Below are 57,671 nucleotides of genomic sequence, written 5' to 3'. Positions count from 1 at the left end.
GATGGCACTTAAATTAGGCTGGAGAATAAGCCTCTTTACAGAAGCAAGCTTGTCCTTCCCCTCTTCAAGAATACTCGCAATCAAAGCTCCTCCCATACCTGCAATGGTTACGCAGTCAACTTCATTTTGCTCAATCACTACAAGCCCGTTTCCTTTTCTTACTGAGATCTGATTTTCGAGTCCCTCCTGTCTCACTTGTTTTTTTGCGGATTGATAGGGACCCTCCACCACTTCACCAGCAACGGCAAAAGGGACAATCCCTTTCTTTACTGCATAACATGGCAAATAAGCATGGTCTGAGCCTATATCAGCCAGTCGGGCTCCTTTGGGAATATAATTTGCTACAGATTCAAGCCGTTTCGATAATTTCTCTGTATTCATTCTGTCACCACTTATTTATGTATTGTTAAAAGCGCCTAGAGCCTGCTCTCCTTGAGCAAAAGCTAAAAAAGCTATCGTCAAATTACGATAGCCTTTCTTATAGTATAAAAAAAGTCCTTTACATATGCAAAGGACTTTGATTATAGGTATTACTTAAGGCCTGCTAACCATTCAGCCATTTCGGCAGCTTTGTCCTGAGGCACTAATCCTGAAGGCATTGAGCCTTTACCGTTTACTACGATTTCTGCGATCTCATCCTGTGATAAACGATCGCCTACACCTTTTAGAGCAGGACCAACTCCACCTTGATACTGGTCACCGTGACATCCGATACAGCTCTTCTGGTAAACTTCTTCAGGGGTCGCAGCTGCAGTTTCTTCAGTTTCAGCACCGCCGCCTTCCTGTTCTTTTGCAAGCTCTTCCATATCGCCAAGACCTTTAAAAGAAACAAGGAACATTGCTACCACACCAAAAACCATAATCAACACAAATGGAATGATTGGATTGCGATTCATGATTTAACCTCCCTTATGTAAGCACATTCAGTTTAAGTAAGTATACAAACAATTTCTATTTTACTTTAAAAAAGACAGAAGGAAAAGCCCTATTGTAAACTTTGTCAAATCTTGTTCATAAATTGGACAAAAAACTCCATCCTGAGGATGGAGTCTATGTTAATTATTTCACCTCGTAAACCGCAAATAGTTATTAGCATCCAATGAGGCGCGCAATGACCATTCGCTGCACTTCAGAGGTGCCTTCACCGATTTCCGTGAGCTTACCGTCCCTCATGTAGCGTTCTACCTGGTATTCTTTCATATACCCGTATCCGCCGTGGATCTGTACAGCCTGGTCGGTGATTTCCATACAGATTTCGGAAGCATAGAGCTTGCACATGGAAGCTTCTTTGGCAAAAGGTCTTCCCTGGTCTTTCAGCCATGCAGCCTTGTACACCATATTTCGTGCCAATTCTATCTTCATCGCCATATCTGCAAGTTTAAATTGAATAGCTTGGAAGTTTGAGAGAGAACGGCCGAACTGCTGGCGCTCTTTTGCATATTGAAGTGCCTTTTCATAAGCAGCCTGCGCTATCCCCAGAGCCATTGCTCCAATACCAATACGCCCACCATCCAGTGTGATTAAAAACTGTTTAAAGCCCTCGCCTTTTTTGCCGAGCAAGTGCTCAGTCGAAACGCGTACGTCATCAAGGACAAGTTCAGTAGTATTTGATGCATTGAGCCCCATCTTTTCATAATTATCAATAACGGTAAATCCTTCTGCATCTGTTGGAACAATAATTGCACTGATTTCTTTTTTTCCATCCACTTCACCAGTGACTGCAGTCAAAGCTAAATGCTTAGCATAGCTGGCGTTCGTAATAAAGCATTTATTACCATTAATGATATATTCACCATCTTTTTCGACTGCTGTTGTTCGAGTACCGCCAGCATCGGAGCCTGCATTAGGCTCTGTTAGCCCGAAAGCTCCAAAAGACTCGCCGGTACAAATGGGCACCAGATACTTTTGTTTCTGCTCCTCGGTCCCGAATAAATAAAGCGGTGCCCCCCCTAGTGAAATATGTGCCGAGTAAGTGATTCCCGTAGACGCGCATGCTCTGCTAAGCTCCTCTGTTACAATAGCAAAGCTTACAGTATCTGCCCCTGCGCCGCCATATTCTTCAGGAAAAGGAAGTCCCATCAAGCCAAGGTCCGCCATTTTTTTAAACACTTCTATCGGAAATTCCTTTGTACGGTCTCTTTCCAAAGCCCCCGGTGCCACTTCTTCCTGAGCGAATTCCCTGATTGTTTTAAGGATCATATTCTGTTCTGCAGTCAAGTCAAAATTCATGTCCATCCCCCTTATAAGAACAAAAGTTGTATACGCTTTCATTACTATTATATAAGGGTTACTTAAGTTTTCTCAACATTTAAAAACTTTTTAAAATATTTTATTATATGAATATAGAAATAACTAATAATAAGAATCCAAGCATCCCTGATATCCATAAATATAGAAGCTTCCATTTAAATCCTGCAAACAGCCAAATAATACAATTAAGTACTAGGGCAACATATAGAATGTTCTCGTTTTTGGGATATAGCTCCGATACAAAGCCAACAGATTCCATCAGTAAAATCAAAGCTGCCGAAATGATAGGAATATGCATCATTTTTACTTTTTTAGAAAAATAAAAAAGAAAGAAAATACATGCAAAAATGAAAAGAGTTAAAATGACAGTTTGCAAAGTTATTGACAATTCAGTAAAATAAATTAATAAAGCAGAAATTGGAATCAGCAGCAGGAGAATAAGGTTGGCAAGAGATAGCAGCACTGTTTTTTTAGGCTTTTTTATTTCCTTAGGCCGACTTCCCTCGGTGTAAAGAGTAAGCAGGTAGTCACAATATTGGTCAGGCAGCATTCGGCTCTTTTTCCAATGCAGCAGTTCGTTAACAATGATTACTTTTCTGTTTTCTTCCAACCAAAGCACATCCTGTCAAAAAAAATAGTTTACTTCCATTTTAAGAAGTAAACTATCCACTGGCAATATTTTTTATTCTAAAAAGTCTTTTAAACGTTTGCTTCTGCTCGGATGGCGCAGCTTTCTTAAAGCTTTAGCTTCAATTTGGCGAATACGTTCGCGCGTAACGCCAAAAACCTTGCCCACTTCTTCAAGAGTTCTAGTACGTCCATCATCAAGACCGAATCGAAGACGCAAAACATTTTCTTCACGGTCAGTCAGAGTGTCCAGAACATCTTCAAGCTGCTCTTTCAGGAGCTCGTATGCCGCATGCTCTGATGGAGAAGTGGCATCCTGATCTTCGATAAAGTCACCTAAGTGAGAGTCATCTTCCTCACCAATAGGTGTTTCCAATGAAACAGGTTCCTGTGCAATCTTAAGAATTTCTCTTACTTTGTCTGGAGTTAAATCCATATCTTCAGCAATTTCTTCTGGTGTTGGTTCACGGCCAAGATCCTGAAGTAGCTGGCGCTGAACACGGATCAATTTATTAATGGTTTCCACCATATGAACAGGGATACGAATGGTCCTGGCCTGGTCAGCAATTGCTCTCGTGATAGCCTGGCGGATCCACCATGTTGCATACGTACTGAACTTAAATCCTTTGCGGTAGTCAAACTTTTCGACCGCTTTAATCAGTCCCATATTGCCTTCCTGGATAAGATCAAGAAACAGCATTCCGCGTCCTACATACCTTTTGGCGATACTTACAACCAATCGGAGGTTCGCTTCTGCGAGACGTCTTTTCGCCTCTTCGTCGCCTTCCTCAATTCGATTGGCGAGTGCAATCTCTTCCTCTGCAGAGAGTAAGTCAACACGTCCAATTTCTTTTAAATACATGCGGACAGGATCATTAATTTTCACACCTGGAGGGACACTTAAATCATTAAGGTCAAATTCTTCCTCATTTTTTGCAAGTTCCTGAACGTTTGGGTCTTCATTTTCATTATCTCCGACTAACTCAACACCCTGATCTCCAAGGAATTCATAGAATTCATCCATTTGGTGGGAATCGAGTTCAAATTGAGACAATCTTTCTGCTATATCATCATAGGCAAGGACACCTGTCTTTTTTCCTATTTCAACTAATAGATCTTTCGCTTGTTCAAGGGTCAACTCTGTATCAACCTCTTTTGAACGGGCCGACTTTTCAGCCATATGTCCCCCTCCTTCCAAAAATCACACACATTCTAATACATCTTCAAATGGGACTATTCCTTAGGAGACGCTAAATCCCAAAACATTTATTAAGGCACAGGCTTTTTATAGTGATTTTCGCAAATGAAGAATCTCCATTGCGATTAAAGCCGCTTTAGCATAATCCTTTTGGCGTTCTGCTTCTTTTTCTTCATTTAGTTTTTCTTTTATTTTTAACATCTTTTGATAATTCAACACCTGTTTAAGGTAATCTGTTAATTCCTGTTCGCTTAATTCATCATTTATGGACATCATTTCTATATCCACCACAATGCGCTTAAGCTTTTCATCATTTATAAAATTTATGAATGCGCTCGGATCAGGCGTATGGCCTTTTTCGTAGAAACCTAGTAGATAGGTAATAATTGCCTGGTGTTCATCGATGTTAAATGTATTTCCCTGAAGCATATCCTGAACTTTAAATGCTACGTCACTATTCCTAAGCATGTGGGCAATAAGCCTTCTTTCCGCAGTATGGTATGCGGGTTTCAGACTGTCTGCCCTTTTGGGTGTCTGCAGCCTTTTTTGAGGCTCGAAAGCAACTTTTCCCTTCTGGCCGCTTTTTCTCTTCTCGGTGTAATATACTTGTTTTTGCTGTTCTTTCAAAGCTTCCAGAGAAAGTGAAAATTCATTTGCAAGCTGGCGTAGATAATGGTCTCTTTCCACTGCTTTATCTAGCCTGCTGATTTCCTTTAATACCTCTTCGATATAAAGGAGTCTATCTCCTTCATTTTGAAGCCTTTTGCCTCTTCTGAGATAACGAAGCTTAAATGCCATAAAGGTTATGCTGGACTCAATTACATCATGACGGAATTTTTCTTCGCCGTATTCTTTAATATAATCATCCGGATCATAGCCGTCAGGCATCAGTGCCACTCTGATCTGGCAGCCCGCTTCCATTAGCAAGTTTGCTGCCCGGTATGCAGCTTCGATACCGGCATTATCGGAATCATAACAGATCGTGACGGATTGAACATTTCTTCTTAAGGAAGAAACATGTTCTTCAGTTAAAGCAGTGCCCATCGTACCAACGCCATTGCCGACACCAGCACGATCAGCGGCGATTACATCTGCAAACCCTTCAAAAAGAACGGCTCTCTGCAATTTTTTAATATGTGGTCTCGCCAAATGAAAATTATATAATATTTTGCTTTTATTAAAGATTGATGTTTCAGGGCTATTTAAATATTTGGGCTCATCAGCCCCAAGTGATCTTCCTGAAAAAGCAATCGTATTTCCGCTGCGGTCGAAAATAGGGAACATAATTCTATCTCGGAAGCGGTCAAAATAGCTCCCATCTTTCTCCCTTTTGATGATCAGTCCTGCTCTTTCCATGACATCTTCGGGGAACTTCCTTTTAGTCAGGAACTTGAAAACAAAATCCCAGGACTGTAATGAGTAACCGATTTGATATTTTTCGATCGATTCCATTGTAAATCCCCTATTGAGCAAATATTCTAATGCATGCTGACCATCTTTTGTGTTTACAAGCAGATGGTGATAAAATTTACGTAGAAGCTCATGGGCTTCCATCATCTGCTGTAAATCCACAGGCATTGATTTTGCTGATGCTGCGGATGCTGCATCAATTTCAAGCTTAACATTTCCCTTTTCAGCAAGTTTTAGTGCGGCTTCCTGAAATGAATATCCTTCTAAATCCATTAAGAAAGAAAAGGCATTGCCTCCAGCTCCGCATCCAAAGCAATGATAAATCTGCTTATCGGGTGAAACAGAAAATGAAGGAGTATTTTCGCCATGAAAAGGACAAAGCCCAAAATAGTTGCGTCCTTGCTTGTTTAATTGAATATAGTCGCCAATGACATCAACAATATCTACAGCCTGCCGAATTTCATTTACTTTCTCCTCGGCGATCCGTTCTGCCATATGAACAACTCCATTACTTACTCAGGTATTCGATAAACATTAACGAATTCCTTCAAGATTCGACAAAATCTTTGTCAATTGCTGCACAAACCTGGATCGGTCCTCCTGGCTAAATGGTTTGGGCCCTTTACCATAAACCCCTCTTTTTCGAGCCTTCGCTGAGAGATGCCTCATTTCCAAAGCGGTTCGAATTTCACTTTCTTCAAATAAAATTCCCCTGGGAGAAAGGACATAAACACCCTTTAACAAAAGAGTTGATGCCAATCCAATATCTTGAGTAACAACTGCATCTCCTGATTTTACATGATTCATTATGAATAGATCTGCAGCTTCTTTACTGCTGTCTACAAATTTCCAGACAGCCCCGCTCAGATCATTTTGCATATGAGCATAAGAGGCAACAAAGACCGCGTCCAATTTAAAGGAATTGGCTATTTCGACAATTTCCTCTTTAACAGGACAGGAATCTGCATCCACCATAATGATCGGTTTGCCTAATGTTCTAATAATTCTACATCACTCCGCATAATCCTTCTTTGCATAAATAACTTTTGCATAGTGAGATATGTCGAATTTTTTCTTGACCGAAAGCTTGACATGCCACAATAAATAGTTTATTCCTTGGCAATGAAGTCTAAACCTATTCGGGTACATTTTTATCACAATTTTTTATTATAGTACATAAATCTCTATTTTGCCATTATTTTATCTGGCAACAATATTTTATCTTTGCAGTTTTTTTCTCCTGCCCAGAAAAAAATGCGAATGTATTTTCGAGGTCAGGTTCCCTCTGATCCAATCAGTTCACCCTGAAAAAAATCTGCATGAAGCGAAAGCCTGCAATCCCAACTGCCGAGTTAAAAAAAGAAAAGGCACATAAGGAATTATGTGCTAGCTTTTCGGAAAGCTTTTCCGGTATTGATTGAAAATCATATTGGCCGTTTCTTCTACAGCCTTGTTCGTGACATCAATAACCGGGCATTTAATTTTAGAAACGGTTCTTTCAAAGTAATCTATTTCTTCTTTAATTCTCTCTATATTAGCATAGCTTGCATTATCGCTTAGACCTAATGATATCAGGCGTTCTCTTCGAATAAAGTTTAATTTCTCAGGGCTTATTTTCAGACCGAAGCACTTATCCGGAGGGACAAGAAAGAGCTCTTCTGGAGGATCGACTTCAGGCACAAGGGGTACGTTAGCCACTTTAAGGCGCTTGTGAGCAAGATACTGGGAAAGAGGTGTTTTTGAAGTCCTTGATACCCCTATAAGCACTATATCAGCCTTCAATATTCCACGGGGATCGCGGCCATCATCATACTTTACAGCAAACTCGATTGCCTCAATCTTTTTAAAATAATCCTCATCAAGCTTTCTGACCAGTCCCGGTTCAAAAAGCGGTGTAATGCCGCATGCTTTTTGGATTTGATCCATTAAAGGCCCGACAATATCAAAGGTATATATCCCTTCTTCAGCAGCCCGCTGGTTAATATATTTCCTCATGTCCGGCTTGACCATTGTATAGGCAATCATCCCATTATCCAGCTTTGCCAGCGAAATCACTTCATCAATATGTACTTTCTCTTCAACGTACGGAAAACGCTTAATAGATATATCACTGCCATTAAACTGGCTTGTTGCAGCTTTTGTTACAAGTTCTGCCGTTTCTCCCACTGAGTCCGAAACGACGTAAATGACCGGCAATTTTTCCATCATTCAACACCTTCTCCTTCTTACATTGCTACTTTTCCCCGGCCAGGGCCAAGAATGCTTTTGTCAGATTTGTTTTGGTTATCCTGCCGTTTACCTCAAACCCTTTCTCCGTCTTTCTTACAACGGGAAGGGCGTCAATTTGCTTTTCAATCAGCTTTTTAGCAACTTCTATGAGCAAATCATCTTTTTCACACATAGTTATATTAGGCATTCTTGTCATAATGATATTAACAGGGATGGAATTTAGCTCCTGCTTGCCTATACTTGCGCGCAGTAAATCCTTTCTTGACAAAACCCCAACAAGCAGCGAGCCCTGATCGACTACAAATAACGTGCCGACATCTTCCAGAAACATTGTCACAATTGCATCATATACCGATACATTCTCATTAACCACAACAGGGATGGATTGATAATCCCTTACATAAAGCTTCTGAAGGTTTTCTGTCAGCAGCTGGGCCCCAGTCTTCCCTGTATAAAAATATCCTACACGCGGACGGGCATCCAAGTAGCCGGCCATCGTTAATATAGCCAGATCCGGCCTTAGTGTTGCCCTAGTTAGACTGAGCTGTTCCGCTATACTCTCACCAGTGATCGGCCCGTTTTCCTTAACGATTTCTATGATCTTTTCCTGCCTTTTATTTAATTCGATTTTTCTCACCACCTAATCTGAAAAGGAATGCTGTTGGCACTCATTTCCCACTATAATAAGGTTATACTTTTATATCATTATTATATACTATTCGTCATAAATGAAAAGATGTGTTTCATATATAGTTTACGTTGTGCTGCCGGATATGCCCAAAATATGAAAGAGCCCGTCAGTATAATAAACAGGCTCTTCCCTGACAGCCAGGCAGCTGTCCCTATCTTAGATTTTAATCTCATTGAAGCATAGAACGCAAAGTTTCAGCTTACTACTTAACAATTATTTCGTTCATATTTGCAAATTTCTTTATCACATCAGCCAAATGTGCCATTTGATGAAGCCTATTGCGGCGAATTTCCTGATTCTCATCCATTACCATAGTATGCTCGAAATATTGATCAATTTCTGGTTTCATGCTTACTAACAAATTAAAGACAGCTTCCTCATTCACCTCGTTCTTTAATTCCTCCGTTACAGATAAAAATTTACTGAACAAAACTTTTTCGTATTCGTTTTCAAATAAGCTGCTGTCTATTTCCCCTTTACGTTCTGCCTTAGAAGCGATATTGATCACGCGGCTAAGGGCTTCAATGCTTTCCTTAAAGCCTTCTGCATCTTTGTTGGACTCCAATACTTGGGCTCTATTGACAAGTGAAGGCACAGAATCAATATCATTTCCTAATACAGCTTCAATTAGGTCATAGCGAACTGCTTTTTCCTGAAGCATATATTTAATTCTTAACTTAAAGAAAGATACCAATTCCTGCAACAATTCATTTTTTGACTTCTTTCCAATGTTCGCATTTAGAATAATATCGGAAGATAATGAAATCAATTCTTCGAGTTTCAAATCCCAGTTTTTAGCCAGTAATGTCTGGATGATACCCGATGCCTGTCTTCTTAAGGCATATGGATCCTGGGAACCGCTTGGGATTATTCCAATTGCAAAGGATGACACAATTGTGTCCAGCTTCTCAGCAATGGAAAGTACTGCACCGGCATCACTTGCTGGCGTCTGGTCCTCTGCATTGCGCGGCATGTAATGTTCATTAATTGCACGCGCCACAGCTTCTTTTTCACCTTTTTGCAGGGCGTATTTTTCTCCCATAAAACCTTGGAGCTCAGGAAATTCATAAACCATATGTGAAACAAGATCAAACTTGCTGATTTCAGCGGCACGGTCTGTCACTGCTTTCGCTTCATCACTGAAGCCAAGATTCCCGCTCAGTTTCGCTGCCAGCAGGCGGACACGGTCTACCTTTTCAGCAAGTGTTCCAATTTCTTCATGATACACAATGCTTTTAAGTTTTTCGAGCGATGATGCGATTTCCGTTTTTTGGTCTTCCCTGTAAAAGAAAGCCGCATCAGAAAGTCTTGCCCGCAATACTTTTTCATTTCCCTTAGCCACTTTTTCCAAATGTTCATGAGATCCATTTCGAACTGTAACAAAGTAAGGAAGAAGCCTGCCCTCTTTGGACTTTACCGGGAAATAGCGCTGATGTTCTTTCATCGAGGTAATCAAAACCTCTTCCGGAAGCTCCAGATATTCCTCTTCAAATTTTCCATATAATGCTGTTGGATACTCAACAAGATTATTTACTTCTTCCAATAACTCTTCATCAACAGGAATCACCCAATCATTCTCTTCTTCAATTTTTTCCAACTGCGAGAGAATAGCATTTTTTCTTTCCTGAGGATTAGTAATGACATATTGTGCCAGCAAGGACTTTTCATAGTCAAAGGGATTGTTAATTTCAATCTCTTCCCCAAGAAAACGATGTCCTCTTGTAAGGTTAGATGTCTGAACATTAGTGATTGAAAATGGTATGACTTCACTTCCGAATAATGCCAGAAGCCATTTGATCGGCCTAATAAAGCGCAGCTCCTGGTTAGACCAGCGCATATTTTTCGGAAATGATAGCGATGTAACAATCTGCTGAAGTTCAGGCAGCAGTGCAGCTGTTTCCTGCCCTTTTATGAATTTGCTTACATGCGCGTATTCAACACCCTTAATTTCTTTAAAGTATATATCTTCAACAGATGCTCCCTGACCCCGGCTAAATCCAATAGCAGCTTTTGACCATTCACCGTCATCGGTTAACGCGATTTTTTTTGCAGGTCCTTTTGCTTCTTCGTTAATGTCCTCCTGGGCAGTTTCCACTCCCGTAACAAGAACAGCCAAACGGCGTGGAGAGGAGAAAGCGCTGATTTCGTCAAAAGATATTTTCTTTTCCAAAAGCCATGATTTCACTTTATCTGAAAGCTGATTCATTGAATTAGTGACAAATCTGGCAGGCATTTCTTCAAGTCCAATTTCCAGCAGAAGATCTTTCTTATTCATGAGACCCTTCCTCCTTATCCTTTAAAATTGGGAAGCCAAGTTTTTCCCGCTCTTCGTAAAAGGTTTTGGCTATTTTTCTGGCCAGGTTCCGGCATCTTGCAATATAGCCTGTTCTTTCTGTCACAGAGATCGCTCCCCTTGCATCAAGCAGGTTAAAAGTATGAGAGCATTTTAAAACATAGTCATAAGCTGGATGCACAAGCCCTTCATCCATTTGCCTATGTGCTTCCTTCTCGTAGATGTTGAACAAATTGAAAAGCATTTCCTGATCCGATGTTTCAAATGTGTACTTCGAATGCTCAAACTCCGGCTGCAGGAAGATGTCCCTAACCGTAAATCCTTCTGTCCATTCAAGGTCAAAGACATTTTCCTTATCCTGAATGTAAGAGGCGAGCCTTTCGATACCATATGTAATTTCAACAGACACAGGCTTGCATTCCAATCCGCCTACCTGCTGGAAGTATGTGAACTGTGTTATTTCCATTCCATCAAGCCACACTTCCCACCCTAAGCCCGCGCAGCCCAGAGAAGGATTTTCCCAGTTATCTTCTACAAACCGGATGTCATGTTCAAGCGGATCAATGCCTAATGCTTTGAGTGAATCAAGATACAGCTCCTGAATATTATCCGGCGACGGCTTCATAATCACTTGAAATTGATGATGCTGATAAAGCCGGTTTGGATTTTCACCATATCGGCCATCAGCAGGACGGCGTGAAGGCTCTACATAAGCTACATTCCACGGTTCTGGTCCGATCGCTCTTAAAAATGTATAGGGGCTCATTGTACCTGCGCCTTTTTCAGTATCATAAGCCTGCATTAGGATACACCCCTGTTCAGACCAATGTTTTTGAAGCGTTAATATCATGTTTTGAATATTCATAGGACACCTCTTTCTTAATTTGTTATAAATTTAGCAGCTATCTATCACAGGGCTTCCGTGTTTCAGTGAACATAAAAAACTCCCGTCTCTATGCCACATGGCATAGGGACGAGAGTTTACCCGCGGTTCCACCCTATTTGCTGCGATTTTACCGCAGCCTCTTTGTTGTCGATAGACAATATTGCTCCAGAGCGCCCTTCCTTAACCATCCATACCCGGCTTCCACTGTCCCGGGTTCGCTTTAATGAAAAAAGTTAAGTACTCTTCTCCTTCACTGCAATAATATTTTATTAATTTGAATCATAGCGGAATCACCTTGGATTGTCAATCTTAAGCAAAAAGCCAAGGGAACGCTTTACATAAGATCATTAAACTTATCCATTTGATTAAGAAACTTTTTAGTCTTAAGGGATAAGCCGGAATACTCTTCATAATAAGCAGAGATAATCTTTTTCAATTCAGCCTTGGTTTCGGGCTTAACAGAAATATTGCCAAGCCTGGACAAGTCAAAAAAATAAAACAGGCGCAGCAGCTTAATGGTCGCCTGTGATACCTTATAATGATAAGGATCCCTGTCAAGACAGCGGTGGCAAATGAGTCCGTTTTCCCGGATTGAAAATACAAAATGCCCGTCAGTGCTTCCGCAGACAGTACATTGATCCAGAACAGGATATAAACCCAGACCATTCAGCATTTTCATTTCATAAATATTGGTGAGAATTTCCGGATCATATCCCTCATTTATTAAATTTAGCGTTTGATGCAGCAATTCAAACAAAAATGGGTTAGGCTTCTTATCCTCACTGCTTTTATCAGTCAAATCGACAATATAGCTTGCATAAGCAGTCAGAAAAATATCTTCTTTAATTGATCTCATGGATGAAATCATATCACCCTGCTGCAGGGTGCCCAGACCGCTTCCACGCTGAACTAAAAAGTTTCCGTATGTAAAAAGCTGGGTGACAGCAGCAAGTCTGCTGTTCGGCTTTTTCGCTCCTCGTGCCATCACACCAACTTTTCCCCATTCACGGGTATATAAAGTAACAATTTTATTTGTTTCACTGTAATTAGTTGTCCTGATGACGATGCCTTCACATTTATCAAGCAACCGTGACACCATCCCTGTCTTTCGACAAACCTATGAGATGGGAAAATCAGCTTCTGCTAGCTCTTCATCATTGCTGCCGGGTATATCCTGAGTTTCCTTTTCTAGCTCCTTGAAGAGAAGATATGTGTCAATATTTCCTGTCTGGGAAAACACTCTCCAGGTAAAATCCATCATCGAAAACCCCACCTTTCAGTTATTCAACTAGCAATTCTTTATCCCAATACATTTATCTATATCATAGCCTGTCTTTGTAAAATCATGAGACGAAAATATTGTCAATAACCTGTATGCATATAAACCAGAAATGGATAATACTTTAATTAGGGCTGGTTCAGTACTCATCTTCACGGAAGCCAAAATCGCGGAGCTGAGACATTTTATTGCGCCAGTCTTTCTGAACTTTAACCCAAAGCTCTAGAAAAACCTGTGATCCAAGAAGATTTTCAATATCCACCCTTGCTCTTTTTCCGATTTCCTTAAGCATTTTCCCTTGCTTTCCAATCACTATGCCTTTTTGGGAGTCACGTTCCACAATGATCGTAGCCATGACATGAACAACATCCTTGTCTTCGCGGCGCTCCATCTTATCAATAGTTACAGCCAGCGAGTGCGGTATTTCCTCCCTTGTTAAATGCAGGGCTTTTTCCCTGATCAGTTCGGAAACAATAAATCTCTCTGGGTGATCTGTTACTTGATCAGCAGGATAAAACTGCGGCCCCTCGGGAATATATTTTTTAATCTGTCCTAACAGCGTCTCTACATTATTGCCTTCTAACGCAGAAATGGGGATAATTTCGCTGAAATCGTACTTTTCCTTGTAAGACTCAATAATTTTAAGCAGTTCATCAGGATGTACCTGGTCAATCTTATTGATTACAAGGAAAATGGGTGTTCGGACTGACTGAAATTTCTCAAGTATGAATTCTTCACCGCGTCCAAAGCCTTCCTGGGCATTTACCATAAACAGGATGACATCCACTTCTTTTAGAGTGTTTTGGGCAACTTTCATCATAAAGTCTCCCAGTTTATGCTTTGGCTTATGAATTCCTGGCGTATCAATAAAAATAAATTGTGCGTCATTAGTAGTCAGGACACCCTGAACTTTGTTGCGGGTTGTTTGCGGCTTATCACTCATAATGGCAATTTTCTGCCCAATTACGCGATTTAAGAACGTTGATTTTCCTACGTTTGGTCTGCCGATTATGGAAATAAAACCTGATTTGTGTCCTTTTTGTGTATTATTCATGTAAATCCTCCGGTGAAAATGCTCCTGGCAGTAATTCTGCAACTGTTAATTCTTTAATATCCCCTTTTAAGTTGGTTAAAACAACTTTCATTTCTGGCGGACATAGTTCGGATATTACCTGTCTGCATGCACCGCATGGGGGAACAGGACGGTCTGTGTCAGCAATAACAGCAATAGCTGAAAAGCTTTTTACTCCATCAGAATACGCTTTGAAAAGCGCAGTCCTTTCAGCGCAATTACACATGCTGTACGCTGCATTTTCTATATTGCAGCCGTGAAAAACCTGTCCGTCACTGCTTAATAGCGCAGCTCCCACTTTGAATTTTGAATATGGCACATATGCTCTATCTCTTGCAATCTTTGCTTCTTGAATTAGTTGATCATTATTCACAAATATTTCTTCCTTTCAAGTAAAACGGAGCTGCTCCCCGAGACATCAAAACCTGGATAGAAATTATGAACCACGGGGCCTTCTAAGCTATTTCTGTAAAAAAGCAGCCGCTTCTCTTTTATTTTACAACATTTTACTTTGATTTTCATCGTTTGTAGCAAAAACGTAATAAAAAAATTGAATTTTCTAAAAATAAGCAGACAGATTAAATTTTATGGGCTTGTTTTCTATATGGGCTATTTCTCCAAGCCTGTGAAATTTATTGCTGTTCTGTCATTTTAGCTGATTCAGTGAACGTTTTCAAATTCAGGCACTGAATTTATCAGGGGCTTGCTGTAAGTCTTTATATGAATGGCTGTTTTCAAAAATCGCTTTGTTTCACTTAAATGCTGCCCGGTTATTTCCGATTCAGAATGTTCAAGTCTTCAGCGGGGCTGGCGGTGAAACAGTCGATTCTGTACGTCTGCGGGGGTTCTTCTGTCCCTTTGGGCGCTGAATACGCTTCCTTGAGTAAAGACCACACTAAGAAAATGCGCAGGCATTATAGAAGATCTCGCACTTTCCCTGCAATCCAATCAATATATTCAACCTGCAGCCTACCTTGCTAAAGTAGCTTTCTTTACTAAAAGATTGTTGTCTGTTGTCTATGAATTCTGCCCGTTGATTGCAGCGAAAGGCACGCAGCGAACCCGCGGGGAGGAATGCGAGCCTCCTCGGCTTCGCCTTCGGGGTCTCACACTTCCCTCCTCCCGCAGGACATTGAATAAGCTCCCTCGAATGAACACCGCTCGAAGGAAATGCGTCAGCATTTTCGAGGATCAAGTGCCCACAGCGAAGATCAGCTCAGCAAATTAAAATAGGTTAGGAATAACATCAAACATTAAGAAAACAGGCTTTTAAAAAAAGTAAAGCTGTCCCTTTGGACAGCTTCACATTACTGCAAAAATATAAAAATTTTTGGCAGGAATACAATTCCGCCTACAATTATACATACAATGGCAAATACCAGCACTGCTCCAGCGGCAATATCCTTTGCCTGTTTTGCCAAGGGGTGATAATCTTCGGTTGCCAGATCCACTGCCCTCTCAATTGCTGTATTCAGCAATTCGAGTGATAGCATGCCACCGATGGCCAGAATAATGATTATCCATTCAAGCCGGGAAATGCCAAAGTAACCACCAAAGAAAAGCACTGCAATGGCTACTGCCAAGTGTATCTGCAGATTCCTTTCATTAAATAACGCTGTTCTAATTCCGGAAAAAGCAAACGCAAAGGATTTTAGGACACTGTGTGTTCGGACCTTTTTATCTCGTGAGCCCGAATTCATCCAGTATATCCTTCTGGCGGGAAAACATTTTTTTCTCGTCTTCCGGGTTTTCATGATCATAGCCAAGAAGATGAAGGAAGCCATGGACCGCCAAAAAGCCAAGCTCCCTGATAAAAGAATGTCCATACTCTTCAGCCTGTTCCTTAGCCTTCGCGGTGGAGATAATAATATCTCCGAGGATCCGCGGCATATCAGCACCAACCAGTTCAATTTCACCTTCCCCCAGCTCTTCCATCGCGAAGGAAATAACATCTGTCGGCCGATCTTTATCCCGGTACTCTCTGTTGATTTCGCGGATGCGCTCATTGGTCACAAAAGTGATGGATACTTCACTTTCGGGCTCCACAGATTCTTTTGAGGCCGCAAAGGTAATTAGCTCTTCAATTTTCGCTATATCACTTTCCTGAAGCTCATTTGTTTCGTCCAAAAAATCAATACTTAAAATCATGCCTGTTTCACCTTCTGTTTAGTCATTTCAGGATACTCAATACGTGAATGGAAAATTCCGTTTAACGTTTCACAGAACGATTGTGAAACGGTTTCCAGCTCTTTTAAGGTTAAATCACATTCGTTCAGCTGTCCATCCTGAAGCCTGTCTGCGATTATCTTCTTTACCAAATCCTCTATTTGCTCTGTTGTAGGATGCGCCATAGAACGGACTGCAGCTTCTACACTATCCGCAATGCCAATGACTGCAGACTCTTTTGATTGAGGTTTTGGCCCCGGATAGCGGTAATCTTCTTCTTTTACCTCAAGTCCATTCTGTTTTGCTTTGTAATAAAAATATTTCAGCAAGGTGGTTCCATGATGCTGTTCGGCAATATCCACTATTTCCTTAGGCATCTTATGCTTTCTCAGCATTTCAGCTCCATCTGCGGCATGGGCGATAATAATATTCTTACTGGTCTGAGGAGGAAGCCGGTCATGTGGATTTTCAATATTCACCTGGTTCTCAATAAAAAATTGCGGCCGTTTTGTTTTGCCGATATCGTGATAATAACAGCCCACCCTTGCCAAAAGCCCATTTGCCCCAATAGCTTCACATGCTGACTCGGAAAGATTTGCAACCATTACGCTATGATGGTAGGTGCCCGGAGCTTCAGTAAGTATCTTTCTCAGCAAAGGGTGATTCGGATTGGAAAGTTCAATCAGCCTCATAGTAGACAGTATTCCAAATCCTGCCTCAAAATAAGGCAGCAGGCCAATCGCCAGGACTGCTGACGAAATACCTGAAATCAGAGCTATTATAAAGTAAAACCCATATTCAATTGTCTCATAGTGGCCATTTCTTAGGAAAAGCAAAGAAAAGATAACAAGTATGTTAACTGCAGTTACGAATAAACCAGCCTGCAATATTTTGGAACGGCGATTCTGCTTTGTCAAAAACAATATGGCCGCCAAGCCGCTGCAAAGTATATAAATAGCTGATGTCAGCTGGAATGTTCCAGTAACACCTTCATTAAAAATGATGCTTCCACTGATAGCCATAATAATGGTGTAATACATCGCAAGCTTTTCATCAATCAGTATTTTGATCAGCATAGCTCCCATAGCTGCCGGGTAAATATATCCTATCTCTGAGTAATCAGCATATTGGAACAGACTTATGACCTTCATAAGCAATATCGATAGGATAAAAACAAGGCTGAACAGCAATAAATAGCTTTGCTTTAAATCCTGCTGCACATTCAATTCATGGAAATAATAGTAAAGGGCTGATAAAACAATGACAATGATTAGAGATAAGCCGATAAAAGGCTGAATCGAATTAACACTGTCAATAAGTCCTACTAGTTCAAGCTGTCTGTAAATGTCCCTGCTGATCAGCTGGTTTTCTTCAACAATGATCTGCCCCTGAAGGATTTTGACTGGCTCGACACTTTCAATGGTCTGCTGCCGCATTTCTTCCGTAGCTGCTGGATCATAAAATTGATTTTGATATACCGCATAGCGCCCAAGCTCTATTGCTGCTTTTTTTAAATCTGAATTTAAGCTGGTAAACTTCAGTTCTTCTTCAACACGCTTCTTTGCGTTCTCCACCTGTTCAGCCGGAATTTCATTATTCATGATTTTATTGATGGCAGTAACAGTAAGGTCTTTCGCTATACTCAGCTCCCCCTCCTTTGCCTGAAGCAAAGCAAGGAAGACACTATCAGATACTTCACGTGTTACGTCATCAGTGAGTTTTTCTTTAACCATGGTCAATTTGTCTTCAGGATTAGGGGCAGAAGGGTCTGGTGCCTCTACCTCTTTGCCGGATTCATTTCCGGCACCCTTCTTTTTCTCTTCCATCTCTTCTTTTACTTCTTCATTCACTTCCGAAACGGATCCGAAGATGGAGGTAACCAGGTCGACTCGGTTTTGTGCAATCTCTTTTTTTACAACGTAAATATCCTTCACATTATTTTCTGCTTCTTTTCTCTTTCTTTCTGTACTTGCCTTATCCTCTATGGTTATGGGTGACCTTATTGTCTGTTCTGCGACAGAGAATAGACTTAAATCGAGCTTTTCAGGCTTCACATTGCTATACATGGAAAAATACATAGCAACTCCCAATAGAACAAATAAGAGAACACGAAAAAAAGTCATATTAAGCAAATTTCTGATTGTAATCATACTTTGCTGAAGATTTGGCACCTTTACCCCTCCTGTCCTGGGTAAAAAACTTCTATTACACTTTAATTAGCATTAATCATTAATTATGTAAAATCATAACAGTTTTTCTGATGGTTTTCACTAATGAAAAATGGCCTATCTAATAACAGGTTACCTAAACAATTCATTAATAGCAAATAATTCCATAGTAATTAATTCCCTATTTTATCAATCATAGAAAAAACCGCCAAAAACGGCGGCTCACAGGTTCATTAACTATCTTCTTTTTGGTATGCCTGAATAATCCTGGCTACAAGCGGATGCCGCACAACATCGCTTTGTTCCAAATGAACGAATGAAAGCCCGCTTACACCCTTGAGTATGTCTTCTGCTGCGATCAGGCCTGATTTTGCACCCTTTGGAAGGTCAACCTGTGTTCTGTCTCCGGTAATAATCATTTTTGAACTAAAGCCCAGCCTCGTCAGAAACATCTTCATCTGCGCCTGAGTTGTATTTTGCGCTTCATCAAGAATGACAAAGGCATCATCTAATGTCCTTCCGCGCATATAAGCCAGCGGTGCAATTTCAATCGTGCCTCTTTCAATCATTCTTTGTGTGTGCTCAGCACCTAATATATCATGCAAAGCATCATATAGAGGCCGTAAGTAAGGATCGACTTTCTCCTTCAAATCCCCCGGCAGAAAGCCAAGGCTTTCACCGGCTTCGACGGCAGGACGGGTAAGAATGATTCTTTTCACATTCCCATTTTTCAAAGCATTAACAGCCATGACAACTGCCAAATACGTTTTTCCTGTTCCTGCTGGTCCTATGCCAAAAACCAGGTCATTTTGGCGGATTGCATGAATGTATTGACGCTGTCCTAATGTCTTAACACGAATAGACTTTCCTTTTGCATTTTTTGTGATTTCTTCTTCGTATAAATCACTGAAATACTCTAGTGTTCCCTTGTTAGCCATTTGAAGAGCATACATAACATCTCTCTGGCTTATATTTATTCCTTTCCGGATTACATAAAGCAGTTTATCCAGAACCTTTCCAGCCAGTTCTACCTTGTCCATTTCACCAGACACATAAACGGATTCTCCCCTGGTTACTATGGAAACATTCAGTTCTTGCTCAATAATTTTCAGGTTTGCATCTGAATTGCCTAATAATGCAATGGCTTCATTAGGATCTTCAAGCTGCAGGTTCATTGTTTTCAAGTCTTCTGTCATTCCGAATCTCCTTGAATAATTGGTTGTCCTTCTGCAATATTCTCAATAATTTGGAAATGTATTGCTATAGTTACTTTACCATTGTCAATTGATTGGTGCAAAACTTTTTCTCCCTTAACCTTAGCATTTTCATCTAAGCTGCTTTTTATTTTTTTTCTTGCCAAATCTTTCGCAGCTTGAAAAGCCTCTTTATTAGAATATATTCTCGTGACTTGCTCTCTTTCACGGAATGTCTTATTTACGTATGAAACAGGCAGTTTCCATTTAAGGAATTTTACTTCTTTCTCATTTTCCTCTATTTCATACTCCTCAAACTCCGGTTTTCCAAATCCCCATATAGGAATCTCAAGATTTCCGATTGTGATGGCATGCTTAACTTTTTCATTGCCGCTGAAGACCTTAAAGGTGCTCTTAAGCGGTAGAATAACTTCAGATTTATACCATGTCTCCCCGAAAACCTCTCCTTTTGAAGGAACAGTCTCTGTTTGTCCTTCTTTCCCAATTATCCCGGAGACTAAAAGCTGGCCCGGCTGAACATGATCGTGAATATCGACAACCGGACGGCCTTCTTCAACAAACATATCTACAATGACAGCTTTCTTCTTTGCTACCAGATGACGCGGGCTTAAATACTCGGGTTTCTCAGGTTCATTTTTCTCAACTACCTGTAAATGGTAGGTTGTCCCTTTTAACTCCACGCCAACCCAGGTGATTGCCTCAATATTGTTGGAAAGTGTCCGCTGAATAGACTCCACGTTCTCTACAAAAAACTGCAGCTTTCCTTTTTTAACCCCCATCCTGTCCAATTCTTTAATAATCTGATATTCAGTTGCAGGATTTGCCCCCTTAATCTGTATGCCCCAAACCATATTGGATAAAAGGAGAATGACAGCAAAAAATGCGAGGCCACCAGCTGCAAATCCGCTGTTTTTCAGCAGCCTTTTCATAAGGAATGGTGCTCCTGCCCGCTGCAGGAACTCGATTTTGCAATCGCTGTTCCTGGCGTGGCTCCTTATTTTTTTTGCATCAGCCAATTTCATTTTGAAGGTGACTGATTGTGTTCCATGATTCTTCACATTCCAGATATTGATGCCGCTCCGGGTAAGTGTATTAATAAATCTCTCTATTCCTTTTCCGCTTGCTTTTACTGTTACGAGGCCCCTATAAAATTCAATCCACTGGTTCTTCATTTCCTTCCCCCTGAATTCTTAATCAGTGTCTGTAATATAAGTTACTGAATCAACTTTTCCCTCTAGCAAGATTTCTTCGGGCAATATCGTTTTTATGACGAAGGCTTTCCCTCTTATTAATAGCTGTCCCTGCTTTAGAAGCAGTCTTAATTCCTTATCTGAAAAAGCCAGTAATCCCCTGTGATTTTCTATATAGATATGGATTTGCCCAATCATTGTAATGCGGGGCAGGTCCATCATGACATCTTGAGGAAGCTCCATATTTTTAGTCATCCAGCCGCGGACGAATTGTCCCCACTTTTTTGCCATAAAAAAAGAACCCCCTTTCATCTCATATTTATGAAATGAACGAAGGTTCTAGCACTTATTTTTTACCGCTTTCGGTTAAGGGACCTGTGAGGATTTTTTGACCTTGGCGGTCCAAGAATTTCAGACCAGATAATTCCGTCAACCAGCGCCTGTTTCCGAGGCTCGAATTTTCCGGCTCCTGAGGCTTCCGCAGGGTATCCTGCTGATATATCGGCAGCGGTTTTCGATATTGCACTTGCTTTTCTTTCAGCAGCTCTCTGCTGATTCTGGAGAGCCTTCATACTTTGTTCTGCATGCTGTTTACTCTGCCTGTATTCTTCCGCTATTCTTCTGGACTTCTCTTCCATCTTCCTTTTTTCCTCTTCCAGCACTTCAGCCATTACAGGATCTGCAGCAGTTCTTTCTGCCTGTGTCCGATTCTCCTGCCGAGCTGAACGGGGAGCCTGTTTAACAGGCTTTTCCTCCTTCTTTTTTTTGAAAAAGGAGGAAATGAAGGCGATTATAGCAATGAGAATAAAAGGATTCTCCAATAAAAATTCCAAGAGAGTTTCCTCCCTTCTCCCAATATGGGATCATTAGTCATTTTTACGGCCATTTTTGCCGTCATCACTCATATTGCCAATTGAATCTCTCATTTCGGTATCTGCCGAGATGTTTTGGATATTCATATAGTCCATTACCCCGATATTTCCGGAACGGAGAGCTTCTGACATAGCAAGCGGCACTTGTGCCTCTGCTTCCACAACCTTCGCTCTCATTTCTTCAACACGGGCTTTCATTTCCTGTTCCTGAGCAACGGCCATTGCACGCCTTTCCTCCGCTTTGGCCTGGGCAATCTTCTTGTCTGCTTCAGCCTGTTCAGTCTGCAGTTCTGCACCAATATTTTTGCCGATATCCACATCTGCTATATCAATCGACAGAATTTCAAAAGCAGTGCCTGCATCCAGACCTTTTGAAAGAACAGTCTGAGAAATCATATCCGGATTTTCAAGTACTTTCTTGTGATCTGTCTGCGAACCGATTGTAGAGACAATCCCCTCACCGACACGTGCCACGATTGTTTCCTCACCCGCACCTCCGACCAGACGGTCAATATTGGCCCGGACTGTGATTCGCGCTTTAGCCTTTACTTCAATACCATCCATCGCCACACCGGCAATAAAAGGAGTTTCAATTACTTTTGGATTAACACTCATTTGAACTGCTTCTAAAACGTCACGCCCTGCCAGGTCAATGGCTGCACTGCGTTCAAAGCTTAAATCAATATTTGCACGATGTGCTGCAATTAATGCATTGACTACTCTATCAACATTTCCTCCTGCCAGGTAATGGCTCTCCAGCTGATTTGTTGTTACTTCAAGTCCCGCCTTGTGAGCTTTGATTAACGGGTTAATAACACGGCTTGGGATTACCCGGCGGAGCCGCATTCCAATTAATGTAAAGATACTGACTCTGACTCCAGCTGCCAATGCTGATATCCACAGCATAACCGGTACAAATGTGAATAATATCCCCAGTAATATAATACCGAGAACAACGGCAACCAATATTGCTACTGTTCCTGCTTCTAACATAACTTTACCTCCTGATGATTTTATTTATCTAAATCAAGATTAGATATTTCTCTGACAACAATACGCGATCCTTCAGCTTTAACAACTTTTACTTTTGCCCCTTTAAGGATAAAAGCTCCCTCGCTGACAACGTCAATTCTTTCATCCCCTATAACTACAGTGCCTGAAGGCCTAAGAGCAGTGAGTGCGTAACCCTCAAGGCCTATCAGTTCTAGCCTGCTCTTGTTTGAAATATACCCTTTTTCAGTATTGGTGCTATCGGTCAATATAATTTTTTTAAAGAATTTCATCTTTTTACCAAACACCTTTATCATTAATATAGATGCCAATATTGAAACTCCTATAGCAATTAAAATAGACATTCCCATATGGGCCACATTATCAGAAGCCAGGAAAAGGCTCCCGAGTATTGCAGCGACACCGGCTATTCCTGCAATTCCTCCAGGAAGGAAAAACTCGGCTATGATTAATCCAATCCCTATTACAAAAAGAATTAAAGTCTCATATCCTGCCAGTCCGGCTACCATATGACCATAAAAGAACAAAAGCAGGGATGATAATCCCATTAATCCAGGGATGCCGAAACCCGGTGAATAAAGCTCCAGAACCAGCCCTAGGCTTCCAATAGATAATAGAATTGGGATGACTACAGGATGGGTAATAAAACGGGCTATCTTTTCCGCAAAGCTTTCATCAATTATCTGTATATTAGCTTCTTCAAATCCGAGCACTTCCAGTAATTCCGCCCGAGAATCCACCGTGCCTTCCGAATAGCCTACCTGTTCAGCCTGTTTAGCTGTGAGAGTAAGAAGCTTTCCTTTCGGTGCCCCCAATTCAGGCAGGTCTACCGATTCATCTGCCATAGCAAGGGCATAAAGAGGATCTCTGTCAGTTTGTGAGGCTGCACTCTGCATTGCCGCAAACCAGTATGACTCTGCTTTCTTGCCAGCCGTATTTCCCTGTTGGTCAATAATTGCGGCTGACCCCATTGTTGATCCGGGCACCATGTATATTTCATCCGTATTTAAAGCTATATACGCACCTGCAGATAAGGCCTGCTTATTGACAAAAGAAATTGTTTTTACATTTGTAGAGGTTAACAGCTTGCCAATTTGACCGGCTGCATCCACTGCCCCTCCAGGTGTATTTATTTCAAATATTATGGCTGATGCATTTTCTTCTTCAGCTGTTTTCACCGCCCTGCTTAAAAATGCATATAGCCCTTTTTCAACCGTTTCTTCAATTGGAACAATCAGCACTTTATCATTATCTGCTTTTCCTTGAAAAGGGCTTACCAGCAGCAGCAGAGCAAAAAACAATGAAAAGGCGGTTATTGCTCTTCTGGCAATCAAAAACCTTCCCCCCTTTATCCGTAAAATGACTTCTAATATGTATTTACGATTGAATCATTAAAAAGTTTCATTTTTATTTTTTTGATGGCTCTTTTCGTATGAATTGTTGTTTTTCGCTTATCAATGTTTTCCGTTGATTGCAGCGAAGGGATGCTCAAGCGTTCTGCAGGGCGGGCGCCCGAGCCTCCTCGACGCTACGCGTCTGCGGGGTCTCACCTGTCCCGCTACTCCCGCAGGACATTGAATATGCTTCCTTTAGTACACACCGCACGAAGAAAATGCGCATGCATTTTCGAGGTTCACCCACCTTCCGCTACAATCAACTCAGTAAATACAATTCAAATACCAACAAACTTTGCGAAAAAAGCCTTTTTGATAATTTCTAATTTCAAAAACTTATCCAATTTTAGTATAACCCAGAAACGAATGGAATTCATTACATCAGCACATTGCTGGGCAAAAAAGTAAAAAAGACCGTCAGCCAATGGCTTTCGGTCTTTTAATGCAAAGTTTTATGAAAGGTGTTGTTGTACAAGTTTATTTATAAGTGAACCATCTGCTTTGCCTTTTACCTTAGGCATGATAGCAGCCATCACTTTTCCCATATCAGCTTTTGAAGAAGCACCTGTTTCTGCAACTGTTTCTGCCACAATTTTTGAAACTTCCTCTTCAGAGAGCTGTTTTGGCATATATAATTCGACATACTGAAGTTCAGTACGAATTTTTTCAACAAGATCTTCACGACCTGCTTTTTCAAATTCATGGAGGGAATCCTTGCGTTGTTTAACTTCGCGAGAAAGGACAGTTAGCTCCTGATCTTCAGTAAGATCTTTACCAAGCTTGATTGCTTCATTTTGAAGCGAAGCTTTAATCATACGAATAACAGTAAGCTTTTCTTTTTCTTTATTCCTCATCGCTTGTTTCATATCTTCATTTAAACGCTCGAGAAGACTCATTACATACACCCTCTCTTACCACTTACGCTTTCTAGCAGCCTCAGACTTTTTCTTACGTTTAATACTAGGTTTTTCGTAGAATTCGCGCTTTCTTGCTTCCTGCAAAGTACCAGTTTTTGATACTGAACGTTTGAAGCGACGAAGAGCATCTTCAAGCGATTCGTTTTTACGAACGACGGTTTTAGACATTCTCTTTCCCTCCCTCCGAGCACAACACACTTACATCAACAACATGGTTTATTCCATGTACCTTGCAATTATAATATAACAGCTTATCAAGGTCAACAGTATTTAGCCTGCTGCGGGATTGATTTTTATTAGATTGTGCTTATTTAGTACCCCATTCCTGACAAGCTAAACAATTTTTCGCACATAAGCATGTCCCGGCAGGCTGTCCCATAGTATTAAATGTAGGGGGTGAATGCTGCTTGGTCCAGCTTTTATTATTTTTTCTGCTAATCGGGTTATTTATTTATGGTATGACACTTTTGCGATCAGGCCTATTTAATTTATCTGCCGGTTCCTTAAAGAATTGGCTGGCAGTTATGACAGATTCACCTTGGAAAGGCACTGTTATCGGCACAATCGTCACAGCTGTCCTGCAGAGCAGTTCAGCTGTAATGATCATAACAATTGGAATGGTTTCTGCACGGATGCTGACTTTTCCCCAGACGATCGGCATCATATTGGGAACCAACATAGGTACGACGTTTACGACAGAATTAATCACATTTAATATTGAATCGTACATTATTCCGCTGGCTGGCGCCGGAAGCATCATGGCTGTACTGAAGAATAAGAGCTTGCGGAGCTCCGGTCTGGCATTGCTTGGTTTATCAGCGGTTTTTACAGCAATGCGGGGTTTTGAATATCTTGCCGGTACTGTAAAAGATAATGAAATGGTTAACCACTGGCTGCTTACTTTGGATGGGAATTATATGTTCGCTGCGGCTGCCGGAATTGTGATTACGGCGATCATTCAATCAAGCACAGCAACCACCGGCATTATTATGGGATTTTTAACAGCTGGCGCAATGGATTTGGATACCGGCATTGCCATAATGCTTGGATCTAATATAGGCACATGCGCAGATGCATATCTGGCATCGATAGGTTCAGGAAAAGAAGCAAAGCTGACCGCCTTTGCCCATATATGGCTGAACTGTTTAGGTGTCGCAGCCTTTTATCCTTTTATTCATGCCCTTGCTGTCTTCGGAGAGAGTGCAGCCGGTTCTCCAGATGTGCAGCTTGCACATATTAGTGTCTTATTTAATGTAATATCTTCACTGCTTGTTCTTCCATTTGCAAATCAGTTTGGAAGATTCGTCATCAGGCTGCACGGCCGATAAAAAAGCAAAAAAATGCCGGATACCCCCGGCATTTTTAAAAGCAAATATATTATTTTAGATGTTGACTACTGTCCAGCGAAAAGCGTGGCCTGCATAAGGTCATAAGCGGGCACCTTTTGCCTTTCTTAATAATCTGAATCGCTAGTTAATCCGTTGACTATAGCAGCGCCAGAGCTTGCTCCAATTCTCGTTGCACCTGCTTCAATCATTTTCTGAGCATCATCTGCACTTCTTACTCCGCCCGAAGCTTTTACGCCAATATCGGGTCCTACAGTTTTTCTCATAAGAGCAATATCCTCAGCTGTTGCTCCGCCTGTTGAGAATCCTGTAGATGTTTTAACAAAGTCAGCACCAGCTTTTACAGATAGCTCACACGCTCTAACTTTTTCTTCTTCAGTTAGAAGGCAAGTTTCGATAATCACCTTGGTTAATGCTTTTCCTTTTGCAGCATCAACAACCGCACGGATGTCACGTTCAACAAGTTCATTGTCCCCGCCTTTTAAAGCGCCAATATTAATGACCATATCTACTTCTGTTGCTCCGTTTTCAATGGCATTCTTTGTTTCAAATGCTTTTGTTTCAGGTGTAGAAGCTCCCAGCGGGAAGCCGATTACTGTGCAGACCTTCACTTCGGTTCCACCAAGCAAGTCGCTTGAAAGTTTAACCCATGCCGGATTAACACAAACAGACGCGAAATTATACTCTTTAGCTTCTGCACAAATTTTTTCTATTTGGTCTTTAGTTGCATCAGCTTTAAGTAATGTATGATCGATCATTTTTGCTACGTTATTTGTCATTTTAACTACTCCTTTTAAAAACAGTTGTACGTACCTCTTCATAATATCACTTAGATAATAAAATATCGAGCACAATTTATATATTTTGTAATCGTTTTCGAAAGTAGTTTTCCCAAAAGATATTAATTAATTTATTATAAAAAAGGCTCATTTTATATATATAGCTCTTATATCTAATGTTGTCCCCAATTTGGGGGTTCATCAGTCCCGCTGCTCCCGGGATAGCCTCGAATTATTTTCATTGCGTTGACACGAAGAAAGCAAATGCTCTTCGGAGTTCCCATACCTTCCGCTGCTAACAACTTAGAGAATATCCTTGCAAAGGCAGACAAAAAAAGGAACTACCCTAAGGTAATTCCTTTAAACTGCCGCCTCTTCTGTTTCGATCAATTCATCAAGGACTCTTACAAACTGACCTTCATTGTATGGGTAACCAGCTTTGGTAATTTTCACTTTTACAATCTGGCCGACCATTTCTTCTGTTGCAGGGAAGACGACTTTCAAGTAATTGTCAGTGTATCCGACAAATAAATTGCTATCACTGCTTTCCTTGAAGCTTTCCTCTGGGATCACTTCCAGAACCTCACCTTCATACTGAGATGCATATTCTTTTGCAAGCTGATCTGAAAGGGCAATCAGGCGATGAACACGCTCGTTTTTGACTTCTTCATCGATCTGATCGTCCATTCTCGCCGCAGGTGTTCCTGTTCGCTTTGAATAAGGGAATACATGAAGCTCGGAAAATTTATGCTCTTTAATAAAGTTGTAGGTTTCCATAAATTCTTCTTCTGTTTCCCCCGGGAAGCCAACAATAACGTCCGATGTAACAGCCAGACCGGGAAGAGCTTCCTTCAAGCGATCGAGACGCTCAGCAAAAAACTCCATTGTATATTTGCGGCGCATTCTTTTAAGAACCGTATTTGAGCCTGACTGCAGAGGAATGTGCAAGTGTCTTACCACGACCTTGGACTTATCCATAACTTCAATGACTTCATCGGTAATTTGGCTGGCTTCAATAGAAGAGATTCTTAGACGTTTGAGCCCTTTTACCTGAGCTTCCAAATCCTTAAGAAGCATAGCCAGATTGTAATCTTTCATGTCTTCGCCATAACCGCCTGTATGAATTCCAGTCAGAACGATTTCTTTATAGCCTGCATCAACCAGCTGCTGAGCCTGGCGGATGACTTCTTTCGGATCCCTGGATCTCATTAAGCCGCGCGCCCAGGGAATAATGCAGAATGTACAGAAATTATTGCAGCCTTCCTGAATTTTAAGGGAAGCACGTGTCCGATCTGTAAATGCGGGAACATCAAGCTCTTCGTAGACACGATTCTTCATGATGTTTCCTACGCCATTAATCGGCTGCCGTTCTTGTTTATACTGCTCGATATATTCCAGCATTTTCACTCGATCCTGAGTCCCTACAACGATGTCTACTCCAGGTATCGCCATGATTTCGGCAGGTGATGTTTGAGCATAACAGCCCGTTACACAGATAACAGCATCAGGATTTTTTCTGATTGCCCTTCTGATTACCTGGCGGCTTTTCTTATCACCGGTATTTGTAACCGTACATGTATTTATTACATAAACATCTGAAACAGATTCGAAGTCTGTCCGTTCATAGCCAGCTTCTTTGAACAGCTGCCAAATGGCTTCTGTTTCGTAATGATTGACTTTACAGCCAAGTGTATGAAATGCAACTGCAGGCATTTAAATTCACCCCATTAATTCAAAATGATAGGAAACAGCTGACAGCAAATACAGTGGCGCTGTCTCTGTCCTTAAAATACGCGGTCCCAAACCGCAGGCAAGAAAGCCTGCTTCGAGCAACAATGAAACTTCATTATCTGCAAGACCGCCTTCTGGTCCGAATACAACTAAAAGGGATTCTCCTTTGTTCATGGAAGAAAGTGTTTGATAAAGCACAGAGTCCTCTCCCTGTTTTGCTTCTTCCTCAAAGGCAATCAATCTATATGAATAATCTGCTGATATTTTCAGCAATGACTTTAAATCAAGCGGCGCATATACTTCAGGCACTATGCTCCTATGTGACTGTTCAGCAGCTTCTTTAGCAATCTTCTGCCATCTCTCTGCTTTTTTCGCAGATTTCTTCGCATCCCATTTTACTACTGAACGAGCTGAAGTAAAAGGGATAAAACAGCGCGCTCCAAGCTCAGTGCCCTTTTGAATGATCCACTCCAGCTTATCCCCTTTAGGCAGTCCGCTCACAATAGTAATATCGGCAGGCAGCTCAGAAGACCCTTCAATCCATTGTACAACTTCTGCAGCCACATGTTCATCGGTAATTTCTGCAATTGTGCAAAGTGCACTATTTTGGGATGGATCGACACAGATAATTTTGTCGCCTTCCTTCATCCGCATTACCTTCACTATATGATGACGGTCTTCCCCAATAATATGAAAGTACTTATCTTTAACTGCATTTTCTGTGAAATACCGCTGCACAATCGGCACCCTCTTTCCAACCTGTCCAAGTTCATTTAACTGTAAAAAGGAGGGTAAGTTCATTACCCCCTTTTTCCGGTAAATGTCCGGCTCCGTTCCTCTAGAAACATGAGCCTTTACAACTACTTTCTCTTTGCCACAATGGCAACCCAATCTTCCATTTGTATGGTCTCTTCTATTTCGAATCCTGCAGCGGAAATTGCATCTCTTACTTCCTGTTTCTTCTGCTGGATAATACCTGAAGCAATGAAGTATCCGCCTTCCCTTACCACTGACGCAACATCATCTGTAAAGCGGAGAATCACTTCTGCAAGGATGTTGGCAACGACCACATCTGCTCCCTTGCTTACGCCATCAAGCAGGTTTCCTTGTGATACTTCCACTATATCCTGCACTTTATTCAGCTTAATATTTAACTTAGCTGAATTTACTGCAACTTCATCAAGATCCAGGGCTTTTACCCTCCCGGCACCCAGCATAGCTGCAGCAATGCTTAAGACACCCGATCCTGTTCCTACATCTACAACTTTATCGCCCTGTTTTACTGTTCTTTCAAGTGCCTGGATACACATTACCGTCGTAGGGTGAGTTCCGGTTCCAAAGGCCATGCCCGGGTCAAGCTCTATGATGAGCTCATCACTGCTGACAGGTGTGTAATCCTCCCATGTCGGAACAATAGTAAAGCGTTCTGAAATTTTTACAGGGTTATAATATTTTTTCCAGGCAGTTGCCCATTCTTCCTCGTTGACCTCACTGATACTGACTTTATTTGCACCAATATCGATGTTGAATAAAATGAGGTTATTGATTGCTTCTTTTATTTCATCAACTGTTTCTCCAAGGAAACTGTTTACTGGCAAGTATGCTTTTACAATTACGCCTTCTTCAGGATAGTCCTGCGGATTGAGCTGGTAGATTTCACCGAATTGATCCTTTCTTTCTTTTACAAGTTCTAAAGGATCCTCTATTACAACTCCGCTTGCTCCGGCTTCATGCAAAATATTCGAAATCGGTTCAACAGCTTCATTTGCAGTATGAATACTGATTTCTGACCATTTCACTACTACCAACTCCCATTCCTTTATTCACCTTTAAAGGCTCGTTTTACTTTAGAAAAAAAACTTTCTTCCTGTTCTCCCTGCGGAACTGTTCCGCTGACTTCAGCAAACTCGCTTAAAATCTGCTTCTGCTTTTCGGTCAGCTTTGTCGGAGTAATAATACGGACAATAATATGCTGATCTCCTGTTCCGTATCCTCTTACATTTGGCACACCTTTTCCTTTCAGGCGGAATTTCGTTCCTGTTTGTGTGCCTGAAGGGACTTTAAGCTTTACTTTTCCATGCAATGTCGGCACTTCGATTTCATCACCAAGTGCAGCCTGCACAAACGTTATAGGCATTTCACAATAAACATCATCGCCATCACGCTCAAAAAACTCATGTGATCGCACATGGAATACAACATAAAGATCGCCTGGAGGGCCTCCGTTCACACCTGGTTCACCCTGGCCAGCCACGCGCAGCTGCTGTCCATCATCAATGCCTGCAGGGATTTTCACGTGTATCTTTCTGCGTTTCTGCACTTTACCGGCTCCACGGCAGGTAGAACACTTTTCTTTGATTTCTTTGCCGGTACCATTACAGTAATGGCAGACTCTTCTATTTACTATCTTGCCAAATGGCGTATTTTGTTCAACATTCAACTGACCTGATCCATGACAATGACGGCAGGTTTCCGGCTTCGTTCCCGGCTTGGCGCCTGAACCGCTGCAGGTATCGCACGTCTCTTCACGAGGAATTTCAATATCGGTCTCTTTGCCAAATACTGCTTCCTCAAAGGTTAAAGACATAGTGTATTGTAAATCTGCACCCTGTCTTGGTGCGTTAGGATCACGCCTGCGTGAACCTCCGCCGAAGAAGGTGCTGAAAATGTCTTCAAAACCTCCGAAACCTTCAAAACCAGCTCCACCAAAGCCCTGATTAGGGTCCGTATGGCCAAATTGATCATAGTGTGCCTTTTTCTGGTCGTCGCTTAGGACTTCATATGCTTCTTTAACTTCCTTGAACTTCTCGTCTGCATCAGGCTCTTTGTTGATATCTGGATGATATTTTTTTGAAAGCTTTCGATAAGCCTTCTTAATTTCATCCTTGGATGCACCCTTGCTGATTCCGAGAACCTCATAGTAATCCCTTTTACTCATGATTACCACTCCCCGATCATTTCACATAAAGATTATTGTATCAAAAATAAAAGCCAAAGCCAAGAAAGACCTGACTTTGACTTAAAAGATTCAGAGGTTATTTATCGTCTTTAACTTCTTCGAACTCAGCATCAACAACATTATCGCCGTCATTTTTGCTTTCGGCACCATCTGCGCCTTGAGCACCCTGAGCAGCCTGCGCCTGCTCATAAAGCTTCATTGTTAATGCCTGGACAACTTCCTGTAAAGCATCTTTTTTGGTGCGGATTTCATCCAGATCATTCTTTTCAATTGCAGCTTTTAATGCATCTTTAGCTTCATTTGCTTTGTTCACTTCTGCTTCATCCACTTTGCCTTCAAGATCTTTTAGAGTCTTTTCAGTAGTGAATACCAGCTGGTCTGCTTCATTGCGGAGTTCAACTTCTTCTTTGCGCTGCTTATCAGCTTCAGCATTTTCTTCAGCTTCTCTTACCATTTTTTCAATTTCTTCATCAGATAATCCTGTTGATGATTTAATTGTAATGGCTTGCTCTTTGTTTGTGCCCAGGTCTTTAGCACGTACGTTTACGATACCATTTTTATCGATATCAAAAGACACCTCAATCTGCGGAACGCCGCGCGGAGCAGGAGGAATATCCCCTAGCTGGAAACGGCCAAGTGTTTTGTTATCCGCTGCCATTGGGCGCTCCCCTTGAAGAACATGAATATCAACAGCAGACTGATTATCAGCAGCAGTTGAAAACACCTGAGATTTCGATGTTGGAATAGTTGTATTGCGTTCAATCAGCTTTGTGAACACCCCGCCCATTGTTTCAATTCCAAGAGACAATGGTGTTACGTCCAGAAGGACAACATCCTTTACATCACCAGTGATGACACCGCCCTGAATAGCTGCACCCATTGCTACAACCTCATCAGGGTTAACTCCTTTGTGCGGTTCTTTTCCTGTCTCTTTTTTGATTGCTTCCTGTACAGCAGGAATACGAGTTGAACCCCCGACAAGAATAACTTTATCGATTTCTGAAGGAGTCAAACCAGCATCCTTTAATGCCTGGCGTGTAGGCCCCATTGTACGTTCAACAAGATCTGCAGACAGCTCATCAAATTTAGCTCTTGAAAGTGTTACTTCCAGGTGTAAAGGTCCTGCTTCCCCAGCAGTGATAAATGGAAGTGAAATTTGTGTTGATGTTACACCGGAAAGATCCTTTTTCGCTTTTTCTGCAGCATCTTTTAAGCGCTGAAGAGCCATTTTATCTTTAGAAAGATCAATGCCGTTCTCTTTTTTAAATTGCTCAACCAGGTAATCAATAATAACCTGGTCGAAGTCATCTCCGCCAAGACGGTTATCCCCGGCAGTGGATTTTACTTCAAATACACCATCGCCAAGTTCAAGAATTGATACGTCAAATGTACCGCCGCCAAGGTCATAAACAAGGATTGTCTGGTCTTCATCCATTTTATCAAGGCCATATGCCAAAGCTGCAGCAGTAGGCTCATTGATGATGCGTTCCACTTCCAAACCGGCAATTCGGCCTGCATCCTTCGTTGCCTGACGCTCAGCATCATTGAAATATGCTGGCACTGTGATTACCGCTTTTGTCACTTTCTCGCCAAGGTAGTCTTCTGCATATGATTTCAGGTATTGAAGAATAATAGCAGAAACCTCTTGCGGAGAGTATTCTTTTCCTTCAACTTCTGTTTTATAGTCTGTACCCATATGGCGTTTAACACTCATAATGGTGTTCGGGTTTGTAATAGACTGGCGCTTTGCCACCTCACCAACCTGACGCTCGCCGTTTTTAAACGCTACAACTGATGGCGTTGTACGGTTGCCTTCCGGATTTGGAATTACTTTCGGTTCGCCGCCTTCAAGTACTGCGACACATGAGTTTGTTGTACCTAAATCGATTCCGATAATTTTGCTCATGTTCTTTACCTCCCCAAATATGTAGTTATTGATTTACTTTAACCATTGATGGGCGAATGACCCGATCCTTTAACTTGTAGCCTTTTTGGAACTCTTCCACCACAATATTGGAATCAAAATTCTCATCTTCCACCTGCATTACTGCCTGGTGCATATGAGGATCGAATTCTTTCCCAACTGCCTCAATCTGTTCTGCGCCTTCTTTTTTAATAGCCTCCACCAAGCTTCGATAAACCATTTCCATTCCTTGAAGAATAGATTTAGCCTGTTCATTTTCAGCTTCCATTTGAAGGGCTCTTTCGAAATTATCAAGCGCAGGCAGCAAATCAGAGATTAAGCTTTGTGCTCTATATTTTTCAGACGCTTCAAAGTCCAGCCTTGCACGGCGCCGTGAATTTTCAAAATCAGCCTGAAGGCGGTAGATGCGATTTTCAGCCTCTTCCAGTTTGGCTTCCAATTCAGCTATTTTTGCATTTGCTGCTTTTAGCTCAGCATCAGTTTCCTCTTCAGGACTTTCTTCTGCTTCATCAGCCTCTGCAAACACCTCTTCAATAGGAGCCTCATTTTCAGTTTCTTCAGGTTCGTTGGTTTGCTCATTTAAATCATGGTTCAATGTCTCTTTCTCTTCTGCCAACATGTTCACCTCCCTTAAAGAATGACTGCAGTATTGATATAAAAAAACATAAGGAAAGGAGTGGAAAGGTTTTTCCACCCTTAATCAATATCTCCACCATCATCTGTTTTGATACAGTTTAGATAAAACAGCTGATAAGTCAGCACTGATATAGTTCAATAAGCTAATGACTCTTGAATACTCCATTCTGGTAGGTCCCAAAATCGCAATTGTGCCGAGCTGTTCGGCGCCGATTGAATAGCTTGCTGTTATCAGGCTGCAGTTTTCCATTGCTGAATTATTATTTTCCCGGCCGATTTTAATATTGATCCCTGACTTGTTTTTACTGATTAAGTCATATATGCCTTTTTCCTGCTCGATCATATTCATGAGGTTTTTTACCTTTTCAATATCATGAAACTCGGGCTGGCTGAGCATATTTGTTTTACCGCCAAAGAAAAGCTTATCATAGGCCGGTATCTTTATTGTATCAGCAATTGAATTCAGCATTAAATCATAATTATTGATATGCTGCCTTAAAAGAACGGCAACCTCTTTATACAACTTATTGTTTAGACTTTCCAGCGGTGCACCGGCAAGACGGTCATTAAGGATATTAACGACCTTTTCCAAATCACCTGCATCAATGTTTTCCGGCAAGTGGAACATCCTGTTTTCAACATGGCCAGTATCTGTGATAATAATTGCTATCGCTGTTTCTTTATTCAAGGGAACGATCTGAATTTTTTTCAGCTTGTTATCCCTAACTGCAGGCCCGAGGACTATGGATGTATAATTTGTCAGCTCAGATAGAATTCTTGCCGATTTTTGAACAATTTTCTCCAGCTCATAAATTCTTTCCGCAAAGATCGACTGTACTTTGTGGATGTCATGCTGATTTAATTTTTGCGGGGATAAAAGGTGGTCCACGTAGTAGCGGTAACCTTTCTCAGAAGGAATCCTCCCCGATGAGGTGTGTGTTTTTTCAATAAATCCAAGTTCCTCTAAATCAGCCATCTCATTTCTGATCGTTGCGGAACTAAAAGAAATTTCTTCTTTTTTCGACAGAGTTCTCGACCCGACTGGCTGTGCAGTTTGAATAAAATCATCAACAATTACTTGAAAAATTAATAATTGACGATCTGTTAACACAGTTATCACCTCTGTTAGCACTCTTTGTCCCTGAGTGCTAATTCTACTAATAAATTATCAAATCATACGTGCAGTGTCAATAATTTGGCTTCCTTTTTTCCAGAAGCAATCTTACCCTATAAAGGACTGGAATACTTCATTTCCAAGGAATCGTCCTTGCCTTGTCAATTTAATATACTCTTCCCCGACAATAATTAATTCCTTTTCGGAGTGTTGTTTAATTTGAACTTCAAAGTGCTCCAGCGGGTTCTTGCCAAATTTCTTTTTAAAACGACTTATTGAGACACCTTCTGTTTTTCTCAGTCCAAGGAACATTTCCTCTTCCATCTGCTCTTCCTGCGGCACCTTATGTTCTTCGAGTATTGGAAGCTGCCCATTTTCAATTGGCTCCATATATTTTTTCAGAGGTCCGTGGTTTGATCGGCGATTCCCATCTACATATCCATGTGCACCTGCACCAAAGCCGAAGTACGATTCATTATCCCAATAAGTGATGTTATGCCTGCTCTCATAGCCAGGCTTAGCAAAATTGCTGATTTCATATTGAGCAAATCCATGTTTGTCCATTTGTTCCATCAATAAGTCATACATTTCAGCTTCCACATCTTCTCCGGGAACTGGCAGTTTACCTCTCCTCATCAAATTATAGAATACCGTCTTGGGCTCAATAATCAGGGAATAGCCCGAATAATGATCAATATCCAATGTGAATGATGTTTGAAGTGTATCTTTAAAATCCTGAAGTGTCTGGCCGGGAAGGCTGTATATCAGATCAATGCTGATGTTATCAAAACCTACTTGTTTTGCAGCATCAATTGATTGAAAAACATCTTTTGCCCGGTGTGACCTTCCAATTCTTTTTAAAAGTTCATCGTTGAAGGTCTGTACGCCAAAACTGAGCCTGTTGACTCCGGCATCATGCAATATTTGAAGCTTTTCCTTAGAGAGATCTCCCGGGTTGGCTTCGAAGGTATATTCTGTGAATTGGTCATAGGGAAGCTGCCTTTTAATAATGCTGCACAGCTGGCCAAGCTGTTTCTCATTCAGCGCAGTAGGTGTCCCGCCTCCGACAAAAATGGAATCCAGCCGGGATGCCGGTGTTTCTCTCAAAGCAAGATCCATCTCTTTATCAATAGAGTTAAGGTACTCTCCAACTGGCTGGTTCTTTAAATACACTTTATTAAAATCACAGTAATGACAGATATGTTCACAAAATGGAATGTGTATATAAGCTGCTTTAATCATTTATTTCACTACTTTCATTAGTCAATCAACATTCATATACAGCAGTTTCCTAAATAAAAAGAGGCTAGAGCTGTTATTATTATGACAGCATATCTAACCTCTTAAAACAAAGCAAATATTTTACTTTTTAGGTGTGTTATCGTCCATTTTTAAAACTGCCATGAACGCTTCCTGCGGAACTTCAACAGAACCAACCTGCTTCATCCGCTTTTTACCTTCTTTTTGCTTCTCCAATAATTTACGCTTACGGGAGATATCTCCGCCGTAGCATTTAGCCAATACATTTTTGCGGATGGCTTTAATGGTTGAGCGGGCTACTATTTTTTGGCCGATTGCGGCTTGAATAGGAACCTCAAACTGCTGACGGGGAATTAGATCTTTTAACTTCTCAACGATGACTTTTCCTCTTTCATAAGCAAAGTCCTTATGGACGATAAAGCTTAATGCATCTACCTTTTCTGCATTTAACAGAATATCCATCTTAACAAGTTTAGATGGCTTATATCCAATTAATTCATAATCAAAAGATGCATATCCTTTTGTATTGGATTTCAGCTGATCAAAGAAATCATATACAATCTCTGATAAAGGAATTTCATATATAATGTTTACTCTAGTTTCGTCCATGTATTGCATATCAATAAAGATTCCGCGTTTTTGCTGGCAAAGCTCCATTATGGCTCCCACATAATCATTTGGCGCCATCATTGTAGCTTTTACATAAGGTTCTTCCACACGGTCAATCTTCTGTGGGTCAGGCATATTGGACGGATTATCTACTTTAACCTCAGTGCCATCTGTCATGATAACATCATAAATAACACTTGGTGCTGTTGTAATCAAATCTATTTTGAATTCACGCTCAATCCGCTCCTGGATGATTTCCATGTGGAGTAATCCCAGGAAACCGCAGCGGAATCCAAATCCGAGCGCCTGTGAAGTTTCCGGTTCAAACTGAAGGGCAGAATCATTTAGTTCCAGCTTTTCAAGTGCTTCACGCAGGTCGTTGAACTTGGCACTATCAATTGGATATAGTCCGCAATAAACCATCGGATTCATCTTTCTGTATCCAGGAAGAGCTTCAGCCGCACCGTTTTTCGCACTTGTAATGGTATCCCCCACACGTGTATCTCCAACATTTTTAATTGCAGCGGTTAAAAAACCAACATCCCCAACAGACAATTCAGGCAATGGCGTGGATTTTGGCGTGAACACACCAACCTCTGTAACTTCAAACTCTTTGCCGGTTGCCATCATTTTAATTTTGTCCCCTACTTTTACCGTCCCCTCTACCACACGAATATAGGCTACTACACCGCGGTATGCATCATAAAGGGAATCAAATATAAGTGCCTTTAGCGGGGCATCCGGATCCCCTGTTGGAGCAGGCACTTTTTCGACGACCTGTTCAAGGATTTCTTCAATTCCGATTCCAGCCTTTGCTGAAGCAAGCACTGCTTCTGAAGCATCAAGGCCGATAACTTCCTCGATCTCATTTCGAACCCTCTCCGGATCCGCACTAGGCAGGTCAATTTTATTGATGATTGGAAGAATCTCAAGATCGTTATCCAGGGCCAGATAAACATTCGCAAGAGTTTGCGCTTCAATCCCCTGAGCTGCATCGACAACCAGAATGGCTCCTTCACAGGCTGCAAGACTTCGGGATACCTCATAGGTAAAATCGACGTGCCCTGGCGTATCTATTAAGTGGAAAGTGTATACCTCTCCATCTCTGGCTTTATATTTTAACTGAACGGAATTCAGCTTGATCGTAATGCCGCGCTCTCTTTCAAGATCCATGGAATCCAAGAGCTGAGCCTTCATTTCGCGTGACGTCAGCGCATTGGTCTTCTCAAGAATCCTGTCGGCCAATGTGGATTTTCCATGATCAATATGCGCAATGATCGAAAAATTCCTTATTTTCTCTTGCCTTTTTAATCTCTCTTCACTGTTCATTGTTAATATTTCAACTCCTACTATAGAAAAGCGCAAGCGCCTAATAACAGGCGCCTGGGGCTAAGTGTGGTCAATTTTAAATAGTCCTTTTAGTTTATACACTATTTTTGATTATATCAGTAGGTTTGTGAAGATTCAATGCTAAGCTTTACACCATTAATCTTCAAAAAAAATTAGGCTGCACTCCTGAGCAGCCTAATTCCCTGTTATTAAGTCTGTGATGAATGCGACCGATTTTTCTGTCAGCTCTGATATGCCATCGGATATGCTTTTTCCTAAAGATGAAAAGATATTGTACGCTTTCATTTCTTCAAGCTTTTCTCTTTTCTGCTGCAAATCATGGCTTGACATATCATTCCCCAGGACAGATGCCTGAACTTCACCTTCATCGGTTTCATTTATAGTCAGCGCACTTTTAAAATCACTGTCCTGGAAGCCCTTCATTCTGTGAATTCCTTCATTTGCCTGCTGCATTCCGAATAACACAGATACAAACATAAGAGCTGCCAGAAAAAAAGCTTTAAGCATAAACATTTTCATTTCGCATCATCCTAATATTATTTCTTTTCTGATTCACCGCCAGCCGGTGAATTCACTTCCTCTGCCTGCCAATAATATTCACTGAACACTTCCGCGAGCGCTTCAGCTGAACGGTTTAACTCCTCAAACGTATTATCGACTCCCCCAAACTCAATGAGGATGGCATTGCCTGATAAATCCTGATTAAAGTTGCCATTCGTCCCTGCGCCTTCTTTTTTCATTATTCCCCTGCTTAATCCTTTGTATTTGACGCTCAATCTATCATGCAGCTCTTTTGCAAATTTTAAGTTCTTTTCGTAATTTGGATTATTTCCTCCAATTATAAAAGCCAGCTTGGCATAAGACTCACCGTTAATTTCTTTTGTTGTATCTTTTTTTCTTTTTGAATCACGGTGAATATCGATTAAATACGTCAGATCCCGATTGGACGTAATTGCAGCCTGGACAACTTCTCTGGATTCCTGATAGGAACTTCCATAATTTAATCCTTTCGTATTTAAACTTCCCTGGATATCTGTTTTGTCAACAAAGGTTCCTATCCCTTTACTCTCCATCACTTCCTTAAGCCTGTCTCCAATCTTCGTCACATTAATTTTGGAATGAAAAGCGGCATCCGGATTGGTTACCCCCTTTAGATAAGGAAGATAGGATTCAGTATTATGCGAAAAATAAACATAGACTGGTTTTTTATCTCCGGTAGACATCGGCGGTGTTTTCGACTGTTTTGAATCACCATCCGGCTCAAGCCCTTCGGTGTTTTGCAGGGCTGCCTCCTGCTCTGCCATCAGCACTTCGATAGGCGGTGATGATTCCACCGGCATGTTTGTATAATCCGTTCCTTCACCTGCAACAAGTATTTTGCTGTCATAAATTGAGAAAAAGGGAAGCTCCCTCCCCAGAAGACTTCTGGGATCATCCAAATTGACATTTGTTGATAACTCAAAAATTAAATTGGCAAAGCCCGGGTGAGAACTGCTTTCAGAAACTCCCTGGAGAAATGAGTGATTTTCCCATCCGAGAAAATGATAAAGCATTTCACCTGTCAGGCTGTTTGCAGCAGAATTTACGGAAGATGAACTGATTCTGTATTCTGGCTTTAATGAAGTTAATGCTCCGCTTATCGAAAATATCATAAATAGAAAAAGCAGAAATCCGCCTATTGCCTTCAGCAAGCTTGTCCCTTGAATAGTTACTACAAGTCCATTCGTTTTAAAAGGTTTCATTGTTCCACCTCTCCTTGCTAGTCTAGTAAATGTTATGACTTTGCTAGAGAAGATAGAACAGGTATTTTCTACCTTGTATAAAATCCGGCATTATCCTGATTCACTTTTTGATGAAGCGCAGCATTCAAACCGTTAGCAATCAAGTTTGACATATCTTCAATAAATACATCCACTTCCTTTGGCGTCACCATAAGATTGTGACCCAAAGGCGAGAGTACTTCATAAATAAGCTTCCGCTTCTCCTCTTCAGGCAGGGTTCCAATCATGCCAAGAAAGGTTTTTCTATGATGTTCCTCCGGCAGGTCCTCATCAGTCAGCTTTTTCTTCTCCCCAAAAGTCATTCCTGCAGGAGCAAGGGCACGTGATGGGCGGCCGCCTTCTTTCATTTCCTTTCCGAAATGCTTCAGAATGTAGTCAATAGTATCGCTCGTGATGGACACGGCATCAACAACTGTTGGAATTCCAATTGCTATGACAGGTATCCCTAAAGTTTCTTTGCTGATTTCTTTGCGTTTATTCCCGACACCAGAACCAGGATGTATCCCTGTATCCGAAATTTGAATGGTAGAATTGACTCTCTCAATTGATCGGGAAGCAAGAGCATCGATAGCAATGACAAAGTCGGGCTTTGTTTTTTCAACAATGCCATAGATAATATCACTTGTTTCTATCCCGGTCAGCCCCATCACTCCCGGGGAAATAGCACTTACTGGCCGGTAGCCTTCCTCAACGCTTTCAGGCTGCAGCTGATAGAGGTGTCTTGTAATAAGCAAGTTTTCACAAACTTGCGGACCCAGCGCATCTGGGGTGACATTCCAGTTGCCCAGACCGACAATTAAACATGATGCATCTTCATTAATACCCAGCTGCTTGATAAAATGGGAAAATTCACTTGCAAACACATTCTCCACTTTTTGCTGCAGCTCCGTATCCTGCTGGCGTATGCCCGTTACTTCAAGGGTCAAATATTTTCCCTCTTTTTTCCCCAATGCCTCGGCACCTTCCTTTGTTACTTCAACAAAGGAAATTTTTATATCGTTTTCTTCTTTTTCTTTAATTATTACGCCTTCTATTTGGGAAAGATTCTCCTGCTGATGAACATTGTCTTTCTGCCTGCCGGAGATTACCATTTCCCTTGCTTCAATAGCAAGGTCTGTTCGGACTGAATATTGGCTTAAATCTATCGATTCCTTCATATGTATCCCTCACATTCTCAGCTTATTAGGTTGGAAAATAAAGACAATACACTAAAATTCAGATATATACTATCTTTGCCTTTAAAATCTAAAAACATGCAGAATAAGATTGAACTTCCCAATTTATCCTTTAGTAATTTGATTACAGAGTATTGCATTATGCCCCCGTGTTTGATAAAATATCACTTGTTCTGAAATTTGTTATGAATGTGAATGTCGAGTTATAGAATCTCGATGCTTTTTCAGGAGGTGAATGGAATGCCAAATATTAAATCTGCTATCAAGCGTGTTAAAACTAACGAAGTTCGCAACGCTCAAAACGCTACTGTTAAATCAGCAATGCGTACAGCTGTTAAGAAGGTTGATGCTGCAATCGTAAACAACGATTCTGCTGCTGCAACTGAATCTTTCGCTGATGCTGCTCGTAAACTGGACAAAGCTGCTGCAAAAGGTCTTATCCACAAAAATGCTGCTGCCCGTAAAAAGTCTCGTTTAATGAAAAAAATGAACTCTTTAAATGCGTAATGTTTAAAGATATCGGCTATCTTAAGGGATAGCCTTTTATTTTACATAAAAAAGCGGTCCAAATGCGGACCGCTTTTTTTATTGAGGATTTTTTCTCAGGGCCTGACTTTGCAGACGAAACAGGAACATTTCAATCAGCATGGTCTTATTCATGCCACCTGTTTTCATCTGGTAATCTGCTTCAGCAAGCAAGCTTATGATTGCTGCAAGTTCTTCGTCTGCAAACAGCTGAGCCTGTCCGGCCGCAAGCTTCACCCGAAAAGGATGAACCTTTAAATAGCCTGCAATCTGCTGCTGGCCGTAGCCTCTCCTGGCAAGCTCCTTCACCTGATAAATCAAACGGAACTGCCCTGTAATAACAGATAAAATCTTAATGGGCTCCTCATTTTGCTTTAATAAATCATAATAAATTCTCAGAGCTTCTTCAATTTTGCGGTGAACCACCTTATCTACAAGGGAAAAAATATTTTGCTCTAAAGAACGTGATACCATTTTTTCTGCCATTTGTTCATCTATCCGCTTTGTGTCATTCGCATATAGGGCTAATTTATCGATCTCGTTAGTCAAAATAAACAGATTGGCACCTGCCAATGTCAAAATCAGCTCAACAGCCGATTCATCAATTTGCACACCGTTTAATGCTGCCCGCTCCCTGATCCAGACTTTCAATTCACCTTCATTTAATTTCTTTGCCTCAAGAACCGCAGCCGTTTTTTTCAATTGCTTCGTTACTTTTTTCCGATCATCAAGTTTTTCTGCAGATGAGGAAAATACCACCACAGAATATGGAGCAGGTTCTTTCATATAGGCTTCAAGCTTTGACAGATTATGCTCCTGTTTAGCTTTCGTTTTCTCTGACGTTAAAAAAACCGGGTTATGTAAAAAGATCAGTCTTCTTTCACCCATAAACGGAAATGTCTCCGCATCTTCAAGAGCTGTATCAATAGGGGTTTCCTCAAGGTCATAAGAGGATAAATTAAAATCAGCTTCGTCTTCGCTAAGCACATTGTTGATCAGAAGCTGCTTCGTTTCGTTTATAAGATAAGGTTCTGTTCCGTATAATAAATAAATAGGAGCAAAACTTTTCGCTTTAATTCTGTTCCAAATATCAAAAACCAATTTCTTCTCTCCGTTCGCCATTCAATATATTCACTATATATCCTAAAGAAGCGATGGCAATTTGACAAGACATAAGAAATTGGCGCCCGGATGAACGCCAATTTCCAATCTATATAGAACGCTGCATTCCTGAGGCCCGGGAAACTCAGGAAGCTGCGGTGCACCCTTGGTTATTATTTTCCCCTTGATGTTTCGTCATATTTGTGACAACTCCTGCTAATGCAGGAAAAGGGCAGGGGAACTCTAGATTTTTTCAATTGAATGACTTATACTATATAGGAAATAGGAGGGGTAGACTGTGAACGAATTTGAAAAGAACGTCCAAAGCAAACGTAATGATGCAATCGACTCTGGTGTAGGATTCATCGTATCATTCGGTTTCTTCGCAACGTTATTTATTATTGCAACAGTCATTAAATTTTTAGGAGCTTAATGGCTACATAAAGTAATGTGTCACCATACCGCTGACACATTGAGGCTGCCTTGGCAGCCTCTTTTTTTGGCTGAATTGCGATAAAGTATTACGCTTTCTAACATATACTATGGAAGCTGCACTGAAAAGGTTCCTGAATCCCCTTTAAAAAAGTAAGTAACTGCTCCTTGCTTATCGGTTCTCAAAACTTTTACATTATAGCTATTTAGCCTGTTCATTACATCATTATGAGGGTGCCCATACCTGTTGTTCGCGCCTGCAGATATAACGCCAATCCGCGGCTTCACTCCGGCGAGAAACAAATCTGTTGAGGAGGTTTTGCTTCCATGATGTGCAACTTTCAAAACATCCGCTTTTAGTTTGGGATAAGACTTAATGAGCTGACCTTCCCCCTGCTCCTCCAAATCACCGGTAAACAGCCAGCTTAAACCTCCCACTTGGGCAAAAAGGACAATTGATCCATCATTTTTTCCAACAACCTCCCCCATCTCTCCGCCAAACGGGGACAAAACTTGAAATACGGAATCTCCTATGAGCCAGCTATCTCCGGCTTTTGTAAAGATAATTTCGCTTTTGTTAATTTTTGCCTGATCCATTAAATCCTTTTCAGCTTCCAAGAACTCAGCTCCCCGCGGGAAAACAATAGAATTTACCTTTATTTCCCTCAGAACAGCTGATGCTCCGCCAATGTGGTCCATATCCCCGTGAGTGAGAAAAAATTTATCTATTTTACTAATCCCTTTGCTTTTTAAAAAAGGCACTACTGTGTCCTTACCTGTTTCATATGGATCGCTTCGCATCTTCCAATCCTCAGTCTCAAACATGAGCGTGCCTCCTGAATCTATCAAATAATTCCCTCTCCCAAACGGAAGCTTAATCAGAATGCTGTCACCCTGCCCAACATCAATAAATGTAATTTCACCATAGGGTGTCAGCACATTTGATAAGTAATGAATTAATATAGGAAGGATGAGAAGGATACCATACTTAGTAACTATTTTGTTTTTTGACCTTTCCCAGCCTGCAAAGAATGCGGGAATCAGCAGAAGATATATGATGATCAGCACCAGTGATGGTCTGCCAAGAATAAGGGTCGAATTAGGAATGGCCGAAAGCATTTGAGCAGCCCAATTAAGAAAAACGATTATTTTTTCAAAAACACTAAGTAAGAAATCAGCCCTCCCTCCTGTTAACAAATCAATAATGAATAGAATTAATACCAAAGGTAGGACTATTGAAGAATACAAAGGCACAAAGATCAGATTGGCAAATACGGAAATAACCGATACTTCATAAAAATGCCAAAGGAGAATCGGAATGGCCGCTGCCTGGCAAATAAAGGAAACAGACAGGATAGCAGCGAAGGGATGAGTGAATTTCCTGAGGATGGCTGGTGCTGACAGTATAAGTGAAAAGGAAACAGCAAAAGACAGCTGAAACCCCGCATTATAGATAACAAAAGGGGAGAAGAAAAGGTAGATAACAAACACAATGGAGATAACATCGGCTAATTGAATAGGTGCTCTCAGCTTCTTTGCAAGCAAAACCACCATCATCATAAATACAGCCCGCAGAACAGATGGTGCAGCACCGGTCAGGATTGCGTATAAAGGCAGACCCGCGAATAAGATGCCAGTCACTTTTTCTCTCGTAATTCCGGCACGTATTCCCGCCAGAAAAAACATTCCAGCAAGCATTCCTACATGAAGGCCGGATATGGCAAGCAAATGAATAATACCGATTTTCTGATATAAAGCAATAGTATCCTCTTCTATAAAATTCCGATCGCCAAAAATAAGGGCGATTGCCAGCGGAGCTGTCTGTTCTGGGAAATGGTCTAAAATATAATGTGTTCCCATTTCTCTCATTTTCAAAATAGGTAACATAATGGTGCTTTTATTGTAGGTGCAATCAGAGAGGTCTAATTGTTCCAATTCGAGGATCCAAAAAATACTGTTATGATTTAAGTAATCCTTGTAGCTGAAGGAATTGGGATTTGTGGATGCGGGAGGAATCCGCAAGGTGCCATTAACCCGGCATGTCATTCCTATCTTAAGATAGTCTGAAAGGAATTTTTGTTCTGTTTCGGATTTGATCTTATACCTGGCAGCCAGCTTTTCTTTTTTTTCGGTCAATTCAACTTGGACTGTGAGAAGGTCCCCATCTATCTTTACTGATTCTGACAGGGCAATTTCAAAATTTCTCTCATTTCCTCTAAGACTTGTTCTGTTATATTCTTCCGCTATTTCACTTCTTATGGAAAAGGCAAGATAAATCAAAATCAGGATAGTCATGTTCTTTTTGACCAAGATATTTCTTTTGACGAGGAATAGGGCAAGAAGAGAAAAAATGATAGCAATTGCCGGATGAAAAAAAGATGTCAAAATCCCCAGGAGCGAGGCAGCCGCTGCGTAGATCCATCTGCCTTTCATATCATTTCTCCTTTAGTTTTTTTAAGGGAGCAGCACCTTATCAGATAGATACTGCTCCTGTCAATGGCCTTTATTTTTGAAACAGCTTGTCCTTTTTTTCTTTATAGCTTTTCAAAATGTCCTGATTTTCACCGTTTTTTTCAAGCTCATTAATTAAATCTTCTATAAAATCACGTTTCTCCTGTATGCTGTCTTCGAACGATACTTTTTCAGCTGCCACCTGGACAGTTTTCACTCCGGCCTTCTCAAAGAGTTCAATTCCATAAGGGTGATTTTTATAATCTTGCGCGTAGTAAACTGTTTTGATCCCCGCCTGTATTATTGCTTTACAGCATTGAAGGCAAGGGAAATGAGTTACATATATTTCTGCATCACTTGTCGGCACCCCAAACTTTGCACACTGTAAAATCGCATTCATTTCCGCATGAATAGTCCTGACACAATGGTTATCAATAACATAGCAGCCTTCATCAACACAATGTTCACCACCGGCAATTGATCCATTATAGCCGCCCGCAATGATTCTCTTATCCCTTACAATTGTTGCCCCGACCGCAAGCCTTGTACATGTGCTCCTCAAAGCAAGTAAATGGCTTTGTGCCATAAAATATTGGTTCCAGGAAATCCGGTCCATCTGTCTCTCCCCTTTATACAGGCATACATGCCCTGAATTCTTAGCTTTTTCTCTCAATAGTGTAAGCCTCAAGCTAAAGAAGGTCAATGGGATGAAATTAGTTTACACTGATATGATCTTTGAGTTTTTCGAAGGTTTTATCCCCTATCCCTGATATAGATTTTAAATCCTCAATTGCCTTAAAGGATCCATTTGTATCGCGGTGTTCAATTATCGCAGCAGCTTTAGAGGGGCCAATCCCCGGCAATGTTTGCAATTCTGCTTCATCTGCACCATTTATATTCACCTTTCCGCTATCCTGCTGTCCTTTACCCTCGGAAATCCCGCCCCCCATCGGAGCCTCTTCTGGAATTTCCCCCTCTTTCGGAACATAGATCACCATTTCATCTGTAACTTTGAGGGCAAAATTAATTTTAGCGCTATCCGCTTTTTCCGTCAGTCCCCCTGCTTTTTCCAGCAGGTCTATTACCCTTTCACCCTGCTGTGCTTCGTACACTCCCGGTTTTTTTACTGCGCCTTTAACATCTGCTTTCATTAGCAGTGGCGCCTGTTCAGCCTGCATATCACCCGCTGTTTCTTTACCCTCTTCTTCAGTCATTGCAATTGATTGTTCAATCTCAGGAAATACTTTAGTCTCAGGAACGGGAGCCAAATAATAATAGAGGAGTGCAGCCAATGCGATCGCCCCTCCTGCAATGTAAAATTTATACGTTTTTATCCATTCGGTCACTATAGTTTCATCCTTTCTTTTTGGAATAAATGTTTTTTTGATACATATCGTTATATGAGAGAGCCTGCTTTTTTAAGGAGGGATGTAGCATTGAAAATCGGAATTATAGGCACAGGTAATATGGGGAGAATTTTGACCGAGGCCTTCCTGGATGGGGGAGCCATTTCTCCGGCCAGCTTGACGATAACCAATCGGACAGTGGCAAAAGCGATGGAAATAAAAGAAACGCATCAGGAAATTACTGTTGTAAATAATGCAAGAGAGGCTGCCCATCGTTCTTCGCTGATCTTTATTTGTGTTAAGCCTCATGATGTTTATAATGTCGTTCAGGATATTTCGCCGGTCCTGTCAGAAGATAAATGTGTAGTATCCATAACCAGCCCTATTAGTGTAAAACAGCTCGAATCTATTGTGCCTTGTTCAGCAGCGAGGGCGATTCCAAGCATAACAAATAGGGCCTTATCAGGGGTTTCATTATTATCATTCGGTGACCAGTGCAGCGAACAATGGAAAGGGGAACTCAACAAGCTTTTTGAAAGCATCTCCACGCCTGTCTTTATAGAGGAGGAAATTACCAGGGTTTCTTCGGATATTGTCAGCTGCGGACCTGCCTTTTTCAGCTATTTGACACAGCGTTTCATCGATGCGGCAGTTGCTGAAACGGAAATTGATAATGAAACAGCAACTAAGCTTGCAGGAGAAATGCTGATAGGGCTTGGGGACTTATTGAAAAAAGGTTTTTATACATTGCCTACATTGCAGGAGAAGGTGTGTGTCAAAGGAGGAATTACAGGAGAGGGAATTAAAATTCTTGAAGCCGAGCTCGGCAGCATATTTGAACACTTATTCCAGGCTACACATTCAAAGTTTGATGAAGATCTTCTTGAAGTAAAAAAGCAGTACTCTCTCCATTAGCTATTCGATATTAATAGAAATAATCCTGCATTTTTTAAAAAAAACAGCCGGAATAAAACCGGCTGTTTTTAATTAATGCCTTTTCTTTGCAATAAAAATGATTCGTTCTGCCTGGCTGCCTGGCGGTCCTTCTTCAAAATCTGCTGATACTTCAACAAGTTCAAAACCGCATTCCTCAAGCCAGCTTTTATATTGATCAATAGGATAAGTACGCTGCAGGTGAAGTTCATCATAGCGGTCATACTTTCCAGTTTCTTCGTCCAGAACAAAAAATGAAAGATCATGCTCTACAGAATTGGGATATTCCCCCTGATAACTGTGCCAGATAAATGAAATTTCCTCATCATTTTCAGCAAATGTCTGGTTCATGAATATCTGCATCATTTTATAAATGGAATGGACATCAAAGATAAATAGGCCATCATTTTTTAAATGACTATGAACCCGGCTGAATGTGTTCTTCACATCTGATTCTGTTTCCAGGTAATTCAGAGAATCACAAAAAATGCCAATGATATCAAATTCACTAAACCCTTCAAGCTCTGCCATGTTCTGCAGGAAAAATGGGATTTGAAGACCTTTTTGCTCAGCCTTTGATTGGGCTACTGCGAGCATATCCTCTGATAAATCGACACCTGTTACATCATAGCCCTGTTCACTTAACCTTATTGAAAGCTGTCCTGTGCCGCATGCAAGATCCAGCAATTTCTTTCCGGAAACATTAAATTCTTCATGCTTTTCTTTGACTAATTTAATCCAGCTGTCATACGGAACATCTTCCATCAGCCTGTCATATAGATAAGCGAACTTTCCGTAACTCATTGGTTAAGAATGCCCTGAACGTTCTCGACCGGAGCGTCGCCCCAAAGTCTTTCAAGATTATAATAGCCTCTCTCATCCTTATGGAAAATATGTGCAACTACATCACCCATATCAACCAGAATCCACCTGGCTTCATCAAAGCCTTCCATTCGCTTTACAGTAAACCCCTGCTCTTCTGATTTTTCTTTCATTTCCCGAGCAATTGCCTGCACTTGTTTATCAGAGTTTCCGTGGCAAATGAGAAAGTAGTCCGAAATCAGGGAAATGCCCTTCATATTAAGAACCGTTATATCTTCTGCACGTTTATCGTCCGCTGCTTTTACTGCCGTCATCAGCATTGTATTTTCTGTCATTTAATCAATCCTCCTTATTCATTACAAGGTCATTATAAGTTTGGAAGGAAGCCGGAAAAACAGGCTGCCCTTTTTTCATTAAAAACATGATAGTGTTCTGGACAGATTTTATTAAAGCCTTGTCCAAGTTCGTCTTTGCTAAATCACGAACTTCGTCAACTCCCGGAAAATGCCTTCCAGGTTCAATATAATCTGCAAGATAAATGATCTTTTCAAGAAGCGACATTCCCGGTCTCCCTGAAGTATGATATCTTATTGCATCTAATACCTCTTTATCGCGGATTCCTGCTTCTCTTTCAGCCAAAAAAGCACCGACAGGAGCATGCCAAAGTTCATTATTGTAGTCCAAAAGCTCAGCTGGCATACCTTCCTTAATGATAATTCCCCTCATTTCTTCCTTAGGGCGGAACTTGGCATAATCATGAAAAATGGCTGCTAATTCAGCTTTCTTACTATCAGCACCATGTTTCTCTGCAAGTTTAATGGCTGTTTCCATCACACCGACTGTATGAAGGTAGCGATGTTCAGTCAGCTGCTCCTTTACAATAGCTAGTGCTGTTTCACGATTCATATAAATGATTCTCCTTTATATAGCTCCTTATGGCATCCGGTACCAGATAGCGTATAGTGCCGCCTTCCTTTACACGGTTTCTGATCATACTTGAGGATATACCCATTTCAGGAATATCGGCATATAGAATCGGATACGGAGTATGCAGATTGTAAGATGGCCGCCTTACTCCAATAAAGGTAATCAGTTCAAGCAGTTTATCAATGTTATGCCACTTGGGCAAATATTCAACCATGTCAGCTCCAATAATAAAATAAAATTGCTTTTGAGGATAGTGTTCCTTCAAAATCCTGATCGTATCGTAGGTAAAAGAAGGACCTTCCCGCTCCAGCTCAATCAGCTCCAATTTAAATCCGGAATGATTATACAAAGCCAGTTCCAGCATTTTTATTCGATCATTGCTGCTGACATTATCAGACCTCTTTTTATGGGGAGGCTCATGATTCGGCATAAACCAGACTTCATCCAAACCATGGGAAGACATTACCTCATTCGCAATAATGAGATGGCCTAAATGAGGCGGATTAAAGGTCCCTCCAAGTATGCCTACCTTTTCCATTTACACTCCTCCATGCATTCAGTTTAGTCACTGGAAGCTTACGGCAGATTAATTTGTTTGTTTTCTTTTGATTCTCTGTATAAAACTATTATATTCCCGATGATTTGCACAACATCTGCCTTTGCACCTTCTGACAGCTGCTGTGCCACCGTGTCTCTGTCTACTTCACAGTTTTGAAGAACTGAAACCTTTAATAATTCACGGGCTTCGAGCGCCTCTCCTACCTGCTTAATCATATTTTCATTAACCCCGCCCTTTCCCACTTGGAAAATCGGGTTCAAATGATGCGCTTTTGATCGCAATAAACGCTTTTGTTTTCCTGTTAGCATACTAATCCTCCCAGCTGATTTAAAACCTTTTCTCTCATTATTTCAATATCCGGCCCAATGCCAGTCCACATTTCAAAGGCCAGTGCCCCCTGATATACAAACATATCTATTCCGTTCTGAATACCCGCGCCCTTTGCGGCAGCTTCCTTTAAAAGCCTGGTTTGGAGCGGATTATAAATGATATCACTGACAAAAGCTCCAGGCTTAAGCTTATGGACTGAAAGCGGGCTTTGGCCAATTTCAGGGTGCATCCCGATTGATGTTGTCTGAACAATTAAATCGTACGTTTCCAGACTTTCCTCTGCGTCCTGCCGGTTCAGCACTTGAGAAGGAACCTGAAATGGACAATCAGTTTTAATTTGTTCAGCCCTTTGTGGTGTCCGATTGCAAATATCCAAAAGCTTCGGACCTTCTTTAGCAATGGTAAAATAAATCGCTCTAGCAGCTCCGCCTGCCCCCACTATCAGCACCTTTTTGCCATTAATTGATTGTATTTGATTCAGCAGGCCCTGTACAAACCCGCTTCCATCCGTATTATAGCCTATAAGCATACCATCCTGATTGACAACTGTATTAACAGCCCCAATTGCCTCTGCCAGGGGATCCAGTTCATCTAAAAGAGGGATGATAGCCTCCTTATGGGGAACTGTAACATTAAAACCCGCAATTCTGATTGCCTTAAACCCCTTGACAGCATCAGCCAGATTCCCCCTGGTTATATGGAATGGCTGATAATGTGCATCAATGCTGTAAGTCTTAAATAATTCATTGTGCATAGCGGGGGACATCGAGTGGGAAATTGGATCCCCAATCACTCCAAACAGCTTTTTCAAACACCCTCACCCCTTTTTGAAAAGCGTAAGCAAATGCAGGTGCACAGCCTAAATTAATGACTTTCTCATCATGGCATGGACACCTTTAGGAACATATGCAGCTACTTTGGCCCCACCCTCATTTACCGTAATCCAGCCAAGTCCTGAAAATACTATATCTGTTTTCGGTTCTTTAATTGTGAATTCATGTTTCACAAGCTCCGGAAATGTTTCCATCTGTTCTATTCTTGGAGGTGTAAGCATTTCTCCTGCATGATTAGCATATAGTTCATCCGCCTTCTCTGTTTTTGTGCGGTGGATATTTAATTCATTGGAGAAATGGCAAACAAATGAGCGCCGGCCGCCTGCAATGTAATCAAACCTTGCCAATCCGCCAAAAAATAGAGTTTGTTCTTCATTCAGTTGGTAAACCTTAGGCTTAATCTCCTTTTTAGGTGTTATCACCTTTAAATCCCTTTTATCTACATAATGGGCCATCTGATGATGGTTTATTATTCCTGGAGTATCCACCAGAGCCTTTCCGTCAGATAAAGGTATCTCGATAATATCAAGTGTCGTACCCGGGAAGTGGGAAGTTGTGATTACATCGCCCTCACCTGTTACTTCCTTTAATATTCTATTAATGAAAGTAGACTTTCCTACATTAGTACATCCTACTACATAAACGTCTTTTCCTTCCCGGTAGTGATCGATGGCTGCTGCAATTTCACTAATGGAGTACCCTTTTGCAGCACTTGCCAAATACACTTCTTCCGGTTTCAGCCCCAGCTGTTTTGATTCCTGCTTCATCCAGTTAATCAGCTTGTTTGTTTTCACGGACTTTGGAAGCAGGTCAACTTTGTTTCCAACAAGCAGGATTTTATTGCTGCCAACAAAACGGTGAAGCCCTGGCAGCCAGCTGCCGTTAAAATCAAAAATGTCTACAATCTTCACAATTAGTGCATCACTTTGTCCAATTTCATTCAGGATTTTCAGAAAATCATCATCTGTCAAGCTTACATCCTGAACTTCATTATAATGCTTTAGCCTGAAACAGCGCTGGCAAATAATTGTTTCCTTCTGCAGAGCTGATTGAGGAGCATAACCTAATTCATCCGGATTTTCTATCTGAACTTTCACTCCACAGCCTACACACACAAATTGTTCTTCACTCACTTTTTAATCCTCCCACTGAATCATTCCTTTTTTTCTGAACCAATTTAAAATCCGTCTTTCCACCAGCCGGTTAAATTTCGTAACAAAACCGTCAGTTTGAGCTACAGGTACGACCAAAATGGTATGGAACCCGCTTCTGTTTCCTCCCAGCACGTCAGTCAGCAATTGGTCCCCAATCACCACTGTTTCCTCTTTTTTCAGTCCCATTTCAGTCAATGCTCTTCGGAAGGCTCTGCCCATTGGCTTTCTTGCCTGATAAATAAAAGGAATATCAAGGGGATCGGAAAAAGCCTTAACACGATTTTCATTATTATTTGACACAATGGTAACCTTGATGTTGCTTTGCTTCATTTCCTCAAACCAGCTAATCAGCTTTGGTGTTGCATTCGGCCTGTCCCATTCGACTAGAGTATTATCCAGGTCCGTGATTATCCCTTTAACTCCCTTTTCCTGTAAACTGTGTGGAGTTATTTCAAATATATTTTTAACATGCTGATTAGGCAAAAAATGCATTAACACTATATTTACACCTCAATCATTTATTCATATTGTCCGGCAAATGCCCTCAAATTACTTCCGGTCTCTTGTAACACGCAGTCTGCAAAATTTCCGATAGAGAAAAACGCCGATTTCATCATACCCAATTTCATTCGCTCTTTCAAAAGTAAACTATGGCGGACACAATCAGGCCGTTCTATTTATACGATTCCACAAAATGAGGAAAGACACTCAAAACTCACTTAATTTGGACGAAATACTTGTTATTCACCCGTAAAATAAAAATTTTTCGACAAAAGTCAACTGTTCCTAATCCTTGTGGATAACTTTATGCACATAATCCATTATGATTTTAATACTTTTTCCCTTTTTATGAACAAAATAATCACAGGTTATCCACGGTTTCCTGTGGATAAGAGAACAGTTGTTCTAACCGTTTTATTTTGCTAGAGTAGGGGTACAACATAAATCTTACATTATATGTATAAAATAATTCTTTTAGAACTGAAATATCAAGTACCTGGAGGTGGGACAGGAATGCGTAAACTGTCAGATGAATTATTAATCGAATCCTATTATAAGGCAAAGGAACTGCAGCTTAGCAAAGACTTTATCCGTTTAATTGAAACAGAAATCCACCGGCGTTCACTATCAAACAGAATAAAAGTCACATCCTAAAAATGGACAAGCCCTAAAAAGGGCTTTTTTTATTCTCATATATAAACTCGAAACAGCTAGCCTGTACATTCACATCAGGGTTCCAATCCGCTCCCCTACTTTAATATGAGCTGGCGTCTTAATTGACTTCTCAAGTTCGAATTTTCCCTTCTCAAACAGAAGAATGACGGTAGAGCCAAATGTAAAATAGGCCATTTCCTTTCCTTTTTCAAGCTGGTCACCTTGATGCGTAAGTTCAATGGAATTTACAAACATAGCACCAACCTTTACAATAGCTATCTCAGCATCACCATATCGAACTTCAGTTATGCTCCGGTAATTTTTAGAAAGCGTTTCTCTTCCATATTTTAAACCCCATTTGTTAACCGGAAAAGATTTCAGCCCCAGGAACCATTGAGCTGCTACTTTTCCAGTAACCGGACTGTGTATCCTATGATAGTGGCTTGGACTTAAATAAAAGATTATGTAAGTGCCGCCTGCATATTTACCTGCTTTATTTGCACCAAGCATCTCAGAGATGGAATAGTTCTTCCCTTTTACGGTAATTATACGATCCTCCCGGATATCCCCAATATTTTCGATTACAGCATCTACAGGACTTACCACTGAATCAGGACTCGCATCCGTTACTCTCGAACCATCCTTCAGCCTTCTAATGAAAAACTCATGAAGTGTTGGATATTCATGCAGTTTTTTTTCCATTTCACTCTCATTGATATTATAAATTCTTGAAAATGAAGGAATGACCCTTCTGCTCAAATTTGATTGTGCAAATTTCTGAAGTATACCGGAAGTCCATCTTCCATTTGTCAATTCAATCAGCAGTCGATATACAGGTTTTAACAAAGGAAATGCCCCCTAACTAAATATGTTCTTTACGAACAGGCATAAAAAGCATAGAATAAAATATTATTATATAACATATAAAACTAAGTTTGCCATAGACTTCCTCAGATTTGGCTCTTTTTTTATTATTACCTTCATAAATTTGCGGATTACTTCTATTTTCTATCCTTCCTGTTAGTTCCCAACATAGCTGTTAGAAACCTTTCTAACGTCTGCAATCTGTGATTCCTGGTGCAAGGAGTGATTAATATGTTTTTTCAGGATGTTCTTGATATAACCATCAAAAAGCTAAAGGCGCAGACAGCCAATATCTTAACTCTGTCTAACCTGTTCTTAGGTTGCTTTGCTATTTTATTTTCTATTAATGGCAATTTGAAATTGAGTGTGCTGCTGATCTTTATTGCAGCCCTTGCTGACCGATTTGATGGAATGGCAGCAAGAAAAATGAATATCGAATCGGATTTGGGAAAGCAGCTGGATTCGATGAGTGATATTATTTCATTTGGGGCAGCACCTGCACTACTCCTTTATACAGGAGTACTTTATGAATTCGGGGCACCCGGGTCCTTCCTGACTGCTCTATATATAGGATGCGGGGCCTTAAGGCTTGCCCGTTTTAACATTACTGAGAATAACGGCTATTTTACCGGTCTGCCAATAACTGCTGCAGGATGCCTCGCCACTTTATGTTTTCTGGCAGTTCCTTATTGGCCTGCACCTGTATTCCTCTTCATAATGCTGATACTTTCAATTTTAATGATAAGCCCATTCAGACTGAAAAAAATGTAAAGAAGCCGTGCTCAAACTAAGAGCGCGGCTTCCATTTTATTTATCTTCCGTTAATGCCAGGAACTCTTCCACATCGTCCATGCATAATTGAACGGCGCTTTCCCAGAACTCAGGTCTGGTTAAATCAGCATTTAAATGCTTCAATGCTAAATCCTCGACTGTCATCGATGCAGTATCTTTCAATAATGCAATATATTTTTCCTCATATCCTTTCCCTTCTTTTAGTGCCTGTGCATAGATTCCAAGCGAGAATAAATATCCAAAAGTATATGGGAAATTATAAAATGGGACTCCAGTAATAAAGAAATGAAGTTTTGAAGCCCAGAAGGACGGATGATACTCATCAAGTGCGCCGCCATAAGCCTCTTTTTGAGCTGCAGCCATGATTTCATTCAGACGGTCAGCACTTACATTTCCCTGTTTTCTTTCTTCATAGAATCTTGTTTCAAACAGGAATCTCGCATGGATATTCATTAGAAGTGCAACAGATCTTTGTACCTTATCTTCTAGAAGTGCCAGTTTTTCTTCTTCTGATCCCGCATTTTTCACTGCTGCATCTGAGACAATCATTTCTGCAAAAGTAGAAGCCGTCTCTGCAACATTCATAGCATAATTCCTATTCAGCAAATGAAGATCTCTCATTGCATATGTATGGAAACCATGCCCGAGTTCATGTGCCAGGGTGGAAACATTAGAGGGTGTCCCTGAGTATGTCATAAAGATTCTTGATTGGCTGCTTTCAGGGAAGTAAGTATGAAAACCGCCTGGCGCCTTTCCTGGCCTGTCCTCTGCTTCAATCCACTTTTCTTCAAAAGCTTTTCTTGAAAAGGAGGTCATCTCTTCTCCGAATTGATCAAACTGCTCAAGGATAAATTCCGCACCCTCCTGATAGGATAATTTCGTTTCAGCCTCAGAGAGAGGCGCATCCAGGTCATACCAGTTTAATTTTTTTAAACCTAAAAGCTTTGCCTTTCTCTCCAAATATTTAATAAGAGGTGCTTTATGACGGGCAATTACCTCCCACATTATTTCAAGGGTTTCTTTTTTCATTCTGTTCAAGTCCAGCGGTTCCTTTAGAAAGTCATTCCATCCTCTTAATTTATATATATTTAATCTAAAGCCGGCTAAGTGATTCAGGGTCTTGGATAAATAGTCAGACTGGCTATTCCATGCCTTTTCCCAATTATCAAAAACATCCTTGCGCAACTTCCTGTCAGGACTTGAAAACTTATTGGCAGCCTGTCCAACTGAGAGCAGGTTTATCTCCCCATTTTCAGTGCAGGGAATCTTCATGTTTCCTACTATTACGTCATACATCTGGCCCCAGCCATGATAACCATCAACTGCAAGCGCATTAATGACCGTTTCTTCCTCCTGCGAAAGTTTTTCCGAGGCTTTTTCGCGGCGTTCGCTTAAAACAAATGATAGTTCATGCAAATCCTCATCATTTATTATTTGCTCCCATGCACTCTGATCTAAACTTGCCAGTTTCTGATCAAATACAGTTAAAGCATTTTGAAAACCTGCACTCAATTCCGTAGTTGCCCCTCTCAGATCTTTCGCTTTTTTGTCTTCGGTATTTTGAGCCTGAAGACAACTGACAAAAGCACCAGCCTGGCGCACTTTTCTTGCTGTCTGCTGAAATAGCTCAATAATTTCACTTATTTCAGCGGCATCTGCAGCGGAGTTTGAAGGCTCCCATTTATGTATCACATTAGAAAATGAATCGATATGTTTTCTTGTTATCTGTAAATGCTGCTGAAATTCAGCTGAGTTGCTTCCACCCTTAAAAAAGACATCTAAATCCCATACTGACGAATATGCTGTTGCAGTCATATAATCCCCCCAAAAGTTTCGGTTGCAGAAATATTATACCTTGAATTTTCGGAAATTTCTATAAAATATACAAAAAAAGCCCATATCCTATGATATGGGCC

The 57,671-nt window shown here is 41.0% G+C and carries 59 protein-coding genes and 1 other annotated feature (1 of these 60 running past the window's edge); of the genes, 6 read left to right on the top strand and 53 right to left on the bottom strand.

Features of this window, described 5'->3' with window-relative positions; all coding sequences use genetic code 11:
- From AC6CHU_RS09355 to rpsU, 26 genes are all read right to left on the bottom strand, one after another.
- Positions 1-381 carry the 5' portion of a tRNA (adenine(22)-N(1))-methyltransferase gene (locus AC6CHU_RS09355; protein ID WP_159865004.1) on the bottom strand. 327 nt of this gene lie to the left of the window's left edge, so only the first 381 of its 708 coding nucleotides appear in the window; the start codon lies at positions 379-381; the stop codon falls past the left edge of the window.
- A gap of 149 nt (positions 382-530) precedes the next feature.
- The gene (gene cccA, locus AC6CHU_RS09350; RefSeq protein WP_159865001.1) at positions 531-896 is read right to left on the bottom strand and encodes a cytochrome c550; all 366 of its coding nucleotides are present in this window, start codon (positions 894-896) and stop codon (positions 531-533) included.
- Positions 897-1,089: 193 nt separating this feature from the next.
- Positions 1,090-2,229 carry an acyl-CoA dehydrogenase gene (locus AC6CHU_RS09345; protein ID WP_159864998.1) on the bottom strand — a complete coding sequence of 380 codons (1,140 nt, stop codon included), beginning with the start codon at positions 2,227-2,229 and terminating at the stop codon, positions 1,090-1,092.
- Between the two features lie 103 nt (positions 2,230-2,332).
- Positions 2,333-2,869, bottom strand: coding sequence for a hypothetical protein (locus tag AC6CHU_RS09340; RefSeq protein ID WP_236566212.1), 537 nt, complete (start codon positions 2,867-2,869; stop codon positions 2,333-2,335).
- 63 nt (positions 2,870-2,932) lie between these two features.
- Positions 2,933-4,057, bottom strand: coding sequence for an RNA polymerase sigma factor RpoD (gene rpoD, locus AC6CHU_RS09335; RefSeq protein WP_159864992.1), 1,125 nt, complete (start codon positions 4,055-4,057; stop codon positions 2,933-2,935).
- Positions 4,058-4,162: 105 nt separating this feature from the next.
- The gene (gene dnaG, locus AC6CHU_RS09330) at positions 4,163-5,980 is read right to left on the bottom strand and encodes a DNA primase (protein WP_251283678.1); all 1,818 of its coding nucleotides are present in this window, start codon (positions 5,978-5,980) and stop codon (positions 4,163-4,165) included.
- A gap of 39 nt (positions 5,981-6,019) precedes the next feature.
- Complete coding sequence (locus AC6CHU_RS09325; protein ID WP_159864986.1) at positions 6,020-6,460, bottom strand: YaiI/YqxD family protein; 441 nt, start codon at positions 6,458-6,460, stop codon at positions 6,020-6,022.
- Positions 6,461-6,871: 411 nt separating this feature from the next.
- Positions 6,872-7,690, bottom strand: coding sequence for a pyruvate, water dikinase regulatory protein (locus tag AC6CHU_RS09320; protein ID WP_159865317.1), 819 nt, complete (start codon positions 7,688-7,690; stop codon positions 6,872-6,874).
- Positions 7,691-7,718: 28 nt separating this feature from the next.
- On the bottom strand, positions 7,719-8,354 hold the full coding sequence (ccpN, locus tag AC6CHU_RS09315; RefSeq protein ID WP_159864983.1) for a transcriptional regulator CcpN: 636 nt from the start codon (positions 8,352-8,354) through the stop codon (positions 7,719-7,721).
- Positions 8,355-8,607: 253 nt separating this feature from the next.
- On the bottom strand, positions 8,608-10,680 hold the full coding sequence (gene glyS / locus AC6CHU_RS09310; protein ID WP_159864980.1) for a glycine--tRNA ligase subunit beta: 2,073 nt from the start codon (positions 10,678-10,680) through the stop codon (positions 8,608-8,610).
- Complete coding sequence (gene glyQ, locus AC6CHU_RS09305) at positions 10,673-11,563, bottom strand: glycine--tRNA ligase subunit alpha (RefSeq protein WP_035331136.1); 891 nt, start codon at positions 11,561-11,563, stop codon at positions 10,673-10,675. Before glyQ ends, glyS begins: the two co-directional genes overlap by 8 nt.
- Positions 11,564-11,664: 101 nt before the next feature.
- Positions 11,665-11,847, bottom strand: a binding site (T-box leader).
- Positions 11,848-11,918: 71 nt separating this feature from the next.
- Positions 11,919-12,671 (bottom strand): DNA repair protein RecO, encoded by a 753-nt coding sequence (recO, locus tag AC6CHU_RS09300; RefSeq protein WP_159864977.1) that lies wholly within the window; start codon positions 12,669-12,671, stop codon positions 11,919-11,921.
- Positions 12,672-12,701: 30 nt separating this feature from the next.
- A complete protein-coding gene (locus tag AC6CHU_RS09295; protein WP_009332996.1) occupies positions 12,702-12,845 on the bottom strand; it encodes a YqzL family protein in 144 nt (47 codons plus the stop codon).
- 157 nt (positions 12,846-13,002) lie between these two features.
- Positions 13,003-13,917, bottom strand: coding sequence for a GTPase Era (gene era, locus AC6CHU_RS09290; protein ID WP_159864974.1), 915 nt, complete (start codon positions 13,915-13,917; stop codon positions 13,003-13,005).
- Positions 13,910-14,308 (bottom strand): cytidine deaminase, encoded by a 399-nt coding sequence (locus AC6CHU_RS09285; RefSeq protein ID WP_159864971.1) that lies wholly within the window; start codon positions 14,306-14,308, stop codon positions 13,910-13,912. The genes era and AC6CHU_RS09285 overlap by 8 nt, the downstream gene beginning before the upstream one ends.
- Positions 14,309-15,242: 934 nt before the next feature.
- On the bottom strand, positions 15,243-15,635 hold the full coding sequence (locus AC6CHU_RS09280) for a diacylglycerol kinase family protein (RefSeq protein WP_159864968.1): 393 nt from the start codon (positions 15,633-15,635) through the stop codon (positions 15,243-15,245).
- Entirely contained in the window at positions 15,613-16,083 is a 471-nt protein-coding gene (ybeY, locus tag AC6CHU_RS09275; protein ID WP_159864965.1) for an rRNA maturation RNase YbeY, read from the bottom strand. The genes AC6CHU_RS09280 and ybeY overlap by 23 nt, the downstream gene beginning before the upstream one ends.
- On the bottom strand, positions 16,080-18,272 hold the full coding sequence (locus tag AC6CHU_RS09270) for an HD family phosphohydrolase (protein WP_159864962.1): 2,193 nt from the start codon (positions 18,270-18,272) through the stop codon (positions 16,080-16,082). The genes ybeY and AC6CHU_RS09270 overlap by 4 nt, the downstream gene beginning before the upstream one ends.
- A gap of 230 nt (positions 18,273-18,502) precedes the next feature.
- Positions 18,503-19,465 carry a PhoH family protein gene (locus tag AC6CHU_RS09265; RefSeq protein ID WP_159864959.1) on the bottom strand — a complete coding sequence of 321 codons (963 nt, stop codon included), beginning with the start codon at positions 19,463-19,465 and terminating at the stop codon, positions 18,503-18,505.
- Complete coding sequence (gene yqfD, locus AC6CHU_RS09260; RefSeq protein WP_159864956.1) at positions 19,462-20,655, bottom strand: sporulation protein YqfD; 1,194 nt, start codon at positions 20,653-20,655, stop codon at positions 19,462-19,464. The genes AC6CHU_RS09265 and yqfD overlap by 4 nt, the downstream gene beginning before the upstream one ends.
- 18 nt (positions 20,656-20,673) lie before the next feature.
- Positions 20,674-20,964, bottom strand: coding sequence for a sporulation protein YqfC (gene yqfC / locus AC6CHU_RS09255; RefSeq protein ID WP_048010289.1), 291 nt, complete (start codon positions 20,962-20,964; stop codon positions 20,674-20,676).
- Between the two features lie 62 nt (positions 20,965-21,026).
- Positions 21,027-21,506: a YqfB family membrane protein gene (locus AC6CHU_RS09250; protein WP_159864953.1), complete on the bottom strand. Its 480-nt coding sequence runs from the start codon at positions 21,504-21,506 to the stop codon at positions 21,027-21,029.
- A gap of 33 nt (positions 21,507-21,539) precedes the next feature.
- Positions 21,540-22,538 carry a flotillin-like protein FloA gene (floA, locus tag AC6CHU_RS09245; RefSeq protein ID WP_159864950.1) on the bottom strand — a complete coding sequence of 333 codons (999 nt, stop codon included), beginning with the start codon at positions 22,536-22,538 and terminating at the stop codon, positions 21,540-21,542.
- 20 nt (positions 22,539-22,558) lie between these two features.
- Complete coding sequence (locus AC6CHU_RS09240; protein WP_159864947.1) at positions 22,559-23,890, bottom strand: NfeD family protein; 1,332 nt, start codon at positions 23,888-23,890, stop codon at positions 22,559-22,561.
- Between the two features lie 512 nt (positions 23,891-24,402).
- Complete coding sequence (locus AC6CHU_RS09235; protein ID WP_159864944.1) at positions 24,403-24,846, bottom strand: GatB/YqeY domain-containing protein; 444 nt, start codon at positions 24,844-24,846, stop codon at positions 24,403-24,405.
- A 15-nt stretch (positions 24,847-24,861) separates the two neighbouring features.
- A complete protein-coding gene (gene rpsU / locus AC6CHU_RS09230) occupies positions 24,862-25,035 on the bottom strand; it encodes a 30S ribosomal protein S21 (protein ID WP_009333009.1) in 174 nt (57 codons plus the stop codon).
- 239 nt (positions 25,036-25,274) lie between these two features.
- Between rpsU and AC6CHU_RS09225 the strand changes: the two genes are divergently transcribed.
- Positions 25,275-26,195 carry a Na/Pi symporter gene (locus AC6CHU_RS09225; protein WP_159864942.1) on the top strand — a complete coding sequence of 307 codons (921 nt, stop codon included), beginning with the start codon at positions 25,275-25,277 and terminating at the stop codon, positions 26,193-26,195.
- 125 nt (positions 26,196-26,320) lie between these two features.
- Here the strand turns inward: AC6CHU_RS09225 and deoC are convergent, their stop codons facing one another.
- From deoC to gpr, 13 genes are all read right to left on the bottom strand, one after another.
- Positions 26,321-26,992: a deoxyribose-phosphate aldolase gene (gene deoC / locus AC6CHU_RS09220; RefSeq protein ID WP_159864939.1), complete on the bottom strand. Its 672-nt coding sequence runs from the start codon at positions 26,990-26,992 to the stop codon at positions 26,321-26,323.
- A 360-nt stretch (positions 26,993-27,352) separates the two neighbouring features.
- The gene (gene mtaB / locus AC6CHU_RS09215) at positions 27,353-28,705 is read right to left on the bottom strand and encodes a tRNA (N(6)-L-threonylcarbamoyladenosine(37)-C(2))-methylthiotransferase MtaB (protein ID WP_159864936.1); all 1,353 of its coding nucleotides are present in this window, start codon (positions 28,703-28,705) and stop codon (positions 27,353-27,355) included.
- A gap of 6 nt (positions 28,706-28,711) precedes the next feature.
- On the bottom strand, positions 28,712-29,461 hold the full coding sequence (locus tag AC6CHU_RS09210; protein WP_251283721.1) for a 16S rRNA (uracil(1498)-N(3))-methyltransferase: 750 nt from the start codon (positions 29,459-29,461) through the stop codon (positions 28,712-28,714).
- Positions 29,462-29,583: 122 nt separating this feature from the next.
- A complete protein-coding gene (gene prmA, locus AC6CHU_RS09205; RefSeq protein ID WP_159864933.1) occupies positions 29,584-30,522 on the bottom strand; it encodes a 50S ribosomal protein L11 methyltransferase in 939 nt (312 codons plus the stop codon).
- 20 nt (positions 30,523-30,542) lie between these two features.
- Positions 30,543-31,661, bottom strand: a complete 1,119-nt coding sequence (dnaJ, locus tag AC6CHU_RS09200; protein ID WP_159864930.1) for a molecular chaperone DnaJ — start codon at positions 31,659-31,661, stop codon at positions 30,543-30,545.
- 97 nt (positions 31,662-31,758) lie between these two features.
- Positions 31,759-33,588 carry a molecular chaperone DnaK gene (gene dnaK / locus AC6CHU_RS09195; RefSeq protein ID WP_159864927.1) on the bottom strand — a complete coding sequence of 610 codons (1,830 nt, stop codon included), beginning with the start codon at positions 33,586-33,588 and terminating at the stop codon, positions 31,759-31,761.
- A 25-nt stretch (positions 33,589-33,613) separates the two neighbouring features.
- Positions 33,614-34,225, bottom strand: coding sequence for a nucleotide exchange factor GrpE (gene grpE, locus AC6CHU_RS09190; protein WP_159864924.1), 612 nt, complete (start codon positions 34,223-34,225; stop codon positions 33,614-33,616).
- A gap of 96 nt (positions 34,226-34,321) precedes the next feature.
- The gene (gene hrcA / locus AC6CHU_RS09185) at positions 34,322-35,353 is read right to left on the bottom strand and encodes a heat-inducible transcriptional repressor HrcA (RefSeq protein WP_251283671.1); all 1,032 of its coding nucleotides are present in this window, start codon (positions 35,351-35,353) and stop codon (positions 34,322-34,324) included.
- A gap of 111 nt (positions 35,354-35,464) precedes the next feature.
- Positions 35,465-36,598, bottom strand: coding sequence for a radical SAM family heme chaperone HemW (gene hemW / locus AC6CHU_RS09180; protein ID WP_498121336.1), 1,134 nt, complete (start codon positions 36,596-36,598; stop codon positions 35,465-35,467).
- A 120-nt stretch (positions 36,599-36,718) separates the two neighbouring features.
- Positions 36,719-38,554 (bottom strand): translation elongation factor 4, encoded by a 1,836-nt coding sequence (lepA, locus tag AC6CHU_RS09175; RefSeq protein ID WP_498121334.1) that lies wholly within the window; start codon positions 38,552-38,554, stop codon positions 36,719-36,721.
- 195 nt (positions 38,555-38,749) lie between these two features.
- Positions 38,750-39,094, bottom strand: coding sequence for a YqxA family protein (locus AC6CHU_RS09170; protein WP_159864915.1), 345 nt, complete (start codon positions 39,092-39,094; stop codon positions 38,750-38,752).
- A gap of 17 nt (positions 39,095-39,111) precedes the next feature.
- Complete coding sequence (gene spoIIP, locus AC6CHU_RS09165) at positions 39,112-40,317, bottom strand: stage II sporulation protein P (protein ID WP_159864912.1); 1,206 nt, start codon at positions 40,315-40,317, stop codon at positions 39,112-39,114.
- 68 nt (positions 40,318-40,385) lie between these two features.
- Positions 40,386-41,513: a GPR endopeptidase gene (gene gpr / locus AC6CHU_RS09160; RefSeq protein WP_159864909.1), complete on the bottom strand. Its 1,128-nt coding sequence runs from the start codon at positions 41,511-41,513 to the stop codon at positions 40,386-40,388.
- Positions 41,514-41,771: 258 nt separating this feature from the next.
- Between gpr and rpsT the strand changes: the two genes are divergently transcribed.
- Positions 41,772-42,038, top strand: coding sequence for a 30S ribosomal protein S20 (gene rpsT, locus AC6CHU_RS09155; protein ID WP_159864906.1), 267 nt, complete (start codon positions 41,772-41,774; stop codon positions 42,036-42,038).
- 78 nt (positions 42,039-42,116) lie between these two features.
- Here the strand turns inward: rpsT and holA are convergent, their stop codons facing one another.
- Positions 42,117-43,157: a DNA polymerase III subunit delta gene (holA, locus tag AC6CHU_RS09150; RefSeq protein ID WP_251283720.1), complete on the bottom strand. Its 1,041-nt coding sequence runs from the start codon at positions 43,155-43,157 to the stop codon at positions 42,117-42,119.
- A 298-nt stretch (positions 43,158-43,455) separates the two neighbouring features.
- On the opposite strand from holA, the gene AC6CHU_RS09145 reads away from it, so the two are divergent.
- Positions 43,456-43,590 (top strand): YqzM family protein, encoded by a 135-nt coding sequence (locus AC6CHU_RS09145; protein WP_035331183.1) that lies wholly within the window; start codon positions 43,456-43,458, stop codon positions 43,588-43,590.
- A 107-nt stretch (positions 43,591-43,697) separates the two neighbouring features.
- Here AC6CHU_RS09145 and AC6CHU_RS09140 read toward each other — a convergent pair whose 3' ends face one another.
- The 3 genes from AC6CHU_RS09140 to AC6CHU_RS09130 form a co-directional block, all read right to left on the bottom strand.
- Positions 43,698-46,022, bottom strand: coding sequence for a DNA internalization-related competence protein ComEC/Rec2 (locus tag AC6CHU_RS09140; RefSeq protein WP_251283668.1), 2,325 nt, complete (start codon positions 46,020-46,022; stop codon positions 43,698-43,700).
- A gap of 70 nt (positions 46,023-46,092) precedes the next feature.
- The gene (locus AC6CHU_RS09135; RefSeq protein ID WP_251283667.1) at positions 46,093-46,656 is read right to left on the bottom strand and encodes a ComE operon protein 2; all 564 of its coding nucleotides are present in this window, start codon (positions 46,654-46,656) and stop codon (positions 46,093-46,095) included.
- Between the two features lie 97 nt (positions 46,657-46,753).
- Positions 46,754-47,386 (bottom strand): helix-hairpin-helix domain-containing protein, encoded by a 633-nt coding sequence (locus AC6CHU_RS09130; protein ID WP_498121329.1) that lies wholly within the window; start codon positions 47,384-47,386, stop codon positions 46,754-46,756.
- Between the two features lie 90 nt (positions 47,387-47,476).
- Between AC6CHU_RS09130 and comER the strand changes: the two genes are divergently transcribed.
- Positions 47,477-48,301, top strand: a complete 825-nt coding sequence (gene comER / locus AC6CHU_RS09125; RefSeq protein WP_159864892.1) for a late competence protein ComER — start codon at positions 47,477-47,479, stop codon at positions 48,299-48,301.
- A gap of 72 nt (positions 48,302-48,373) precedes the next feature.
- Here the strand turns inward: comER and AC6CHU_RS09120 are convergent, their stop codons facing one another.
- From AC6CHU_RS09120 to AC6CHU_RS09085, 8 genes are read right to left on the bottom strand one after another with little or no spacing between them, the layout of a single operon-like run.
- The gene (locus tag AC6CHU_RS09120; protein ID WP_251283666.1) at positions 48,374-49,123 is read right to left on the bottom strand and encodes a class I SAM-dependent DNA methyltransferase; all 750 of its coding nucleotides are present in this window, start codon (positions 49,121-49,123) and stop codon (positions 48,374-48,376) included.
- Positions 49,120-49,476, bottom strand: coding sequence for a ribosome silencing factor (rsfS, locus tag AC6CHU_RS09115; RefSeq protein ID WP_251283665.1), 357 nt, complete (start codon positions 49,474-49,476; stop codon positions 49,120-49,122). Before rsfS ends, AC6CHU_RS09120 begins: the two co-directional genes overlap by 4 nt.
- A 4-nt stretch (positions 49,477-49,480) precedes the next feature.
- Entirely contained in the window at positions 49,481-50,047 is a 567-nt protein-coding gene (yqeK, locus tag AC6CHU_RS09110) for a bis(5'-nucleosyl)-tetraphosphatase (symmetrical) YqeK (RefSeq protein ID WP_251283664.1), read from the bottom strand.
- Entirely contained in the window at positions 50,037-50,606 is a 570-nt protein-coding gene (locus tag AC6CHU_RS09105) for a nicotinate-nucleotide adenylyltransferase (protein ID WP_251283663.1), read from the bottom strand. The genes yqeK and AC6CHU_RS09105 overlap by 11 nt, the downstream gene beginning before the upstream one ends.
- A 38-nt stretch (positions 50,607-50,644) precedes the next feature.
- Positions 50,645-50,935: a ribosome assembly RNA-binding protein YhbY gene (gene yhbY / locus AC6CHU_RS09100; protein WP_251283662.1), complete on the bottom strand. Its 291-nt coding sequence runs from the start codon at positions 50,933-50,935 to the stop codon at positions 50,645-50,647.
- Positions 50,929-51,768, bottom strand: a complete 840-nt coding sequence (locus AC6CHU_RS09095) for a shikimate dehydrogenase (protein WP_251283661.1) — start codon at positions 51,766-51,768, stop codon at positions 50,929-50,931. Before AC6CHU_RS09095 ends, yhbY begins: the two co-directional genes overlap by 7 nt.
- 48 nt (positions 51,769-51,816) lie before the next feature.
- Positions 51,817-52,923 carry a ribosome biogenesis GTPase YqeH gene (yqeH, locus tag AC6CHU_RS09090; protein ID WP_159864872.1) on the bottom strand — a complete coding sequence of 369 codons (1,107 nt, stop codon included), beginning with the start codon at positions 52,921-52,923 and terminating at the stop codon, positions 51,817-51,819.
- A 3-nt stretch (positions 52,924-52,926) separates the two neighbouring features.
- Complete coding sequence (locus AC6CHU_RS09085; protein WP_159864869.1) at positions 52,927-53,442, bottom strand: YqeG family HAD IIIA-type phosphatase; 516 nt, start codon at positions 53,440-53,442, stop codon at positions 52,927-52,929.
- A gap of 516 nt (positions 53,443-53,958) precedes the next feature.
- Between AC6CHU_RS09085 and AC6CHU_RS09080 the strand changes: the two genes are divergently transcribed.
- Complete coding sequence (locus AC6CHU_RS09080) at positions 53,959-54,099, top strand: sporulation histidine kinase inhibitor Sda (RefSeq protein ID WP_035331211.1); 141 nt, start codon at positions 53,959-53,961, stop codon at positions 54,097-54,099.
- A 69-nt stretch (positions 54,100-54,168) separates the two neighbouring features.
- Here the strand turns inward: AC6CHU_RS09080 and AC6CHU_RS09075 are convergent, their stop codons facing one another.
- Entirely contained in the window at positions 54,169-54,945 is a 777-nt protein-coding gene (locus AC6CHU_RS09075) for a phosphatidylserine decarboxylase (RefSeq protein WP_159864866.1), read from the bottom strand.
- A gap of 249 nt (positions 54,946-55,194) precedes the next feature.
- On the opposite strand from AC6CHU_RS09075, the gene pssA reads away from it, so the two are divergent.
- Positions 55,195-55,734 carry a CDP-diacylglycerol--serine O-phosphatidyltransferase gene (gene pssA / locus AC6CHU_RS09070; RefSeq protein WP_159864863.1) on the top strand — a complete coding sequence of 180 codons (540 nt, stop codon included), beginning with the start codon at positions 55,195-55,197 and terminating at the stop codon, positions 55,732-55,734.
- Positions 55,735-55,770: 36 nt separating this feature from the next.
- Here the strand turns inward: pssA and AC6CHU_RS09065 are convergent, their stop codons facing one another.
- Positions 55,771-57,570 (bottom strand): M3 family oligoendopeptidase, encoded by a 1,800-nt coding sequence (locus AC6CHU_RS09065; protein WP_251283660.1) that lies wholly within the window; start codon positions 57,568-57,570, stop codon positions 55,771-55,773.
- Positions 57,571-57,671 lie beyond the last annotated feature (101 nt).

The organism is Cytobacillus sp. GQ23, from assembly GCF_059758675.1.
The sequence above is the reverse complement of the archived record's forward strand: the minus strand, read 5'-3'. Positions and strand labels throughout refer to the sequence as shown.

Coding starts and splice junctions, on each gene's coding strand:
- cccA (WP_159865001.1), bottom strand. CDS start 896: ATGAATCGCAATCCAATCATTCCATTTGTGTTGATTATGGTTTTTGGT.
- AC6CHU_RS09345 (WP_159864998.1), bottom strand. CDS start 2,229: ATGAATTTTGACTTGACTGCAGAACAGAATATGATCCTTAAAACAATC.
- rpoD (WP_159864992.1), bottom strand. CDS start 4,057: ATGGCTGAAAAGTCGGCCCGTTCAAAAGAGGTTGATACAGAGTTGACC.
- dnaG (WP_251283678.1), bottom strand. CDS start 5,980: ATGGCAGAACGGATCGCCGAGGAGAAAGTAAATGAAATTCGGCAGGCT.
- AC6CHU_RS09325 (WP_159864986.1), bottom strand. CDS start 6,460: ATGGTGGATGCAGATTCCTGTCCTGTTAAAGAGGAAATTGTCGAAATA.
- AC6CHU_RS09320 (WP_159865317.1), bottom strand. CDS start 7,690: ATGGAAAAATTGCCGGTCATTTACGTCGTTTCGGACTCAGTGGGAGAA.
- glyS (WP_159864980.1), bottom strand. CDS start 10,680: ATGAATAAGAAAGATCTTCTGCTGGAAATTGGACTTGAAGAAATGCCT.
- glyQ (WP_035331136.1), bottom strand. CDS start 11,563: ATGAATATTCAAAACATGATATTAACGCTTCAAAAACATTGGTCTGAA.
- AC6CHU_RS09295 (WP_009332996.1), bottom strand. CDS start 12,845: ATGATGGATTTTACCTGGAGAGTGTTTTCCCAGACAGGAAATATTGAC.
- era (WP_159864974.1), bottom strand. CDS start 13,917: ATGAATAATACACAAAAAGGACACAAATCAGGTTTTATTTCCATAATC.
- AC6CHU_RS09280 (WP_159864968.1), bottom strand. CDS start 15,635: ATGAATTCGGGCTCACGAGATAAAAAGGTCCGAACACACAGTGTCCTA.
- ybeY (WP_159864965.1), bottom strand. CDS start 16,083: ATGATTTTAAGTATTGATTTTTTGGACGAAACAAATGAGCTTCAGGAA.
- AC6CHU_RS09265 (WP_159864959.1), bottom strand. CDS start 19,465: ATGACAGAAGACTTGAAAACAATGAACCTGCAGCTTGAAGATCCTAAT.
- yqfD (WP_159864956.1), bottom strand. CDS start 20,655: ATGAAGAACCAGTGGATTGAATTTTATAGGGGCCTCGTAACAGTAAAA.
- yqfC (WP_048010289.1), bottom strand. CDS start 20,964: ATGGCAAAAAAGTGGGGACAATTCGTCCGCGGCTGGATGACTAAAAAT.
- floA (WP_159864950.1), bottom strand. CDS start 22,538: ATGTTAGAAGCAGGAACAGTAGCAATATTGGTTGCCGTTGTTCTCGGT.
- AC6CHU_RS09235 (WP_159864944.1), bottom strand. CDS start 24,846: ATGAGTCTTCTCGAGCGTTTAAATGAAGATATGAAACAAGCGATGAGG.
- rpsU (WP_009333009.1), bottom strand. CDS start 25,035: ATGTCTAAAACCGTCGTTCGTAAAAACGAATCGCTTGAAGATGCTCTT.
- deoC (WP_159864939.1), bottom strand. CDS start 26,992: ATGACAAATAACGTAGCAAAAATGATCGATCATACATTACTTAAAGCT.
- mtaB (WP_159864936.1), bottom strand. CDS start 28,705: ATGCCTGCAGTTGCATTTCATACACTTGGCTGTAAAGTCAATCATTAC.
- dnaJ (WP_159864930.1), bottom strand. CDS start 31,661: ATGAGTAAAAGGGATTACTATGAGGTTCTCGGAATCAGCAAGGGTGCA.
- dnaK (WP_159864927.1), bottom strand. CDS start 33,588: ATGAGCAAAATTATCGGAATCGATTTAGGTACAACAAACTCATGTGTC.
- grpE (WP_159864924.1), bottom strand. CDS start 34,225: ATGTTGGCAGAAGAGAAAGAGACATTGAACCATGATTTAAATGAGCAA.
- hemW (WP_498121336.1), bottom strand. CDS start 36,598: ATGATTAAAGCAGCTTATATACACATTCCATTTTGTGAACATATCTGT.
- lepA (WP_498121334.1), bottom strand. CDS start 38,554: ATGAACAGTGAAGAGAGATTAAAAAGGCAAGAGAAAATAAGGAATTTT.
- AC6CHU_RS09170 (WP_159864915.1), bottom strand. CDS start 39,094: ATGAAAATGTTTATGCTTAAAGCTTTTTTTCTGGCAGCTCTTATGTTT.
- spoIIP (WP_159864912.1), bottom strand. CDS start 40,317: ATGAAACCTTTTAAAACGAATGGACTTGTAGTAACTATTCAAGGGACA.
- gpr (WP_159864909.1), bottom strand. CDS start 41,513: ATGAAGGAATCGATAGATTTAAGCCAATATTCAGTCCGAACAGACCTT.
- rpsT (WP_159864906.1), top strand. CDS start 41,772: ATGCCAAATATTAAATCTGCTATCAAGCGTGTTAAAACTAACGAAGTT.
- AC6CHU_RS09140 (WP_251283668.1), bottom strand. CDS start 46,022: ATGAAAGGCAGATGGATCTACGCAGCGGCTGCCTCGCTCCTGGGGATT.
- AC6CHU_RS09135 (WP_251283667.1), bottom strand. CDS start 46,656: ATGGACCGGATTTCCTGGAACCAATATTTTATGGCACAAAGCCATTTA.
- AC6CHU_RS09120 (WP_251283666.1), bottom strand. CDS start 49,123: ATGAGTTACGGAAAGTTCGCTTATCTATATGACAGGCTGATGGAAGAT.
- rsfS (WP_251283665.1), bottom strand. CDS start 49,476: ATGACAGAAAATACAATGCTGATGACGGCAGTAAAAGCAGCGGACGAT.
- yqeK (WP_251283664.1), bottom strand. CDS start 50,047: ATGAATCGTGAAACAGCACTAGCTATTGTAAAGGAGCAGCTGACTGAA.
- AC6CHU_RS09105 (WP_251283663.1), bottom strand. CDS start 50,606: ATGGAAAAGGTAGGCATACTTGGAGGGACCTTTAATCCGCCTCATTTA.
- yhbY (WP_251283662.1), bottom strand. CDS start 50,935: ATGCTAACAGGAAAACAAAAGCGTTTATTGCGATCAAAAGCGCATCAT.
- AC6CHU_RS09080 (WP_035331211.1), top strand. CDS start 53,959: ATGCGTAAACTGTCAGATGAATTATTAATCGAATCCTATTATAAGGCA.
- pssA (WP_159864863.1), top strand. CDS start 55,195: ATGTTTTTTCAGGATGTTCTTGATATAACCATCAAAAAGCTAAAGGCG.
- AC6CHU_RS09065 (WP_251283660.1), bottom strand. CDS start 57,570: ATGACTGCAACAGCATATTCGTCAGTATGGGATTTAGATGTCTTTTTT.